The organism is Stenotrophomonas sp. TWI819 (assembly GCF_039673075.1).
Classification (GTDB): Bacteria; Pseudomonadota; Gammaproteobacteria; order Xanthomonadales; family Xanthomonadaceae; genus Stenotrophomonas; species Stenotrophomonas rhizophila_B.
Window position 1 is genome coordinate 1 of sequence record NZ_JBDJKY010000015.1, and the last position, 57,671, is coordinate 57,671.

Consider the following 57,671-nt stretch of genomic DNA (forward strand, 5'->3'; position numbering starts at 1 on the left):
CGCGATGCCCTTGTGGGCGAAATAAAGGAGGAGGGGGCGGCCGCAGGCCGACGCCGGGGGACATTCGCCGGCAAGGGCATCGCGACCCAGCGCCCTACCAACTAGGCGCCGCGACTGGATAAGGCATGCTTCTTTGCGTGGAAGCCTATGTCACACCGCGCGTACCGCCAGGAACATGTCCACGCAGTCGTGCATCACCTGCTGCTGCTGTGCCGGCGTGAGCGGTGGCTGGCCGAAGGTGATCTGCGGCCAGAACGCGAAGGCCTTCAGCATCGCCTGCAACTGGTGGGCCGCCTCGGCCGGCGGCATGTCCAGCCGCAGCCGCCCATCGGCCTGGGCGGCGCGGATCCAGCCGGTCAGGCCTTCTTCCTTCTCGGCAAGCTTGTCCATCATCGCGCGCGCCCGTTCGGGCGCGTGCACCAGCTCGGCCATCGCCACCCGGGACAGATCGATGAAGCCGGGGTCCTCCAGCAGGTGCATCTTGCGCGCCGCGAACAGCAACAGTTGATCGCGCAGCGGCCGTGCCGGGTCGTACGGCACGACAGCCAGTGCCTGGCTGGCCTCGAACAGTTGCCACAGGATGGCGGTAAACAGCTCGTCCTTGCTGGCGAAGTGGTTGTACACGGTGCGCTTGGATACCTCGGCCGTGGCCGCGATGCGGTCCATGCTGGTGCCCGCGAAACCGAATTCCCGGAACTCGGCCACCGCCGCTTGGAGGATGGCCGCGCGCTTGCGGTCGGTCAGGCGGCTGGGGCGGTCGGAAGTGCTCATGGGATTATTTTACACCGTTCAGTTTACTTTTCGGAAAAGGCAAGTACACTCGCCGGTGTACTTTCCAGGGCAAGCCCCGATGACGCGTCGCCTGCCTCGATTCCTCCTCCTTCTGACGGTGTTGATCGCCATGTCCATTGGCCTGTTGACCTGCGGTGCCCGCCCGGCTGCCGCCTATGACCAGTCGCCGCAGTTCGGCGACGGGCGCTTCCACAATCCCGTCGGCAAGAGCGCGCTCGGCTTCGTCGGCACGCTGGGTGTGATGTGGAAAATGCTGTTCGAAAAGCCCGCCGACGCCACTCCGCTGGCCCCGATTCCGGTGCAGGCGCTGAGCCGCCAGGCCCTGCTCGACGCGCCCGACGACAGCCTGTGGCGACTGGGTCACTCGACGATGCTGATGAAGCTGGACGGCCATTTCTGGCTGACCGACCCGGTCTTCGCCGAACGTGCCTCGCCGATGTCGTTCATGGGGCCCAAGCGGTTCCACGCACCGCCGTTGAGCATCGACGAACTGCCGCCCATCACCGGCGTGATCATCTCCCACGACCACTACGATCACCTCGATCACGATGCCATCCTCGCGCTCGCGCCCAAGGTGCAGCACTTCGTCACCGCGCTCGGCGTGGGCGACCGCTTGATCGGATGGGGCGTGCCTGCCGCGAAGGTCGTGCAGCTGGACTGGTGGCAGGACACCCGCGTGGAAGGCCTGAAAATCGTCGCGACCCCGGCCCAGCATTTCTCCGGCCGCACCCTCGCCGACGGCAACCGCACGCTGTGGGCGTCGTGGGTGATCGACACCGGTCGTACCCGGATCTTCTTCAGCGGCGACACCGGCTACTTCGACGGCTTTGCCCGCATCGGCGAGCGCTACGGCCCGTTCGACCTGACCATGATCGAGACCGGTGCCTACGATGCGCAGTGGCCGGATGTGCACATGCAACCCGAACAGAGCCTGCAGGCGCATCTGGACGTGCGTGGCAGGGTAATGATGCCGATCCACAACGGCACCTTCGATCTGGCCCTGCATCCGTGGACCGAACCGTTCGAGCGCATCACCGCGCTGGCGCAGGAACAGGGCGTGGCGCTGACCGCGCCGCACATGGGCGAACGTCTGGATATCCGGGCACCGGCGCCATCCACGCAGTGGTGGCGCGAAGGACAGCCGGCGACGAAGTGAGAGCGGCTGCGTGCGGCTCCGCACCGGCATGACGCGCTTGGCGATAAAGTAGGCTCAGGCGCCCGGCGCGTCATCGTCCAACACGGAGCACGCAATGAAACGACTGATCCTGGTAGCGGCCTGCGCCTTCGCGCTGGCGGCCTGCAGCAACCCCGAGGCCGAGCGCCAGGCGCAGGAAGCCGCCGCGGCCGCCGCCAAGGCGCAGCAGGAAGAGAAGGCCGAAGGCGTGGCCAAGCAGTACGACATGGCCGTCGCCTCGCAGGATTGGGAGCGCGCGCGCATCCACGGGGGTTCGCTGCTGGATCAGTACAAGGACACCGACGTGGCCGCCCGGATTGAACCGGGCTACGCCGAGGTCAAGGCCAAGGCCGACGCCGCGCGCGAGACGCGCCGTCTGCAGGCGCTGTGGCAGTACAACAAGATCCCGATCGGCACCAAGGGCATCCAGGCCTCCGCGCAGATCTACAGCAAGGAGCGCGTGGATGTAGACGGCAGTGGCGCCAAGCCGGTGCAGCTGGTGTTCCGCGACCATCCCGAGTGGAAGCGCCACGCCTATCTGGTGCTGCAGGCCGGGGATTTCCGCTGCCCGAAGTGCCAGGTCAAGGTGACCGTCGACGATGGCAAGCCGGTCTCGATGGCCGCCTGGCGTCCGGATACCGATGAAGCCATCGCGATGTTCATCACCGACCAGAAGGCGCTCTGGAATCTGGCGCGCAAGGCCAAGGTGATCAGCATCGAATTCCCGGTCAAGGCGGGCGGCACGCGCACGGCCGTGTTCGAAACCGGCGGCGTGGACGCCAGCCAGATGCCGCAGTGGTGGCAGTGAGCGGCCTGCCGGCGATCCGTCACTGGGTGTTCGACATGGACGGCACGCTGACCGTGGCCGTGCATGATTTCCAGCGCATCAAACGGGAACTTGCGATACCGCCGGATGACGACATCCTCAGCCACCTCGCCGCGCTCCCGGCCGAGGTGGCGGCGGCCAAGCACGACTGGCTGCTCGCGCACGAACGTACGCTCGCCGAGCAGGCGCAGGCGGCCCCCGGCGCAGTGGCCCTGGTACGCGCGCTGCATGCCGCGGGCTGCCGGCTGGGCATCCTCACCCGCAATGCGCGCGAACTCGCCCAGGTGACGCTGCAGGCGATCGGTGTGGGGGACATGTTCGCCCCCGATGACATCATCGGCCGCGACGAAGCCGAGCCCAAGCCATCACCGGCCGGGCTGCAGTACTTCGTTGACCGCTGGCAGGCCGTTCCCGCCCGGATGGTGATGGTCGGCGACCATCGCTTCGACCTGGAATGCGGCCGCGCCGCGGGCACCCGCACCCTGCTGGTCAACACCCCGGGCAACCCCTGGCCGGGCCTGGCCTGCTGGCACCTGGCCGATTGCGGGCAGGTGCAGGCGGCATGGGAAGGCAAGCAGATGTCGGCCTGACCGCGCCGAACAAGGGCCGCCGCGTGGTCTACCGCGGTGGACCCGGAAAGCAGCCAGGCATGGCCTGGCTCTACCCTCATCCCCCCGATCCCCGTCTGGTGGAGAGCCCCCTTGGTGTTCAAGGGGGCGCGCCAACGGCGCGGGGATGAGGTGGGATGCGCGGGACGGTTGCGCCGCAGGCGCAGTCGTCTCAAGGGGGCGCGCCAACGGCGCGGGGATGAGGTGGCATGCAATTGGGACCCGCGATTCGCTATGGCGAATCGTGGGCCGCGTTTGATCGCACTGCGATCAAACGGTCAACGCGTAACCAAACTGCTGCTTGAACTGCTCATTGAACTCATCGAACGTGAAGCGCTGGTTCTGGGTGCCCGGGTGCTCGACCTTCAGCGCGCCCATCAGGTTGCCCATGCGGCCGATGGTCAGCCAGTCGTAGCCCTTCTCGATGCCGTAGATCAGGCCGGCGCGGAACGCATCGCCACAGCCGGTCGGGTCCACCACGCGGCGCTCGTGCGCCGGCGGGATGTCATAGGTCTTTTCCGGGGTGTGGATGACCGCGCCCTTGGGGCCGCGCGTGGTGATGTAGGCCTTGACCCGGCTCACGATCGCCTTTTCATCCCAGCCGGTGCGCTCCTGCAGCAGGTTGGACTCGTAGTCGTTGACCACGACGTAGTCGGCCTGCTCGATGAAGGTGCGCAGCTCCGGGCCGTTGAACAGCGGCATGGCCTGGCCCGGGTCGAAGATGAACGGCACGCCGGCGTCGAAGAATTCCTGCGAGTTCTGGATCATGCCTTCGCGCCCGTCCGGGCCGACCAGGCCCAGGGTCACGCCGGGCACGTCTTTCACGTGGTTCTCGTAGGACCGCATCATCGCGCCCGGGTGGAAGGCGGTGATCTGGTTGTTGTCGTGATCGGTGGTGATGAACGCCTGCGGGGTGAACAGCTCATCGATCACCTTGACCCGGCTCAGGTCGATGCCCAGGCCCTGGAAGTATTCGCGGTACGGGCCGAAATCCGAACCCACGGTGCCCATCGGGATCGGCTCGCCACCCAGCAGGTACAGGTTGTAGGCGATGTTGCCGGCGCAACCGCCGAATTCACGACGCATCCGCGGCACCAGGAACGACACATTCAGGATGTGCACCTTGTCCGGCAGGATGTGATTCTTGAACTGGTCCGGGAACACCATGATGGTGTCGAAGGCAAGAGAACCACAGATCAAAGCGGACATCGAGTAAGGCCTATGCGGAAGGGGGTTTGAGGCCCGTTGGGCGGGCAACGAAACGGCGCCCTGCGGCGCCCTGCGGCGCAAAGGTTAACGGGTAGGGCGGCTTTGGGCCAGAACCCGGGCTGTCCGGATTGGCCTGAATGGCCGTGAAGGCTGGCGTTCGGCCAGATTTGTCCTTGCTCGCGCACAGGGGGATTGCTAGGCTTGTCGACCTCGAATTCTGCCCATTTTTTCGCCATCCCGCGTTGGGCGCGACACCCCTCAGGATCAACTCCCAGATGTTCAAGAAACTGCGTGGCATGTTCTCCAATGACCTGTCCATCGACCTGGGCACGGCCAACACCCTCATCTACGTGCGTGGGCAGGGGATCGTGCTGAACGAGCCGTCGGTCGTGGCCGTGCGCCAGGACCGTGCCATCGGTGGTACCCGTTCCGTGGCTGCCGTGGGCGCCGAGGCCAAGCAGATGCTCGGCCGTACCCCGGGGCACATCACCACCATCCGCCCGATGAAGGACGGCGTCATCGCCGACTTCACCTACACCGAGGCGATGCTCAAGCACTTCATCAAGAAGGTCCACAAGTCGCGCTTCCTGCGCCCGAGCCCGCGCGTGCTGGTCTGCGTGCCGGCCGGCTCGACCCAGGTCGAGCGCCGCGCCATCAAGGAATCGGCCGAGGAGGCCGGCGCGCGTGATGTGTTCCTGATCGAAGAGCCCATGGCCGCTGCGATCGGCGCCGGCATGCCGGTCACCGAAGCGCGCGGCTCGATGGTCATCGACATCGGCGGCGGCACCACCGAAGTGGCGGTGATCTCGCTCAACGGCATCGTCTACTCGGCCTCCGTGCGCATCGGCGGCGACCGTTTCGACGAGTCGATCACCAACTACGTGCGCCGCAACCACGGCATGCTGATCGGTGAAGCGACCGCCGAGCGGATCAAGGTCGAGCTGGGCTGCGCCTACCCGCAGGCGGAAGTGATCGAGATGGAAATCTCCGGCCGCAATCTCGCCGAGGGCGTGCCGAAGATGATCAAGATCAACTCCAATGAAGTGCTGGAAGCCCTGCACGAGCCGCTGTCGGGCATCGTCAGCGCGGTCAAGCTGGCGCTGGAGCAGACCCCGCCGGAACTGTGTGCCGACGTCGCCGAGCGCGGCATCGTGCTGACCGGTGGTGGCGCGCTGCTGCGTGACATGGACCGCCTGATCTCCGAGGAAACCGGCCTGCACGTGCAGGTGGCCGATGACCCGCTGACCTGTGTGGCCCGCGGTGGTGGTCGTGCGCTGGAGCTGGTGGACATGCACGGCAACGAGTTCTTTGCGCCGGAGTGAGCCGTACCGGCCGTGTATCGTAGACGCGCCTCTGCGGCGTGATGCCTCCGGCAAGCTTCGCTTGCCGGGCGTCACCTCGCCGGGGCGTTGTCGCATGCTGTTCCCGCTGCGCTCTTGTTCCGCGCGCTTCATCCACACTATTTCCAGTCGACGCCTGTGCCGCCTTACGCCGGTCCTCCCGTAGCCTCCCGTCAGGGCGATGCCGCCAGTCCGCTGCGCCTGCTCGCTTACCTGGCGTTGGCCATCACCCTGATCGTGCTGGATGACCAGGCCGGCTGGCTGTCGCGCCTGCGCGCGCAGGCCAACGTGCTGGTGCAGCCGGTATGGGCGCTGGCCGGCCTGCCGGGGCGCCTGGGCACGCAGGTCAAGGACAACGCCGCCAGCCATGGCCAGCTGGTCACCGAAAACCGCGAACTGCGCAATCAGCTGCTGATCGCCAATGCCCGGCTGACCCGCCTGCAGACCGCCGCGCTGGACAACGCCCAGCTGCGCGAGCTGCTCAACGTGGCCGAACGCAGCGGACTGGACGTACAGCTCGCCCCGATCCTGGATATCGACCTGGACCCGGTGCGCCAGCGCCTGGTACTGGCCGCCGGCACCCGCGATGGCGTGCATGTCGGCCAGGCGGTGATCGATGCCGGTGGCCTGATGGGCCAGGTGATCGCCACCACCGGCAACAGCGCGACGGTGCTGCTGCTCACCGACCCCGACCATGCCGTGCCCGTCACCGTTGCCCGTAATGGCGTGCGCCTGATTGTCTATGGTCGCGGCGACACCTTGGAGCTGCGCGACATTCCGCTCAGCGCCGGGGTGGAAGTGGGCGACGAGATCGTGACCTCCGGCCTGGGCGGGCGCTTCCCGGCCGGGTTCCCGGTCGGCAGCATCACCGCGCTGCGCCCGGATGACACCCATGCCTTCCTGGTCGGCGAGCTGAAGCCGGCCGCCCAGCTTGATCGCGGTCGCGACGTGTTGCTGCTGCGCCCGGGCGAGGCGATCCGCATTCCGCCGAACCTGCGTCGCGACGCGGGTGAAGCCAGTGGGCCGGCTGCTGCGCCGCTGCAGGACGGCGCGCCGGCAGGCACCGCAGCGCCGGCCAGTGCCGCCCCGGCGGGTTCATCCCCGGCCTCCACGGCACCTGCGACGGCGCCCGCCAATGCACCGCAGGCCAACCGGCCCGGTCCATCCGCGCCGGTGCCGGTGACTCCGCGTCGCCCCGCAGCCTCGCCTGCGCCCGCGCCTGAAGCCGGCGCCGCGCCGCCGGAGGAACAACGATGAGCCGCCTGCGCGACAAACCCTGGGTGCTGCCGGTGAGTCTGGTCGTGGCGCTGCTGCTCGGCCTGTTGCCGCTGCCGGCGCTGCTGCAGCCGCTGCGTCCGTACTGGCTGGCACTGGTGCTGGCCTACTGGGTGATCGAAACACCGGACCGGGTCGGGCTGGGCATCGCCTTCGCCAGCGGCGTGATCGCCGATCTGCTCTACGGCGGCGTGCTTGGCGAGCAGGCGCTGCGGCTGGTGATCCTGACCTTCATCCTGCAGCGCTTCCGGGCGCGGATCCGCTTCTTCCCGATGTCCCAGCAGATCCTGGCAATCGGCGGCCTGCTGTTCAACGACCGCATCGTCAGCGCGGTGGTGCACATCGTGGTCGGCGAGCCGACCCTGCCGTGGTCGTACTGGTGGGCCCCGCTGCTGGGCATGGCGCTGTGGCCGCTGGTGTTCGTGCTGCTGGACGCGCTGCGCTTCGGGCGACGCGGGCGCTGACATGTACATGCGCCGCCAGGCCAAGAATCCGCATGCCGAGGCAGAACAGTTCCGGCGCCGTGCCGCGCTGGGCTTCCTCGGTGTACTGGTATGCCTGTTCGGCCTGGGCGGCTGGTACTTCAAGCTGCAGGTGATGGACCACGACATCTACGCCACGCGCTCGGAGGCCAACCGGATCAAGCCGCGGCCGGTGGTGCCGGGGCGCGGGATGATCTACGACCGCAACGGCCGGCTGCTGGCCGAGAACGTACCGGCGTTCCGCCTGGACATCACCCCGGACAAGGTCAAGGACATGGACGCCACCCTGGCGGGCCTGTCGAAGATCCTCGCGCTCAGCCCGGAAGATATCGAGACCTTCAACAAGTCGCGCAAGGCGCGTCGCAGCTTCCTGCCGGTCACGCTCAAGCTGCGTGTCACCGATGAAGAGATGGCGCGCTTCGCGGTGGACCGCTGGCGCTTCCCGGGCGTGGAGCTGGAGCCGTACCTGACCCGTCGTTACCCGTACGGCGATCTGTTCGCGCACATCATCGGCTACGTCGGCCGGGTCGATGACAAGGACCTGGAGATGCTGGGCGAGGGCAATGCCGCGTTGACCCACATCGGCAAGTCCGGGCTGGAGCGCTATTACGAGCAGCAGCTGCGCGGCAAGGTCGGCTACGAGCAGGTCGAGACCAACGTGCAGGGCCGCGCGATCCGCACCATCGGCCGGGTCGCGGCGCAGTCGGGCAGCGATCTGCGGCTGTCCATCGATGCCGATCTGCAGCGCGCGATGGTCGCCGCCTTCGGCGAGTTCGAAGGCGCAGCGGTGGCGATGGACCCGCGCACCGGCGAAGTGCTGGCGATGGTCAGCCTGCCATCCTACGACCCCAACCTGTTCGTCAACGGCATCTCGCATGCCGATTTCAAGGCGCTCAACGACAACCCCTCGCGGCCGCAGTTCAACCGCCTGGTGCTGGGCGGCGTCGCGCCGGGTTCGACGATCAAGCCGCTGATCGGCCTGGCCGGCCTGGACAGCGGCGTGCGCAAGCCCGAAGACAAGATCCTGTCCACCGGCATGTTCTATCTGCCGGGCACTTCGCGTGGCTGGGGCGATGCCAACCGTGGCGGCCATGGCTGGACCGATCTGCGCAAGTCGATCACCCAGTCGGTGAATACGTATTACTACAAGCTCGCGCTGGACCTGGGCATCGATCGCTTCGACCACTACATGGGCTATTACGGGTTCGGTGCACCGACCGGGATCGACCTGACCGGCGAGATCGGCGGCATCCTGCCCTCGCCGGCAGCCAAGTACAAATCGCGCAAGGAACGCTGGTATCCCGGCGATACGGTCAACGTCAGCATCGGGCAGGGCGACTGGAAGGTCACCCCGCTGCAACTGGTGCATGGCGTGGCCGGCATCGCCGATGGTCAGCTGCGCCAGCCGCACCTGGTGATGCAGCAGCGCGCGGGATTCGATGCGGACTGGACCGCGACGCCGGCGGGCGAGAGCAAGCCGATCAGCCCCACGCCGAGCAACCTGCAGGCGGTGCGCGAGGGCATGATGGGCACCATGCAGCCCGGCGGCAGTGGCGCCCGGGCGGCTGCGGGTGCGCCTTACGTCATGGCCGGCAAGACCGGCACCGCGCAGGTGATCAGCCGTCGTGGTACCGCGGCGGTGAACCCGCGCAGCCTGCCGATGCACCTGCGCCACCGCGCCCTGTTCGTCGGCTTCGCGCCGGCCGACAATCCGGTCATCGCCGTGGCGATCGCGGTCGAAGGCGGCGGTTACGGTGGCTCTGCCGCCGCACCGATCGCACGCAAGATTTTCGATGCCTGGCTGCTGGGCAAGATGCCCGACGGCCTGGAACCGCTGGACAGCGAGCGCGGCACCACCGCGATCGGCATCACCGCGTTCGACGGCGGCGGTGCCACCGCGCGCGACGCGGGCGATGCCGCGGTGGCGGCACTGGAGCTGTTGCCGGTGGTGGTGGGTGTGCCTGCCGCGCCGGCGCCTTCCCCTGCGCCGGCGCCCGGTGCACCCGTGCCCAGTGCCACCCCGCCCCCGACCGCACCGGAGCGGCCACGATGAAGGTCTTCCTGCGCTGGTCGGTCGACATGGCCGTCCGCTTCAGCAGCTCGCTGGACTGGGTACTGTGCCTGGCGCTGGGCGCGCTGATGCTGATCGGCCTGGCGGTGCTCAAGAGTGCCGGCGGCGACGGGCTGGTGTTCGCCCAGGGTGCGCGTTTCGCGGTCGGCCTGGCCGCGATGTGGGTGATCTCGCGGGTGTCGATCCTGCGCATCCGCTCGGCCACGCCGTTGATCTACGCGATCTCGATGATTCCGCTGCTGGCCGTGTTCGTGCTCGGCACCGGCAAGTACGGCCGGCAGTGGCTGGATCTGAAGCTGTTCTACCTGCAGCCGGCCGAGCTGCTCAAGGTCAGCCTGCCGATGATGGTGGCCTGGTATCTGCATCGCATGCCGTTGCCGCCACGCTTCTCCACGGTGCTGACCAGCGCGGTGATCATCGGTGTGCCAACCGGGCTGGTGATGCTGCAGCCGGACTTCGGCACCGGCGTGCTGATCGCCGCCAGTGGTGCGTTCGTGCTGCTGCTGGCCGGCCTGCCGTGGTGGTGGGTCGGCGTGGCGGTCGGTGGTGTCGCCGCGGCCGCACCCGTGGCCTGGTTCTGGCTGCTGCGGCCGTATCAGAAGGACCGCATCATGATGTTCATGGACCCGGAGAGCGACGCGCTCGGCGCAGGCTGGAACATCATCCAGTCCAAGATCGCGATCGGCTCGGGTGGCCTGGATGGCAAGGGCTGGGGGCAGGGCTCGCAGTCGCACCTGAATTTCATTCCCGAGCAGACCACCGACTTCGCGTTCTCCGTGCTCAGCGAGGAGTTCGGGTGGATCGGTGTGGCCATCGTGCTGGCGCTGTACCTGGTGGTGATCGGGCGCTGCCTGTGGATCGCCTCGCAGTCGCGCGACTCTTATTCGCGGCTGCTGGCTGGCGCGACCGGGCTGGCGTTCTTCGTCTATGTGCTGGTCAACGGCGGCATGATCTCCGGCCTGCTGCCGGTGGTCGGCGTGCCGATGCCGCTGATCAGTTACGGCGGTACGTCAGCGGTGTCGCTGTTGGCCGGTTTCGGTCTGGTGATGGCAGTGCGTCGTCACAATCCGGTGCACGGCGGCTACGGCTGAGCGCGCGCGACGCGTACGCCGTGGCCTGGCGGTACGTATCGGCTAAGGATTGCTGCGCCCTTGCGTGTTACGGTCCTGCGCTCGCGCCGGCCCGTCTTGCGGGTCCGCTTTCTGTTCGCGTGTCGCCTCCTGCTGTGCGTCGCGTCATCCACAGGAGTCGTCCGCATGGTCGAACTACTGCAGCGCGCACGCGCCGTGTTCCATTTCTTTTTCCGCACGCTGGATCTGCCCCTGCTGGGCGCGCTGTGCCTGCTGATGGTGGCCGGGCTGGCCGTGTTGCACAGCGTGGACGGGCCCGTGCAGGCGCAGGCGATGCGCTACGGCGCCGGGCTTGCCGCGCTGTGGGGGCTGTCGCGGCTGCCGGTGGTGACGCTGCGCGCGTGGTCGCCCTGGATCTACACGCTGTCCTTGCTGCCGCTGCTGGCCGTGTATGTGGTCGGCACCGGCAAGTACGGCCAGCGCTGGTTGAACCTGGGCGTGTTCTACCTGCAGCCCTCCGAACTGCTCAAGCTCAGCCTGCCGATGATGATGGCCTGGTACCTGCACAAGCAGCCGTTGCCACCGCGGCCGCGTGCGGTGCTGACCGCGGCCGTGCTGATCGGCGGCCCGGCAGTGCTGATCCTGCTGCAGCCCAATCTCGGCACGGCGACGCTGGTCACCGCCAGCGGGGTATTCGCGCTGCTGCTGGCCGGCCTGCGCTGGTGGTGGATGGCCGTTGCGCTGGGGGGATTGTCGGTGGCCGCGCCGCTGGCGTGGTTCGGGCTGCTGCGGCAGTACCAGAAGGATCGCGTGCTGACCTTCCTGTATCCGGAGAACGATCCACTGGGCACCGGCTGGAACATCATCCAGTCCAAGATCGCGATCGGCTCGGGCGGCATGCACGGCAAAGGCTGGGGGCAGGGTACCCAGGCCACGCTGGATTTCCTGCCCGAGTACACCACGGACTTCGCGTTCTCCGTATTGGCCGAAGAGTTCGGCTGGGTCGGCGTGGCGGTGGTGCTCAGCCTGTTCCTGTTCGTGACCGCGCGCTGCCTGTGGATCGCCAGCCACTCGCGCTGCGGCTACTCGCGTCTGCTGGTGGGCACCACTGGCCTGGTGTTCTTCGTCTATGTGCTGGTCAACGGCGGCATGATTTCCGGCGTGCTGCCGGTCGTGGGCGTCCCGATGCCGCTGATCAGCTATGGCGGTACCTCGGCGGTATCGCTGCTGGCCAGTTTTGGACTGGTGATGGCGGCGCGGCAGCATCAGCCGGTGCATCCCACGTAAGCGATGGCGGCCGCGATTTGCGCGCGCACGCGACGCGGAAACGCTTTCAGGTGCAGGCACGGTCAAGGTCCTGCGATAAAAGTGAGAAGTGGCGCACAGATATGAAGTGACTTGATCTCGATCAATGGACATGTCGCAAACGGCCTGCACAATGGCGGCCCGCCAACAACGACGCGCTGAGCCAAGCATCGCGACGGGGAAGTCAGGCGGGGAGCAGTTGACCTCACAGGTAGAAAGGGCGAGGCGCGCGCTGGGGAGATGCGCGCCGCGCTGCTGCCGATCGGGTCCGGTTTGGCCGGTTGCGTCCACGGGGATGGGGGCGCAGCCGGCGGACCTCTTCGCACGTCGGCGGCGCCCGAAAAAGTGAGACCTGCGTCGTCTCCCAGCGCATCGCGCATGGATTGCGGCGGGACGCGCATCCGCGCGGAGATCAGACGCTGCGATCATCCAGCCCACCCTGGCCGTTGAGCAAACATGAATGGGGAACGGTGCGGCGCCTGTCTACACGTCGCCTTAACGGCCCCGCGAAAACTCGGGCAATCCGTTGAGATTCATGGTCTTAGGGGTTTTAATTCATCCATGACCTGCTAACCTGCCGCGATGATCCGACGCTCCCTGGCCTGCATGCTCACGCTCGGTTTGGTCGCTTGTGCGACCCAGCCGCAGACTCCTTCACCGTCGCCGCAGGCCTCGGGTGTTCCCGTTTCCCCGCCTCCCGGCAGCAAGGGCCCGGCTGAAGCCGCCCCCGAGGCCGCGGGTGCCAACGCAGCCCCGGTCGACCTGACCCCGGTCCCGTTCGAGGTGGCCCGCGCCAACTTCGTGCGCGATACCGCCGCCCGCTACGGCATTCCTGCCGGGCAGATCGAGGCGACCCTGGCCCAGGCGCAGATCCGCGACCCGATCATCGCGGCGATGTCGCGCCCGGCCGAGCGGGTCAAACCGTGGAACGAATACCGGCCGATGTTCATCAGCCAGGCGCGGATCGAGGGCGGCAAGAAGTTCCTCGCCCAGCATCGCGATGAACTGATGCGGGTGCAGCAGCGCACCGGTGTGCCGGCCGAGGTGATCGTGGCGATCATCGGCGTGGAAACCAGCTACGGCGGCAACACCGGCAGCTACCGGGTGCTCGATGCGCTGTACACGCTGGCCTTCAAGTACCCGCGCAGTGGCGATCCGGCCAAGCTCGAACGCGAAGTGCGCCGCGAGCTGTTCTTCCGCGACGAGCTGGCGCGCCTGTTCGCACTGACCCGCGACGAGAAGCTGGACATCACCGCGATCAAGGGCAGCTACGCCGGCGCGATGGGCATGGGCCAGTTCATGCCCTCCAGCTATCTGGACTATGCGGTGGACGGCAACGGCGATGGCCGTCGCGACCTGTTCAACAGCTATGACGACGTCTTCTCCTCGATCGCCAATTACTTCGTCAAGAAGGGCGGTTGGGTCCGCGGTGGCCCGGTCGCCGTGCCGGCCACGCTGCAGGCCGGTCGTGACGCGTTCAATCCGACCGAATGGGCGCCGACCTGGACCCTGTCCGAGCTGGCCCAGCGCGGTTACCAGCCCAGCGTGCCGGTCGCGGCCGACCTGACGGCCACGCCGATCACGCTGGAAGGCAGTACCGGCAAGCAGTACTGGCTGGGCTTCCAGAACTACTACGCCATTACCCGCTACAACCTCTCGAAAATGTATGCGATGGCCGTGTACCAGTTGTCCCAAGCCATCGCTGGACAGGAGTTGCCGCCGGCATGATCACGATCGCACGCCCCAGATGGCTGATCCCGGGTTGTTTGATACTGGCACTGGCCGCCTGCAGCAGTGCGCCGAAGAAACCCGGTGGCAGCACCGCCGGCAGCAGCAAGCCGTCCGGCGCAGTGGTGCAGGGCAAAGGCGGGCGTCCGGCGCATTGCCCTGAAGGCTCGCCTTACAAGGCCGCGTCCGAAGACCCGAGCACGCGCGGCGACTATCGCGCTGGCGGGCTGTACAAGCCGGGCGTGAATGACAGTACCCCGACCTACATTCCCAATGTGGCCTGCATCCCGGAGCCGGAGGTCGTGGACCTGCCGCGTTCGCCGGTCGGCAACAAATCGCCGTACGTGGTGCTGGGCAAGCAGTACCAGGTGATGGACAAGACGCGCGGGTATGCCGAAAAGGGCACCGCCTCGTACTACGGCGCCAAGTTCCATGGCCGCCTGACCTCCAACCGTGAGGTGTACGACATGTACGCCTTCACCGCCGCACACAAGACCCTGCCGTTGCCCAGCTTCGCCCGGGTGACCAACCTGGACAACGGCGAATCGGTGATCGTGCGGGTCAACGATCGTGGCCCGTTCCACGATGGCCGCGTGGTCGATCTCAGCTACGCCGCCGCGGTGCGCCTGGGTATCACCCAGCGCGGCACCGGCAACGTCGAAGTCCGCGCGCTGGCCCCGGGCGATGACAACCTGCTGGCCGACAAGCCCAGCCGCCGTGAGCGCCGGGACGTTGCCGCCGCTGCGGCCGCCGCGACCTCCACGGCCGCGGCGGCACGCAGCGCCAGCGACATGGATGCCCTGGTCGGCAAGCTGCCGGCTGCCACGGCGACCGCCGCCGCCAGACCGGCCGGCGAGCAGTACCGCTACCGCGTGGCCGACTCGGCCAAGCCGGGCAACGCCGACAATTTCGATCACTGGATGCGCGACAACGGCGTACGCGTGGCCACCGGCAAGCCGGCCACCACCCAGGCCGCCAGCATCAACACCGCCCCGGTGGCGGTGGCCGCATTGCCCGCCGCCGCCCCGGCGGCGCGCCCGGCACCGGCCCCCGGCGCGACGCTCTCCCAGCAGGTGCTCGGCAGCGTGCTGCTGCAGGTCGCCAGCTTCGCCAGCCGCGACAACGCCACCCGCGCGCTCGGCCAGTTGTCCTCGGCCGGTATCGCCGGGGCCAGCATCAGCGACATCGTCAGTGGCGGACGCACCCTGTGGCGCTTGCGCGTCCCGGCGCCCGACCATGCCAGTGCCTCGGAACTTGCCGGCCGGATTGCCGGTCTGGGCTTCGGGGCGCCGCAGATCGTGAAGGACTGAGCCTTCCATCGCACGCGGCACGCCAGCGCGTGCCGCCGCTCCTTGGGCCTACAATGCCCGTTATCCCTCATCCCCCCCTTGGCGCCCTCCAGGAGCTTGCTGTCCGATGAAATTCCGCTTTGCCGCCGCTGCCATGGCCACGACCCTGTTCGTGGGCATGGTCTCCGCCCAGACCCCCCTGCCGACCCCGGCACCGGCGCCTGCTCCCGCCGCCGCCCCGGCCACCGTCGCGACCCCGCCGGCGCCCAAGCCCAGCATTTCCAAGGCCTGGATCCTGATGGATTACGCCACCGGGCAGGTCCTGGCCGGTGAAAACGTGCACGAACAACTGGCCCCGGCCAGCATCACCAAGGTGATGACCTCGTACGTCGTGGCCGCCGAGGTCAAGAACGGCAAGGTCCGTACCGACGACCAGGTGATGATGAGCGAGCGCGCCTGGCGCGAAGGCGGTGCGGGCACCGACGGCAGCTACAGCGGCTTCCCGGTCAACCAGACCGCGCGTCTGGAAGACATGGAAAAGGGCATGGCGATCCAGTCCGGCAACGATGCCGCGATCGCCCTGGCCGAGCACGTCGCCGGCAGCGAAGAAGCCTTCGCCTCGCTGATGAACAGCTACGCCGCCAAGATCGGCATGAAGGACTCCCACTTCGTCAACGCCCATGGTCTGAGCGCGCCGGGCCACCACACCACCGCCTACGATCTGGCCCTGCTGGGCCGTGCGATGGTGCGTGACTACCCGGAAACCTACGCCTACAACAAGGTGAAGGAATTCACCGTGGGCAGCATCACCCAGCCCAACCGCAACCTGCTGCTGTGGCGCGACCAGAGCGTGGACGGCATCAAGACCGGTCACACCTCCGAAGCCGGCTATTGCCTGATGAGCTCGGCCCAGCGGGGTGACCAGCGCCTGGTGGCCGTGGTCCTGGGGGGCGGCTCGGAAAAGCAGCGCGCCGATGACAGCCTGGCCCTGCTCAACTGGGGCTTCCGCTTCTTCGAAACCCACCGCATGTACGAGCCGGGCAAGGTCGTGGCCGAGCACAAGGTGTGGAAGGGCAAGACCGCCACGCTGCAGCTGGGCGTGGCCCAGCCGATGCTGGTCAGCGTCCCGCGCGGCCGTTACAACGATCTCAAGCCGAGCATCGATGTGCCCAAGACCCTCGAAGCCCCCTTCACCGCTGGCCAGCAGGTCGGCACCCTGAAGGTGATGCTGGACAACCAGGTCGTCGCCCAGGCGCCGCTGGTGGCCGTGGCCGCCGTGGAAGAAGCCGGCTTCTTCAAGCGCTTGTGGGACAGCTTCTGGATGTGGTGGGAATCGGAGTAATCCGATTCGACCGCACTGAAAAAAAGACCGGCGAAAGCCGGTCTTTTTTTGCGCGTCCCTTCCGGCTGCCCGGCAGTGCCGGCCGCTGGCCGGCTTCTGGTCCGGGCGCCGTTACAGCGAGCGGCTGATGGTAAAGCTGCCGAACACCGGCGCCTCGCGCTGCCCATCGAACTCGCGCGTGCTGTGGTACCGCGCCAGCGCGAACTTCCAGCGTCCGCGCATCACCGCCAGCCCATAACCGGCCTGGGCCACCACAGGGCGCTTGTCCACACGGTGGCTGTTGCGGAACGTATTGCCGTCCAGCGTGATATCGCGGATCACCCAGGCCGCATCCGTGGTCCCGAACAGATGCCACGACCACCCGCTCGGCTTGCCGCCGCGCGTCGGCGCCGTGTTCTCACCGGCGGGGCGCAGCGGGGTACTGCCGAAATCGTCCGGCAGCTTCCAGCCGAAGCGCACCTCGCCACCGGCGTTGACGTGCGTGGCCAGGTTGCCCACCGCGCCGCCGTAATGGCTGATCGCATCCCAGCCCCAGCCGCCCAGGTTCTCGCTGGCATCGGCCGGCCAACGGCGCATCCGCTCATGCGTCAGCATGAACACCGGTTCGTTGTGCAGCTGGTTGTCCCAGCCCTGGAACTTCTCGTCGCCCAGCAGCTCGTGCACCGCGTTCTGCACCTCCTCGCCGAGCGCCCACGGCCCCACCACGCCCACCGCCAGCTGCGTCGTCTGCAGGCGGTCGCCGCGGCGCGCGTTGTACCCGAAGCTGGCGATCAGCACGCCCGCATACGGGCGATCGTCCTCGATCAGGTCCTTCCGGGTGAAATCGGTCGGGGTGAAAATGCCCTGGGCCAGGCTGAAGATCATGTTCTGCTGCTCGAACTCGCCCGGGTGCAGCCGCTCCAGATGGCTGTTGACCCAGCGTGCCAGGCGCGGCAGGCAGGGATCGTCGGTGTAATCGACCAGATTTGGCGAGACCAGGGTGATCTGGGCGCCATTGGTATAGCCCTGATCCTGGTCCTTGCCGCCGAACAGATCGTTGTCGACGCGGAAGTTGACCTGGGGCGGATGCTCGCGCATCGCATCGGGCCCGCATTGAGTCGCGGCATGGGCGGCAGGGGCGGCCAAGGCCAGGAGACCGGCAAGGGCGGCCGGCAGCGCGAAGGGCTTCAGGGACATGGGATACCAGACGAGGATTTATGCTTTCTTAAGCCGATACAGCGTAGTCAGAGCGTGATGTCGTGAACAGCGCTGCGCACGCACTGCTGCGTTTTAAACACGATGCGGGTGTTTTCACGGACCGTTGGGCGCCAGTGTGCGCACGATCAAGCAGCGCTTGGGTTCGGGCGCAGGCATCCCCATAATCCCGGTCATGGAGATCAAGTCTGACAACCCCGACCACGGCTTCCAGTTCCCCGGCCAGTTCGAACTCAGCGCCATGGGCGCGGCCGGCAACGACCTGGAACGCGAACTGCCGCGCCTGCTCGAGCTCGCCGGCCTGGAAGTACTGACCGAGCGGGTCAGCTGGAAACACTCGTCCAACGGCAAGTACGTGTCCGTGCGACTGGTGTTCAAGGCCGACAACCGCGAACAGTACGATGCCGCCCACAACGCGCTGCGCGACCACCCGGAAGTGAAGTGGACGCTGTAGCCAGCTGCGCCACTGCCGCGGCCCCGGGCGACCGGGCGCCGCAACCGGCCATCGTGCGTGACCTCGGCCGCCAGCCCTATGCCCCGGTGTGGCATGCCATGCAGCGCTTCACCGATGCCCGGACCGAACACACGCCGGACGAGCTGTGGGTGGTCGAGCACGACCCGGTGTTCACCCTGGGCCAGGCCGGCAAGGACGAGCACGTGCTCGCCCCCGGCGATATTCCCGTGCTGCATGTCGACCGTGGCGGCCAGGTGACGTATCACGGCCCCGGCCAGATCGTGATCTACCCACTGCTGCAGCTGCGGCGGCTGGGGATCGGCGTGCGCGACTACGTGTGCCGGATCGAACAGGCCCTCATCGACACCCTGGGCGACTGGAACATCGGCGCCGAGCGCCTGGATGGCGCGCCCGGGGTCTACGTGGGCGGGGCCAAGGTGGCCGCGCTCGGCATCCGCGTCCGCCGCGGCTGCACCTTCCATGGCCTGGCCTTCAATGTGGCCATGGACCTGGAACCGTTCCGCCGGATCAACCCCTGTGGCTATCAAGGGCTGCAGGTGACCTCGGTGGTAGACTTGGGGGGACCGTCCGGCATGGCGGCCGTCACGCCGGTGCTGCTGGGCCATCTGGCCCGCCAGTTCGGCCTGGCCCTCGAGCCGGCCGCTGAACTACCCGATTTGACTGACGCGGCATGAACGCCGCCGACCAAGGCCATGACTGAAACCACCGCTCGCCTCATTCCCCTGCAGGTCGTGCAGGGCGACACGCCGTCCGCCGCCCCGTTGCAGACGGGCGTCAAACAGATCGGCGGTGACAAGATCGGCCGCTCGCCGGTGCAGTTCGCCGACGTGCCGGTGCTGCGCAAGCCGTCGTGGATCCGCGTGCGGATTCCCTCCGGCAACGCCGTGCAGAACCTCAAGGCCAAGCTGCGCGAGAACCGCCTGGTCACGGTCTGCGAGGAAGCCAGCTGCCCCAACATCCACGAGTGCTTCAGCCACGGCACCGCGACCTTCATGATCCTCGGCGAGGTCTGCACCCGCCGTTGCTCGTTCTGCGACGTCGCCCACGGCCGGCCCAAGCCGCCGGACGCCAATGAACCGGCCAGCCTGTCCCAGACCGTGGCCGACATGGGCCTGAAGTACGTGGTGGTGACCAGCGTGGATCGTGACGACCTGCGCGACGGCGGTGCCCAGCACTTCGCCGACTGCATCGGTGCCATCCGTGCCAAGTCGCCCAAGACCAAGATCGAAGTGCTGACCCCGGATTTCCGTGGCAAGGGCCGTATGGAGCGCGCGCTGGAGATCCTGGCGACCAACCCGCCGGATGTGTTCAACCACAACATCGAAACCGTGCCGGACCTGTACCGCAATGTGCGCCCGGGCGCGGACTACCAGTGGTCGCTGACCCTGCTCAAGAAGTTCAAGGCCCAGCATCCGGAGATCGCCACCAAGTCCGGCATCATGCTCGGCCTGGGCGAGACCCTGGAGCAGGTCCAGGCCACGTTGCGTGACCTGCGCGAGCACGACGTGGACATGATCACGATCGGCCAGTACCTGCAGCCGACCGCGCATCACCACCCGGTGCTGCGTTACTGGACCCCCGAGGAATACAAGGCACTGGAGGAGTACGGCAATGCGCTGGGCTTCAGCCACGTCGCCTCCGGTCCGATGGTGCGCTCGTCCTACCACGCCGATCGACAGGCGGCCGACGCCGGCGTCGCCGGTTGATCCCACGGGCCCTTCGGGGCCCGTTCTGCCAATCCCACACGTCTTTCCCCGGCCGCGGCCCTGAACCGCGGATGGCCGCAGTCCTGTGCCTGCCTGCTGATCCCGCCGGTATTCACAAATTTCTCCAACGGCCTCGGTAGGCTGAAGGCCCCGGTGACAAACGCGGCAACTTTCGGCACTGTCGTGGTGTCTGTAATGCACGCAGTCTCTCCCTTGGCAAGGTGCCACGAGCTAGTCCATGAAATTCAAAGCCCCCGCATTCCTGATGGCCCTGGCGCTCACCGCGCCGATGGCACTGGCCGCCTACGCCGATTCGCCCGCGCTGCCTTCGGCTGCCACGGCCGACCAGGTGACCACCTCCAAGCTGGTCTACGGACTGCTTTCGGACAGCCGATACGCCTACCGGCCGCGTGCACTCGATGCCGCGACCTCCAAGGACGTCTTCAAGCGCTACCTGGAGTCGCTCGACAGCAGCAAGCAGTTCTTCACCCAGGCCGACATCACCCGCTTCGCCCCGTTCGAGGCCAACATCGCCACCGCCATCCGCGGCGGCGAGCTGGAGCCGGCGTTCCAGGTATTCGCGGTCTACAAGCAGCGCGTCGGTGAGCGTGTCGGCTATGCACGCAAGCTGCTCAAGACCGATTTCGATTTCAGCACCGATGAGAAGTTCGAGTACGACCGCAAGGACGTGCCGTGGGCCGCGAGCAGCGCCGAGCTGGACGATCTGTGGCGCAAGTCGGTCAAGAACGATTGGCTGCGCCTGAAGCTGGCCGGCAAGCAGCCGGCCGAGATCCGCAAGACGCTGGACAAGCGTTACGCCACGCTGGAAAAGTCGGTCAATGAGCTCAAGGGCGAGGACGTGTTCCAGTTCTTCCTCAACGCCTACACCAGCGCGGTGGACCCGCACACCGATTACTTCACTCCGCGCACCGCCGAGAACTTCAACCAGGCGATGTCGCTGTCGCTGGAAGGCATCGGCGCGCAGCTGCAGCGCCAGGACGACATGGTGGTGATCCGCGAGGTCATCGCCGGTGGTCCGGCCGCCGTCAACGGCACGTTGAAGCCGGGCGACCGCATCGTCGGCGTGGGCCAGGGCAAGTCCGGTCCGCTGGAAGACGTGATCGGCTGGCGCATCGATGATGTGGTGGCCAAGATCCGCGGCAAGAGCGATACCCAGGTCCGCCTGGAATTCATTCCGGCCGAAGAGGGCGTCGACGGCAAGCACCACACCCTGGTGCTGACCCGCCAGAAGGTGCGTCTGGCCGAACAGGCCGCCAAGGGCGAGACCCTGACCATCCCGGCCAAGGACGGGGAGCCGGCGCGCAAGGTCGGCGTGATCAAGTTGCCGACCTTCTACCAGGATTTCGAAGGCCGCCGCCGCAACGCCGCCGACTACGCCTCTGCGACCCGTGACGTGGCCAAGCTGCTGGCCGGCTTCAAGGCCGACAAGCTCGATGGCGTGGTGCTGGATCTGCGCAACAACGGCGGTGGTTCGCTGGATGAAGCCATTGAGCTGACCGGTCTGTTCATCGAACAGGGCCCGGTGGTCCAGGTGCGCGAGTCCGGTGGCCGCGTCACCGTCAACAGTGACCGCAGCGAAGTGGTGGCGTGGGACGGCCCGCTGGCCGTGCTGATCAACCGTGGCTCGGCCTCGGCCTCGGAAATCTTCGCCGGCGCCATCCAGGATTACGGCCGTGGCCTGGTGATCGGTGAGACCACCTTCGGCAAGGGCACGGTGCAGAACATCGTCGACCTCGACCGTTGGCCGAGTGGCGAGACCCAGCGCTTCGGCCAGGTCAAGCTGACCATCGCCCAGTTCTTCCGCGTCAGCGGCAGCAGCACCCAGCACAAGGGCGTGGTCCCGGATCTGGCCTTCCCGGCCAGCGTGGACGCCAGCGAGTACGGTGAAAGCACCTACGACAACGCCCTGCCGTGGACCCGCATCGCCGCCGTGCCGCACACCCAGTACGGCAACTTCGGCCCGCTGCTGCCCAAGCTGGAAAGCCGCCACGACACGCGTATTGCTGCCGACAAGGAGTTCCAGTGGTGGAACGAGGACGTCGAACAGTTCCGCGCCGAAAAGGCCAAGAAGTACATCTCGCTCAACGAGGCCGAGCGCCGCGCCGAGCGTGAGAAGCAGGACAAGCAGCGCACTGACCGCCAGGCCATCCGCAAGGAACTGGGTCTGGATCTGGATCCGCTGGCCGATGACAGCAACGACGACGGCCTGACCGGCAACGAGCGCGACATCGTCAAGGATGCCGCCCGCGAGAAGGCCGCCGAGAAGCGTCCGGATCCGCTGCTGCGTGAATCGGCCGCGATCCTCGCCGATGCGGTGAATCTGCTGGAGACCGACCGCCCGCTGTCGGCCCAGGTGCTGCCGCAGTCGACGGCGGTGGGCCGCTGGGCGGACTGACCGCCCCGCAGCCGCCGGCTGAACGGATGACAACTCCACAGGCCGCCCTTCGGGGCGGCCTGTGCGTATCCACCTCCCGCCAACGCACGGAGGTCTATCCTTGGAGGCTGGATTTCCGCAGGAGCGGCCATGCGCTTTCGTCGTGTACGTTCGATCCCGCTGCTGGCGGTGGTCGCCGCCTTGACTGCCTGTGGCGGCCGCGCCGCTGACAGCACCCTGATCCGCGAGTCGTTCGACTCCGGGGATACCTACTCGCGTACCGTGCCCGGCGCACCGGGCCAGGCCTGCGAAGCCGCGCGCCGCACCCTGCTCAGCCAGGGCTACGCGATTGCCCGTGCCGGCGATGATGCGGTGGAAGGCAACAAGAATTTCCAGCCCAAGGACGACGAGCACGAGCAACTGGTGCTGCGCATCTCCTGCGCGCCGCGCGGGGACCAGGCACTGGTGTTCGTCAGCGCGGTGCAGGACCGCTACGCCCTGAAGAAGAGCCCGACCTCGGCCAGTGTCGGCGTGGGGGCGCTCGGCTCGGTGTCGCTGCCGTTTGGCAGCAATGACGACTCGCTGGTGAAGGTGGCCAGCAGCACGGTGCAGGATGCGAGCTTCTACCGTCGCTTCTTCGAACGCCTGCAGCAGTATCTGCCGGCCGCTTCAGTGCCCGAGCCTGCGCCAGCGGCGGCACCGGCACCTGCCGCTGCGGTCGAGGCGACGCCTGCCACGGTGGTGAGCGATACCCCGGCTTCCCTGCACTGAGCGGGCGGCGGTGCGGCAGGTCATGGCAGCAGGATCGCGGCGCTGGCGCCGCCATGCGCTCGCGGCCCTGCTGGGGCTCATCCCGGCCGGCAGCGCGTGGAGCGCGTCGTCCTGTGCGCAGGGCGTGCTGGAGGAGCTTGGCTGGCAGATCGCTGCAGCCGACATCGACGCCCCCAAGGTGCACGGTGGTCCGGTCTGCGAACGCGCCGATCTGCGCCAGGCACAGAGCGCCGGCGACCTGCGTGTGCAGCTGCCGCGCCAGTGGTCGGCGGCGCAGCGGCAGGCCTGGCTGCCCACGTTGTTCGATGACCCGGCCACCGTATGTGCGTACGCCTTTCAGCTTGGCGCCGCCACGCGCCGCGCGACGACCGCGCTGCAGGACAACGAGGGGTTCCGCTTCTCGGCACTGCAGCTGGGCTGGATCGGTTTCGGTGCCGGCGGCGCGCAGGCCAAGGGCTGGGAGCGCTTCCGCAGCTTCGGCCGCGGCTATCAGCCGGCCGAGGCCAACAGCGCGGCGCTGCAGACCTTCTATGAGGGGCGCGTGCGGGCCGAATGCGGGGTCGGCCGCCAGGTCGCGCAACTGGCGACCCAGCGCGAGCTGTACGGCGATACCGCGTTCGATCGCGAGTTCTCGGCCGATGAGCTCTCCATCGGCACCTTCCTGACCCTGCACGAGACCGACAGCATCCTGCTCGGCCGGCACGCCGGTGAGTTTCTGGCCGACGGCAAGGCGAAGAAGACCGCCCTGCGCGGGCGGCAGGCGTTCGTCGGCACGCCCGGCTTCATCGAGCACGTGTTCGAGCAAAAGTACCTGGACGACATCAACAACCAGGCCGAGAACTTCGTGGTGGTGGATGTCAGCGATGCCGCGGCACGCGCGCTGCGCGAGCACGCGGGCTTTGACTACTACGACCAGATCAACCGGCGTATCTGGGCGCTGGCCCAGCGCATGCCGGGCCCGGGGCCGCGCCGGTTCGAGCGGCTGCTGATCGAGCGCGACCCGATCTGGCGGCGCGAGGTACCGGCCGAGCAGCAACCGCTGCTGAAGGAACTGGATGCCTTGCTGGACGATCCGTTCTACCAGGGGTTCCTGATTTACGTGCATCCTCGGGGTATACGTCCTATCGGGTATCACATCGCCCGCCTGCTTGATCGCAATCCGCGGACACCGTTCGCGATCGAACTGGGGCTGCACAACCTGCATACCACGCTGTATCGGCGCTGGATCGACGCACGCCTTCGCCAGTGCGATTCCCCGCCGACAGCCTTCCTGCAAGACAACACGACAACGGAATAGAGGTGATTGATGGATATCGCAATGATCGGGCTGGGCCGCATGGGCGCCAACATGGCCGAGCGCCTGCATCGCGGCGGGCACCACGTGATCGGTGTCGATCCCGGTGAGGCGGCACGTACCGCGGCGGCCGAACGCGGTTTCGAGGTCAGCGCCTCGATCGCCGAGACGCTCGCCGCGCTGCCGGTCCCGCGCGTGGTGTGGCTGATGGTGCCGGCCGGCGTGGTCGACCAGACCCTGGCGTCCCTCTCGCCGCATCTGTCCGAGGGCGATGTGGTGATCGACGGCGGCAATTCGTACTACAAGGATTCCATGCGCCGCAACGAACAGCTGCAGGGCGAGGACGTGACCTACATCGACTGTGGCACCAGCGGCGGCGTGTGGGGCCTGCAGGAGGGCTACAGCCTGATGATCGGCGGTGACCAGGCGGCGGTCGAACGGATCGGGGCGATCTTCCGCACGCTGGCGCCGGCTGAGGACCGTGGCTGGGCGCATGTGGGGCCGAGCGGGGCAGGGCACTTCTGCAAGATGGTCCACAACGGGATCGAGTACGGGATGATGCAGGCCTACGCGGAAGGCTTCGCGTTGATGCAGCACAAGACCGGGTTCAATCTCGATCTGGCGCAGGTGGCCAAGGCCTGGCAGCACGGCAGCGTGGTGCGTTCGTGGCTGCTCGATCTCAGTGCCGATGCACTGGCCCGCAACCCGCAGCTGGATGGCATCGCGCCGTACGTCGAAGATTCCGGTGAAGGCCGTTGGACCGTCGCCGAGGCGATCGATCTGGATGTACCGGCCCCGGTGATCACGCTGTCACTGCTCGAACGCCTGCGCTCGCGCGAGAAGAATTCGTTCAGCGACCGCCTGCTGGCCGCGATGCGCAACGAGTTCGGTGGCCACGCGATCAAGACGACCTGACCGCGTCAGAGCGCCACCCGCTGCCCGCTGCGTGCACTCTCTGCCCCGGCCTCAAGCAGGCGCATCAGCTGCAGCGCCTGCGCGGTGCTGACGGGGGCCGCGCCCACGCCGAGCATCGCATCGCGGAAGGCCGCATAGAACGCCCGGTAATCGCCGGGCACGTTGTCCACGGTGCTGCGTTGGGTGTGTCCGTCGGCATCGATCCGCACCAAGTGACCGTGCTGCGGATCCAGTCCCCAGCCCGGCGCGCCCGGGGCAATGCCGCGGCGCAGCTGATCTTCCTGCACGTCCAGCCCGTCCTTGAGGTAGCTGCCGGCGTCGCCATGCACGATGAATCGCGGGCCGGACGCGGCGACCAGCGAGCCGGCATGCAGGATCGCGCGATGCCGGGGGTAATGCAGCACCGCATGGAAATAGTCATTGCCGAGCGCATGCTCGCGCTGCGCCATCAGATCTGTGCTGATGGCATCGGGCCAACCAAACAACTGCAGCATCTGGTCGAGCAGGTGCGGCCCCAGATCCATCCACAACCCGCTGCCAGGCGCATCGCTTTCGCGCCAACGATCGCGAACCTGCGGGCGGAACCGGTCGAAATGGGAATGGCATTCGGCGACGCGGCCGATGCTGCCCTCGTCGATCACCTGCTTGAGGGTGAGGAAGTCGGCGTCATGGCGACGGTTCTGAAACACGGTGACGACCCGTTCGGCCTCCTGCGCGGCCCGTACCACGGATTCGGCTTCGGCCACGCTCAGGGCGAACGGTTTATCCACCAGTACGTGCTTGCCGGCGGCCAGCGCGGCGCGTGCCAACGGGGCATGCGCGTCGTTGGGCGTGGCGATCACCACCGCATCGAGCGCCGGATCGTCGAACAGCAACTGCGGGTCGTCGCAGATGCGCACGTCGGTGAAGCTGCGCAGCAGCCGATCACGCTGCGAGCTGACGATGCTGTGCAGCGCAAGGCCCGGCGTATGCATGATCAATGGTGCGTGGAAGACGCTGCCGGCCAAGCCATAGCCGATCAGTCCCACCTGCAGTTCAGCGGCCATGGTGCGCTCCAACATATCGAGGCTGGACAGCGTAACGGTTGTGTCTGCAGGGCGGAAATCTGAACCATTCCGCATCAACCTGAGTGGTTCACGGCAGCGTTATGTGGCGCCCACGTCCTGTCCACGGCCCTGCACGGACACTGGCCCCACTCTCCGCAAAGGAATTCGAACATGACCAACACGACCCGTAATCTGCTTGCTGCTTCGCTGGCCCTGGGCATGGTGCTGGGCACCTCGACTGCCATGGCCAAGGATCCGCCGAAGACCACCGATCATGCCGCGATGACCCATGCCGACAAGCACGACTCGGCCGAGCCGGTCACCGACAGCTGGATCACCACCAAGGTCAAGACCGACCTGCTGACCAGCAAGAACGTCCCGGGTACCGAAGTGAAGGTGGAGACCGTCAATGGCGTGGTCACCCTCACCGGCACCGTGGCCAGCCAGGCCGAGCACGACAAGGCCGTGCGCGTGACCCAGCAGATCAAGGGTGTGAAGCGCGTCGACGCTGCCAACCTCAAGGTTGCTGCGACCGCCGCACGCTGAGCCCACACGCTGCATCGCTGAACAGAGCGCGCCTTCGGGCGCGCTTTTTTTGTTCCGCCCCGTATTCACAAACGGGTGGAGTATATTCACCGCTTCGCCATCGCCGGTGGGCAGCGCACTGCCGGGCCTCCCGGGTGCGTCGGGTCGTCGATGGCACCGAGCTGAAGAGGGACTATGGCGCTGGTGTTCAGTGATCAAATCTGGGACCGCTGGCGATTGCCGGCATTGGCCCTGGCGGCCGTGGCCATCATCGTGGTGCCTTGGCTGACCCTGCGCAAATTGGCCGACGACAACGTCGATGCCATGAATTGGGTCACCCACACCCAGGAGGTCGGTGTCGCGGTGTACCAGCTCCAGGCCGATGTGCTGGATGTGGAGTCGGCGGCGTTGACGATGTCCAAGGGTATCGATTCGCCGGGGCTGCGCGAACGCGTGGCCCGGGGCGACGATCTTTCCGACCGGCTTGAGCGGTTGGCCGAACTGACCCGCGACAACCCCGAGCAGCTGCTCCGGATCGGTCGCATCCAGTCGATGCTGGAGCGCCGTATCGAGTTGGCCAAGCAACTGGCGCGTTCCTCACCGAATGACGATCAGCGCCAGCTGGTGGCCGATCTGACCTCCCGCTACCCGATCCGCAACCTGGTGGAAGACCTGCAGGCCAGCGAAGAGCGCCTGCTCAAGAAGCGCTCGGCCTTGTTCGCCGCACAGCAGCGGCAGGGCGAACTGGTGTCCTGGTCGGCGCTGGTAGTGCAGCTGCTCCTGCTGGGCCTGGTGTTGTGGCTGCTGCATCGGCAGATCCGTCATCGCCTGACCGCTGAGCGTGCCTCCCTGCGCTCGGCCGGCCGCGCCGCCTCGGTGCTGCATACCGTGCGCGAGCCGATCGTACTGCTCGATCGCAGCCTGCGCGTGCAGATGCACAACCCGGCGTTCGCCGAACTGTACGGCCTGGACGAAGACGCCTCGGCTGAAGGCCTGGCGCTGGACAGCATCGGCGAGGGTGCCTGGGCCGATGCGGTGGTCCGCCAGCGCCTGACCGATGTGCTGCTGCGCGGCCGCGAGCTGTGGGATTACGAACACGAACAGCGCACCGCCGATGATGTGGTGCGGATCATGCTGATCAATGCGCGGCGCATGCCGCTGCCGGACAAGGACGACGAGGTCGTGCTGATGACGGTCAGCGACGTCACCGTGCAGCGCGCCGTGCAGCTGCGGGTGGAAGAGCTGAACCGTCAGCTGGAAGGCAAGGTCGAGCAGGTCTCCGAGGTCAACCGCGAACTGGAAGCCTTCAGCTACTCGGTCTCGCACGACCTGCGCGCGCCGCTGCGCCATGTGGCGGGTTTCTCGGACAAGCTGACCCGTCACCTGGGCGAGGATGCGGACGAAAAATCCCTGCATTACCTGGGGGTCATCTCCAATTCGGCCCGGCGCATGGCCGCCCTGATCGACGACCTGCTGGTCTACTCGCGGCTTGGCCGGGCCGCCATGCGGCTGCAGGCGGTGGACATGCAGTCGCTGGTGGCCGATACCCGCGCCATGCTCGATGCCAACCAGCAGAGCGAGTCCGAGGGCAGCGGCGTGCCGCACCACGTGGACTGGAAGATCGCGCCGCTGCCGATCATCGTCTCCGACGAAAACATGATGCGCCAGGTCTGGCTGAATCTGCTCGGTAACGCGATCAAGTATTCTTCCAACCGCGAGCCGGCCCGGATCGAGGTGGACTACAAACTGCAGCCCGACGGCAGCCACCTGTTCACCGTCCGCGACAACGGCGCAGGCTTCGACATGGCCTACGCCGGCAAGTTGTTCGGGGTGTTCCAGCGACTGCACAAAGCCAGCGATTACCCGGGAACGGGCATCGGCCTGGCCAGTGTCCGCCGCGTGTTGACCCGCCACGGCGGCCGTATCTGGGCCGAGTCGGCGGTCGACCGGGGCGCCACGTTCCACTTCTCACTTCCCCCCGCGCTCGACGCGATCAACAAGGGCTCCGCCGCATGACCGCTCTCCGTACCATCCTCCTCGCCGAGGACAGCCCTGCCGACGCCGAGATGGCGATCGACGCCCTGAAGGAAGCCCGCCTGGCCAATCCGATCGTGCACGTTGAAGATGGCGTGGAAACGATGGACTACCTGCTGCGTCGCGGCGCGTACGCCAACCGCGATGAAGGCCTGCCGGCCGTGCTGCTGCTGGACATCAAGATGCCGCGCATGGACGGCCTGGAAGTGCTCAAGGAAATCCGCAACACCGAAGAGCTCAAGCGGCTGCCGGTGGTGATCCTGTCCTCCTCGCGCGAGGAGAGCGATCTGGCGCGCAGCTGGGACATGGGCGTCAACGCCTATGTCGTCAAGCCGGTGGACGTGGACCAGTTCTTCGGCGCGGTGCAGACCCTGGGCAAGTTCTGGGGTTTGATCAACCAGGCACCGGAGGTCGAGTAAGGCCATGCCGCTGACCGGCCCTGCGTTGGGTGCCCTGCGGATCCTGCTGATCGAGGATTCGCCGGAAGACGCCGAACTGATGTGCGAGCAGATGCTCGACGCTGGTCTTGAGGCCAGCTTCGAGCGGGTCGAGAGCGCGCAGGAACTGCGTGAGGCGCTGGAGCGCGCCGCGCCGGACATCGTGCTGTCGGACCTGAGCATGCCCGGCTTCTCCGGCAATGAAGCGCTGCAGATCGTGCGCGCGGCGTTGCCGGAGGTGCCCTTCATCTTCGTGTCCGGCACGATGGGTGAGGAAAACGCCGTGGCCGCCCTGCACCAGGGCGCCAACGATTACATCATCAAGCACCAGCCGGCGCGCCTGCCCTCGGCGGTGGCGCGTGCGGTGCGCGAAGCGCGCAGCGCGATCGACCGCCAGCGGGTGGAAGCCGAGCTGATGCGCGCGCAGCGCCTGGAAAGCCTGTCGCTGCTGGCGGCCGGCCTGAGCCACGACCTGCGCAACATCCTGCAACCGCTGCTGATCATGCCGGACCTGCTCAAGGCCCGGACCGACGATCCGCAGCTGCACCATCTGGCCGACATCATCGCCGAGTGCGGTCGACGCGGCCATGAGATGGCCGAATCGATGCTCTCCTTCGTGCGTGGCTCGCGCAATACGAGCGAACACATCTGCCTGGTCCATCTGTTCGAAGGCGTGGAGCTGCTCCTGCGCAGCAACCTGCCGGCCAAGGTCACCCTGCACCTGGAGGTGGCCGAAGGCCTGGCGGTGGATGCCAACTACACCGAGCTGCAGCAGGTCCTGCTCAATCTGTCCTTGAACGGCATCCAGGCGATGCCCGATGGTGGCCGGCTGACGCTGCGCGCGGCGGCCGCCGCCGATACCCATGGCGAGGACTGGCTGCAGATCACGGTGTCCGACGAAGGCATCGGCATGGATGCGCAGACGCTCTCCAATCTCTTCAATCCGTTCTTCACCACCAAGGCGACCGGCACCGGGCTCGGCCTGATTTCCTGCAAGCGCATCGTCGAAGGTGCGCACGGCACCATCCAGGTGGACAGCACGCCGGGATTGGGCACGCGCTTCGAGGTGCTGCTGCCGATGCAGGCGGTGGCCGATGCAGCCGACCCCCTGGACGCGCCGACCATCGCCGGTGCGGGGCAGTCGATCCTGGTGGTGGATGGCGAAGCCACGCGGCTGTCGTTGTTGGGTAACGCGCTGTCCAGCCAGGGCTATCACCTGCAGCTGGCCTCCGATGGCGCCGCGGCGCTGCGCTGGATGCAACAGGAGAGCATGCCGGCCCTGGTGATCGCTGATGCCGGCTCCAAGCTGCTCTCGGCCAGCCATCTGCTGGGTGAGATGGCCACGCTGGGCTACCGCGGCCCGGCCCTGGTGCTGGAAGAAGCCGACGTCACCGTGCCGCTGGCGGTATTTCCGCCCGGCATCAACGTGCATGTGCTGCGCAAGCCGCTGGAGATGCAGCAGGTGTTCCGTTCGGTCGCCGAAGCGCTGCAGACCGCCTGATCAGGCTTCCCACGGGAACGGCGGCAGGCTGGCGACGGCCTGTTCGAGCTTGTGCGACCAGCTGCCGTGGATCTCCGCGTACAACGGGCTGTCACCGGCCAGCCGCATGCGCTGGGTGATCCGCAGGTCATCCCTGCGGATCAGCACCAGATCCACCGGCAGCCCCACCGACAGGTTGGAGCGGATGGTGGAATCCAGGGACACGATGGCGGTGCGCGCCGCGTCTTCCAGGCGGGTCTGCGGGCGCAGGATGCGGTCCAGGATCGGCTTGCCGTACTTGGACTCGCCGATCTGCAGGAAGGGGGTCTCCGGCGAGGCCGCGATCGCATTGCCGAGCGGATAGATCATGTACATCCCGGGGTGCTCGCCGCCGATCTGGCCGCCCAGGATCAACGTGGCCTGGGTCACGATGCCATCCTGGCCCGCCTCATGCGTGCTGGATTTGACCTGGCTGTCGAGCAGCACGCGGCCCACGTACTCGGCCACCTCGAACAGATGCCGGTAGGCGCGAAGGTTCTCCGGGCGGTGTTCCTCCACATCGCGGCGCAGGCGCGAGATCAGCAGCTGGGTGGTCGCCAGGTTGCCCGCGGCCATGATGACGAAGGCGGCTTCACCGGGAAATTCGAACTCGTGCAGCTTGCGGTGCACGCGGACATCGTCCAGCGAGGCGTTGGTGCGGGTGTCGGCGGCGAAGACCAGGCCTTCGTCCACCTCGATGCCGACGCAATAGGTCATGTCGGTGTCCTATGATGTGCACCCCGATTCTATGCGCTGGCCCTGTTGGCCCCGTGTGGATTCGCCCCACGTACGCTGAATACCATGACCACTGCGCTCCTGAGCCTGGGCAGCAACCTGCAGCCGCAACAGCACCTTCACGCCGCGGTGGAGGCGCTGCGCGCGCGCTTCGGCGCGATCGCGGTCTCGCCGGCCTACCGCACCGCTGCGGTCGGCTTCGACGGGCCGGACTTCCTCAACAACGCCGTGGCGATCGAGACCGATCTGCCGCTGCAGACGCTGGATGACTGGCTGCACGCGCTGGAGGATGCCCACGGGCGTGACCGCAGCGGCCCGCGCTTCAGTGACCGCACGCTGGACATCGATGTGGTGTTCTACGGCGACCTGATCGTGGAAGGCCCCGGCCATCTGCGCATCCCGCGCCCGGAGCTCAAGCACGCGTTCGTGCTCAAGCCGCTGGCCGATATCGCGCCGGACTTCCGCGACCCGGTCAGCGGGCTGACCCTGGAGGCGCTGTGGCGCGCCCATCGGCAGTTCGGCGAGCCGTTCGACACGATGGAGCTGGTGCCCGGGTAATCAGGCACCGGGTAGTGCAATCGGCGTTTACGACAACGTCCGCCCACCATCCACGCGCAGCGTGTGCCCGGTGACGAACGCCGCATCCGTGGCCAGCCAGTACACCGCCTCGGCGATCTCCTCCACCGTGCCGGTGCGGGCCAGCGGCGTGCGCGCCAGCAGCGCCTGCCGGGCGAAATCGTCCTTGCCCTGTTCCGGCCACAGGATGGCCCCAGGGGCGACCGCGTTGACCCGCACCTTGGGCGCCAGTTCCAGCGCCAGCGAGCGGGTGACCATTTCCAGCGCGGCCTTGGCGGCCGCGTACACCGGGTGATCGCGCATCGGCTGGGTGCCGTGCAGATCGGTCAGGTTGACGATGCTGCCCTGCTGGCGGCGCAGGTGCGGCGCGGCGGCCTGGGCCAGCAGCAGCGGCGCGCGCGCATTGACCGCGAACAGGTCGTCCCACTGCGCGGCGGTGATCTGGCCGAGCAGGGTGGGGTAGAAGTTGGAGGCGTTGTTGACCAGCGTGTCCAGCCGACCGAACTGGGCCACGGTCTGGTCGATCAGATCGGGCAGGGCATCGGCATCGCGCAGATCCGCCTGCAGGGCCAGCACGCTGCCCGGCCGCAGCATGTCCATGTCGAAGGCCATCTGCTGCAGCTCGGTGGTGGAGGTGTGGGCATGCAGCACCACCGACCAGCCACAGGCGTGGAACTGGCGGGCGATGGCCGCGCCGATCCGGCGCGCGCTGCCGGTGATCAGCGCCACGGGCGCGGTATCGGTCATCGGGGGTACTCCCTGCTCAGGCTATGCTGTGCATTGTCACCGCAATCGCCCGCGCCATGCATTCCCCACTGCCCCCCCCCGAATCCGACGCCCTGGCCCACAGCGACGAGCTGGCTGCGGCGCTGCGTGCTGAAATCCTCGCCAACGGCGGTGCAATGCCGTTCTCCCGCTTCATGGAGCTGAGCCTGTATGCGCCCGGTTGGGGGTACTACAGCGCCGGTGCCAGCAAGTTCGGTGCCGCCGGCGATTTCACCACCTCCCCGGAAATCGGCGCGCTGTTCGCCGCGACCCTGGCCAACGCGATCGCCCCGGTGATGCAGCAGCTCGGCCCGGAAGCGCGTTTCATGGAGGTCGGCGGCGGTAGCGGTGCGTTCGCCGAAGTGCTGCTCAAGCGCATGCTGGAACTGGATGCGCTTCCCGAGCGTTACGCCATCCTGGAGCCCAGCGCGGACCTGCGCGAGCGTCAGCGCGAGCGCCTGGAAAAGGCACTGATCCCGCCGGTGTTCGCCCTGGTGGAGTGGCTGGACCGCCCGTTCGACGACGACTGGGACGGCATGGTCTTCGCCAATGAAGTGATCGATGCCTTGCCGACGCCGCGCTTCTTGGCGCGTGACGGCATGGTCTACGAGGAAACCGTCGAGCTGGATGCGCAGGGCGCCTTCGTGCGTGGCGCGCAGCCGGCCGATGCGATGCTCACGGCGGCGGTCCGGCACGTCGAGCGCTATCGCGAGCAGCCCTTCGCCGACGGTTACCGCTCCGAGCTGCTGCCGCAGCTGCCGTACTGGATCCAGGCGATTGCCGGCGGCCTGAAGCGCGGCGCGATGCTGTTCGTCGATTACGGCTACCCCCGCAACGAGTATTACCAGGACGACCGCGACGACGGCACGGTGCGCGCGTTCTATCGCCACCACGTGCACAATGATCTGTACCGCTGGCCGGGCCTGCAGGACCTGACCGCCTCGGTGGATTTCACCGCGTTGGCCGAGTCGGGCACCGGTGCCGGATTCGAACTGGCCGGTTACTGCACGCAGGCCAGTTTCCTGCTCGGCAACGGACTGGATACGCTGCTGGAAAAAGCCGATGCGCGCACCGACGAGATCGGCCGCGTGCGCCTGCGCGATCAGGTGAAAAAGCTGACGCTGCCGACCGAGATGGGCGAGCGCTTCCAGGTGATGGGCTTCCAGCGCGATGTCGATTTCGAAGCCGCCTTCGAACTCGGCGATCTGACCTGGCGTCTGTAAGGTGGCGGCGACACCCGTGTTGAAGCCGCTGCGCTGGCCGCGGTTCTGGCTGGCATTGTGGTGGTTGGCGGTGCTCGGCACCATCGTGGTCTGCCTGATCCCGCCGCCGCCGATCCCGTTGCCGGAGAACAGTGACAAGGTCGAGCATTTCCTCGCCTACTTCCTGCTGGCCGCTTCCGCCGTGCAGATATACCAGCGCCGCGCGGCGCTGATCTGGGCCGCAGTCGGCCTGGTCGCGCTGGGGATCGGCATCGAATTCGCGCAGGGTGCCTTGACCGTCAACCGCATGGCCGACCCCATGGATGCGCTGGCCAACAGCGTTGGCGTGCTGGCCGGCATGGCGATCGTGTTCACCCCCCTGCGCGATCTGCTGGTACGCCTGCGCGGTTGATGCGTGTGACGCCGGCGACGCACGATCGGTAGTGCCGGCCGCTGGCCGGCACCCCGGTACCCGAACTACCGCGGCAACAGCGTCATCTCATCCAGCACCCACATCGTCGGCCGGGTATCGCCGGTGAAGCGCACGCAGAGATTCTGGCTGCCCTTGAGCGAGCGCGGCAGCGCCGCCTCCAGCGTGATGAACCCATCGGCACCTGGTGCGGCCGGCAGCTTCACGCTGGCCAGCGGCTTGCCATCGCACTGCCCGCCGAGGATGTCCATCTCCCCGTGTGCGCTGCGCTTGGGCGCGAAGCGCCGGTTCGGCTCGTCATGGGCGAGCTGGAAGTAGTACGGGATCCGCCCGGCGCGAATGCGGACGCTGGCAATGCCGTCCACATCCGCCTCCTTCCACAGCCAGCACGGGTTGAAGATGTCCACGTTGAATATCGCGCGCTCGCCCTCGGCCGGGCCGTCGTCTTCCAGGCGCAGCAGCAGCTGGCCGTCGCCCGGGCACTGCGCGAGATGTTCGTCGGTCCGCGACAGCAGCGACGCGGCGGTGACATCGAAGCGGCTGGCCGCCTTGGCCAACGCCTGGCCGTTGAAGAACGTGGCCGCCTGCAGCGCCACCGGCAGCGGCTGCTGCAGCGGGGCGGTGTAGCGCGGTGACTGCGCGGTGACCGCGCTGCCGTCCACGCTGTAGTGGATGTCGTAGCCGAGTGGCGTACTCAACGCCAGCGTTGCGGTGCCGGCGCTGCGGTCGTCATGGCTGTCCAATTCCACCTGGAAGGGCGTCTGCGCGTACGCGATGCCCATTGCCTGGTAACGCTGCAGCTGCGCCGGCAGGCGCGCCAGGAAGTCCGCATAGTCGCGGCGCTCGCGCGGCGACCAGCCGGTCTCGGCTACCGCGGCCAGGCGCGGGAACAGGTTGTGCTGCAGACGCGCGTAGCTGCGCGTGTGCTCGGTGAACATGTTGGCCTGCAGGCCGAGGATGTGATGCTGCTTGTCCTTGGCCAGCGCGTCCGGCACCGGCTCGAAGCCGTACACGCGCGCCAGCGGAATCGCCGCCGGGCGGCCCGGTGGTTCGTTCGGCGAGTTGGTCTGCAGGTAGTCCATGTACATGTCGGTCACCGGCGACATGACCACGTCGTGGCCTTCGCTGGCGGCCTTGAGGCCGCCCTCGGTACCGCGCCAGGACATCACCGTGGCTTCCGGCGGCAGCCCGCCCTCGAGGATTTCATCCCAGCCGATCAGGCGCCGGTCGTGTTGTTCCAGGAAGGTCTCCAGGCGCTTGATGATGTGGCTCTGCATCTCCATCTCATCGCCGGCGCCCAGCTCGCGCATGCGTGCCTGCACCCGTGCGGAGGCCTCCCACTGGTCCTTGACCGCTTCGTCGCCACCCACGTGCACGTACGTGGCCGGGAACAACGCGATGACTTCTTCCAGCACGTTCTCGAGGAATTCGAAGGTGCTGTCTTCCGTGTTGAACAGATTCGGGAACACCCCCCATTCGCTCAGCGGCTTGAGCGGGGTGTCGATCGTGCCGAGTTCCGGGTAGGCCGCGATCGCTGCGGTGGCGTGACCGGGCACGTCGATTTCAGGAATGACCTGGATATGGCGCGCGGCGGCATACGCGATCACCTCGCGGATCTGGTCCTGCGTATAGAAGCCGCAGTACGGGCGCTCGGCACCGGTGACCGGATCGCGGCCGCCATCGCCGGCCGGAATGCGGCAACTGCCGATGCCGGTCAGCTTCGGGTAGCGCTTGATCTCCATGCGCCAGCCCTGGTCATCGGTGAGATGCCAATGAAAGGTGTTGAGCTTCTGCTCGGCCATTGCATCCAGGACCTGCTTGATCTCATCCAGGCTCTGGAAGTGGCGGGCCGAATCGAGCATCAGGCCACGCCAGCTGAAACGGGGGGCATCGTCGATACGCAGCGCCGGAAGTTTGCCATCGCTGCCGCCGGTGAGCAGCTGCGAGAGCGTGGCCGCACCGTAGAACAGGCCGGCTTCGGTGGCGGCCTGCACGGTCGCGCCACGCGCGTCAGAACGCAGCTGGTAGCCTTCGGCGCCGGTCCTGAGCGCGGCATCGAGGATGAAGCGGATGCCGTCCTTGCCGCGCCCTTCGCTGACCGTCACCGCCGGGCCACCGCTGTCGCGCAGCAGGGTGGCGAACTGCGTGGCGACGCGCTGGGCGGCTTGGCCCTGTGCACGGACCGGCGTGGCGGCGGTCACGGTGTAGCCGGCGCCGTCGATGCGATCGACCTTGGCGGGCGCGGGGATCACCATCAGCGAACCGGGCAGGGCCTTCGGGCCAGCCGGTGCCTGTGCGTCGGCGGCCTGGGCCAGCGGTGCGAGGGAGAGTGCCAGTGCGAAGGACAGCAGCGACAGCGAGGTACGACGGGTGCGGGTGTGCATCGGGTCATTCCTTTGTAGCGAATCGGGTTCCACCTGTGAAAACGGGCCCGGAGATCCGGGCCCGTATCAGGCATTCAGCATAGTGCCAAGGCAATCAGAACTTGAAGTGCAGGGTCGCCATGTAGCGGCGGCCGCTCTTGTAACGCGAGGCCAGGTGATCCTTGTCGCCCAGGTACTGGAAGTACTCTTCATCGAGCAGGTTCTGGGCGTCGACGGTGACCGACCAGTTTTCGTTGAAGGTGTAGCCGAAGCTGGCGCCCAGCTCGGCGTAGTCGTCCACGCTGGCCGGTGCCGAGCCTGCGACGTAGCCGCCGGCCAGGTAGCTGTCACGCCAGTTGTAGGTCAGGCGGGCGTTGATCGGGCCCTTCTCGTAGTACGGGCTGAACGCGACCGAGTTGCGCGACTGGTAAGGCAGCGCATCGCCGGAGTTGTTCTCACCGTTGGCGTAGGTGTAGTTGGCGGTCAGGCCGAAGCCGCTCTCACCGAAGGGCTGCTGGTAGCTGAGGTTGAAGCCCTTGACGTGGCCGCTGCCGGCGTTGCGCGGACGCTGGATGCTGTAGTCGCAGTAGCCGTCGGCCGCACAGCCGTTGGTGCCCACGATGTTGGCCCAGGTGGCCGGCGAGGTATCGCGGATCGAGTTGTACTGGCGCTCGGTGACGGCGCTGGTATCGATGTAGTTGTCGATCTTCTTGTAGAACAGCGACCAGGCCACCACCGACTGCGGCGCGAAATAATACTCGGCCGACAGGTTGTAGTTCCAGGACTCATACGGCGACAGGGCTGCGTTGCCGCCGCTGCCGGTGAGCGTGGTGTCGTTGAGGAAGGTGTTGTTCACCATCTGGTTGTACGGTGCCCAGGCGATGACCTTGCTGGCGCCGAAGCGGAAGACCCAGTCGCTGTCGGTGTCGTAGACCAGGTTGACCGAGGGCAGCAGGAAGTCTTCCTTCTTGGTCTGGGTCTGCCACTTGCTGTCCAGATCGGTCAGGGTGGGGGTGCCGCCGTAGACGAAGCCGCTGCCGGCGGTCTTGGAATCCACGTAGCGCACACCGACGTTGCCGCGCACCGGGCCGTTGGAGAAGTTCAACTGCGCGTAGGCGGCGTTGTTGGTCTGCTCCAGCGCCCAGCTGTTGTTGAGGTAGCTGGCCGGATCCGGGTTGGCGAAGTCCAGCGGGCTGCCCTTGACCCAGTTCAGCACGTTGTCGCGGCCGACCTGGACATGACGGCCCTGGCCATCGGCGAAGCCCTGGATGTCGGTCAACCCGATGGTGCCGACGTCGGCCAGGGTGCCCGGACGCACGCCGCCATACACGTTCAGATCGAAGCTCTCTTCATGCTTGCCGTGGCGCACGCCGAACTGCAGCTGGTTGAAGATGCTGTCGAACTGCACATTGAAGTCCAGCTGCGCGTAGGTGTCCTTGCTGTCGGTGGAGAAGATGCCGTTGTTGCCGAACCAGCCACCGGCCGAGCCCCAGTTGGCCGGGTTGCGGGCCGCATCGGGGTTGTCGAAGGTGATGCCGTTGTCCAGGTTCCAGCTGAAACCACCGTTGTAGAACGGTTCGATGAAGTACTGGGCCAGTTCCTTGTTCTCGGACTTGCTCTGGCCGGCCTGGCCGCTGATGCCCCAGCTCTCGCCTTTCCAGGCGCCGCGCAGATCCAGGCCCTTGGTGGTGACTTCGGATTCGCGCACGTTGTTGTCGTAGATCACCGTGCCGCTGTTGGCGGTGGCGCTGGCATTGGAGTGGCCGCTGTTGACCACGCCATTGCGCACATCGCCGAGCTGGTTCACTGCACCGATGGTGCCGGGATTCCAGGTCAGGAAGGAGTACATCGACTGGTTGTAGTTGTCGAAGTTCTCCTTGATGTACAGGCCGCTCAGGTTGAACTCGAGCTCGTCGGTGGGCTTGAACTGCAGATTGACTACGGCGCTGTCGCGCTTGCGGTCCTGCTGGAACCAGGCCGCATTGACCGAGTTGGGCACATCCGCGTTCGGGTCCACGCCCGGCGCATTGGTGAAGGTGGAGGCCTTGGCGTACCCGAATACTTCCATGCCCTGGCGGTCCACGCGCTCTTCATAGTGCTGCGCGGCCACGTTGATGCCGAAGGTTTCCTCGTCGTTCTTCCAGCTGTAGATCGCCGAGGCGTTCGGCTTGCCCTTGCTGGCCTGGTCGCTGTAGCTGTAGCCGATCGAAGCGGCCACTTCATTGGCGCGCATGTCCAGCGGCTGGCGGGTGTGCATCAGGATGGTGCCGCCCAGGCTGCCTTCGGTCAGACGTGCTTCGGAGGACTTGATGACCTCCATGCGGCCCAGGATCAGCGGCGAGAGCAGGGTGTAGTCGAAGCCGCGGTTGGGCTGTTCGCCGTACAGCCAGATCGCCTGCGCCACCGGATGGCCATCCAGGAAGGACAGGTTGAGGCTGGGGTCGGTGCCATCGATGCTGACCCGCTCACCCTGGCCGAAGCGACGGTCCAGCGAGATGCCTGGCAGCTGCGAGAGCGCCTCGGCCACATTGGTGCTGGGGAACTTGCCGATGTCCTCGGCGGTGATCGCCTCGGAGATGGTGACGTTGTTGCGCTTGGTATCCAGCGACTTTTCCAGGCTCGCGCGGATGCCGACGACGCTGACCGTATCCAGGTCGGTGGGGGTGGTCGAGGTTTCCTGCGCCTGCGCGCCGAACACCAGACAGCTGAAAATGGCTGCCGAAAGCAGACTCTTGCGGTGGTTCATGATGTCTCTCCTCATCAATCCGATGGTTCGCCGGCGACGGCGTGTCTTCTTGCGTCTGGTACGACTTTGCCGCGCGCCCTGAACGGGGTGCGCCATGGGTGCCACGTACTGCGTATTGCCTTGCCCTGTGCGCCGTCAGGCGTTCGGGTGGTCCCTCTGTCCCAGGTACCAGCTGGCGGCGCCGATGACGCCCAGCTGCCCGTGCTCGACCACCTTCACGGGAATACGTTCCAGCGCCTCGCGCATCGGCCCCTTGTTGAGGTACCGCTCGACGAAGGTGCTGTTCAACAGGAAATCGCGGATCTGCGGCAGGATGCCGCCGGCCAGGTAGACCCCACCGGTGACGCCGTACTGCAGCGCCATGTCGCCGATCGTGCTGCCGAGCAGGCCGCAGAACACCTCCAGGCTCTGCTTCGCGAGCGGGTCGTGGTCGGCCATGGCAGCGGCGGTGATCGCGTCGGGGGTGGTCAGCGTCGGCGCTTGGCCGTTCAACGCGCACAGAGCGCGGTACAGATTCATCAGGCCGGGGCCGGACAGCGCCTGCTCGACCGAGACATGCGACCGGTCGCGCAGCATCTGCCGCACGATCGCCATTTCCAGTTCGGTGGTGGTAGCCAGCGTTGGCTGGCCGGCTTCGGTGGCCAGGACCACCGCGCCATGCGCGGTCGGGATCCACACCGCCGCGCCGAGGCCGGTGCCGGGGCCGACCACCAGGGTCGGGCCGCGCGGGGCGGTGGCCGGGCCGGTCAGCTGCAGCACGCCGCTGGCATCGACCTGGGCGGCGGCATAGGCCACCGCCTCGAAGTCATTGACGATGTACACCTGGTCCAGGCCGACCTCACGCTCGATCTGCCGCGCCGACAGCGGCCAGGGCAGGTTGGCGGTGATCACCGTGCCGTCTTCACGTGCATAGCCCGCAGTGGCGACCACGCAGTGCGCCGGGCGCGGGCCGTCGGCCAGGAAGTCGGACAGGATCGCGCTGAGGCCGGCGTAATCCGCATTGCGGAATTTGCGGTAGTCCAGCAGCTCCACCGGATGGGCCGGATCGGCGCTGGCCTGGACCCGGCCAACCCGGACATGCGTGCCACCCACGTCGGCGGCCAGGAACGGCGGCGTCGCGGCGGGCGGGGCATGGGCCGGTACAGCGTGGGCGGCGTTGGTCACACGGACTCCATCGGTTGGGCATGGCCAGGGCTGGCCCGGCGATTGAGGCGGAGTCTGTAATCGTTCTGACAACGATGTCAACGATAACCTCGGACTTTCGATGCTGCGCCGCAACGGGCCATGCCGCAGGAAAACGTTTTCACCCAACGGCCGTCATGTTTTTGCAAACGGCTTGGAAATAGGCGTCCAGCTCCCGTCCGGCGAGCCATACCGGGTTTTTGCGCAGATGCAGCACGCGGTTTTCACCGGACGCCCGTCAGACCAGTTGTTGACAAACCCGGCAGCGGCGACGAATAAATGTGACAACGTTGTTCCCAGCCACTCTTCCGACGCCGCATCGCGCGCCGTCGATGCAGGAGCCTTCTTGATGTCTGCCGTGCCTGCTGCCTCCGCGCGTTCGAGCGTGCTTACCTCGATCCTGATCATCGGCGTGCTGTTCTTCCTGATCGGCTTCTTCACCTGGCTCAACGGCCCGCTGATCACCTTCGTCAAACTGGCCTTCGAGCTGGACGAGGTCGGCGCCTTCCTGGTGCTGATGGTCTTCTACCTGTCGTATTTCTTCCTCGCCCTGCCGGCCTCGTGGATTCTCAAGCGCACCGGCATGAAGAAAGGCTTGAGCCTGAGCCTGCTGGTGATGGCGGCCGGCGCGGTGGTGTTCGCGCACTTTGCCCAGCAGCGCTGGTACCCGGGCGCGCTCAGTGGCCTGTTCGTGATCGGCAGCGGGTTGGCCCTGCTGCAGACAGCGGTCAACCCGTACATCAGCATCCTCGGACCGATCGAGACCGCGGCCCGGCGCATCGCGCTGATGGGCATCTGCAACAAGATCGCCGGCATGCTGGCCCCGGTGCTGATCGGCACGCTGGTGCTGCATGGCATCGGCGATCTGGACGCCCAGGTGAAGGTCGCCGATGCGGCTGCCAAGACGGTGCTGCTCAATGACTTCGCCGCCAAGATCCAGCTGCCGTACATGGCCATGGCCGGGCTGCTGGTGGTGCTCGCCGTCGCGGTGCTGTTCTCGCCGCTGCCCGAGCTGAAGACCGCTGAAGCCAATGCCACACCGGCCCGCGCGCCGGGCGTTGCCGAGCGCACCAGCATCTTCCAGTTCCCGCACCTGTGGCTGGGCGTGCTGTGCCTGTTCGTGTACGTCGGCGTGGAAGTGATGGCCGGCGATGCGATCGGCACTTACGGCCACGGCTTCGACCTGCCGTTGGACCAGACCAAGATGTTCACCTCGATCACCCTGGCATTCATGCTGTCGGGTTACGTGGTGGGCCTGGCGCTGATTCCGCACCTGGTGACGCAATCGCGCTACCTGAGCATTTCGGCAGTGCTGGGCGTGCTGTTCTGCATCGGCGCGCTGCTGACCCACGGCTATGTCTCGGTCGGCTTCGTGGCCGCGCTGGGCTTTGCCAACGCGATGATGTGGCCGGCGATCTTCCCGCTGGCGATCCGCGGCCTGGGCCGCTTCACCGAGACCGGCTCGGCGCTGCTGGTGATGGCCATCGCCGGTGGCGCGATCATTCCCCAGCTGTTTGCCGTGCTCAAGCAGCACTTCGACTTCCAGTGGGTGTTCGCCGGCCTGATGGTGCCCTGCTACCTGTACATCCTGTTCTATTCGATGCGCGGCCACCGGGTCGGGCTGTCCCGCGACGGGCAGTGATCGGCGATCATGGACGCTCAACCGGTCAGCCAGGGAAAAACGATGCGTAGAGCGACCATCAAGGATGTCGCCGAACGGGCCAAGGTATCGCTGAAGACAGTCTCACGGGTCATCAACAACGAGCCGTCGGTGATGCAGGCCACCCGTGCACGGGTGCTGCGCGCGATCGCCGAGCTGGACTACGAGCCCGATCCGGCCGCGCGCAACCTGCGCACCGGCACCACGCTGGTGGTCGGGCTGGTCTACGACAACCCCAACCCGTACCACATCATCGGCGTGCAGAACGGCGTGCTTGCCGCGTGCCGCGAGACCGGGTTCGGCTTGCAGATCCATCCCTGCGATTCCAGCTCGCCGATGCTCGCCGAGGAACTGGCCGACTGGGTGCAGCGTTCGCGCCTGGCCGGGCTGGTGCTGACCGCGCCGATGTCCGAGCGCAAGGATCTGGTGGCCGCGCTCACCGCACGCGGCATCAAACTGGTGCGCATCATCGCCGCCACCGCCGATCCGGAGGACGGCGCCTGTGTGTTCGTCGACGACCGCGAGGCCGCCTACGAGATCACCGAGCACCTGATCCAGCTGGGCCACCAGCGGATCGGCTTCCTCTGGGGCGGCACCTCGCACCGCTCCAGCGGTGAGCGCTATGCCGGCTATGAAGCGGCGCTGCGCGACTACGGCATGACAATCGACAAGCACCTGGTGGTGCAGGGCGATTACACCTTCGATGATGGCTTCCGCGGCGCGCGCCGCCTGCTGGCGCTGCGCGAACCGCCCACCGCGATCTTCGGTTCCAACGATGAGATCGCCGCCGGCGTGCTCGCGGCCGCCAAATCCACCGGCATGAACGTGCCCTACGACCTGTCCATCGCCGGTTTCGAGGACAGTCCGTTCTCGCGCCAGTCCTGGCCGCCGCTGACCACCGCCAAGCAGGCCACCGAAGACATCGCCCGGCATGCCGCGCGCCTGCTGATCGCGCAGCTGCGCAGCGATGCCTACGACGACGCGCCGCTGCAGCTGCAGAACCAGGGCTTCGTGCCGCAGCTGGTCGTGCGTGGTTCCACCGCGCCGATGCGCCCGCAGGGTGCACGGCTTCCCTCTCCTGAAACGACCTGAGTTCCCATGTCCCTGCCTGCCCCCCACGACACCCTGATGTACCGCGAAGCCGCCGAGGCTGCCGATGTGATCGCCGCGCAGTTCGCGCGCAACCAGGTGGCCGTGGAGACGCTGGCCGCCAGCCTGCGCGCGGCACCGCCGCCGTTCGTGGTGACTTGCGCGCGCGGCAGTTCCGACCACGCCGCCACCTATGCCAAGTACCTGCTGGAAACGCGCCTCGGGCTGGTCACCGCCTCGGCGTCGCCCTCGGTGGGCTCGGTCTACGAAGCACCCCTGAAGCTGCGCGGCGCGCTGTACATCGTGATCTCGCAGTCGGGCAAGAGCCCGGACCTGCTGCGCAATGCCGAGGCCGCGCGTGCGGCCGGTGCACGCGTGGTGGCGCTGGTGAATGTGGAGGATTCGCCGCTGGCGCAGCTGGCCGAGACGGTCATCCCGCTCGGCGCCGGTGCCGAGCGCAGCGTGGCGGCGACCAAGAGCTACCTGGCCTCGCTGTCGGCGATCCTGCAGCTGGTGGCGTACTGGACCCAGGATGTGGGGCTGATCGCCTCGCTGCGCGCGCTGCCCGATGCGCTGCGCGAGGCCTGGAACAGCGACTGGTCGTCGCTGACGGATGGCCTGGTGCCGGCCCACAATCTGTTCGTGCTCGGCCGTGGCCTCGGCCTGGCGGCGGCGCAGGAAGCGGCGCTGAAGTTCAAGGAAACCTGTGGCCTGCACGCCGAGGCCTACAGCTCGGCCGAGGTCAAGCACGGCCCGATGGCGCTGGTCGGCCCGGGCTTCCCGGTGCTGGCCTTCGCCCAGCCGGATGAAACCGGCGCCGGCACCCGCGCGGTGCTGAGCGAGTTCGCCGCGCGCGATGCGCAGGTGTGGCTGGCCGATGTCGGTGGGGATCTGCCGCTGCCGGTCGCGCCCCACCCGGCGTGCGCGCCGCTGCTGACCATCCAGAGCTTCTACCGCGCGATCAATGCGCTGGCTCTGCGCCGTGGCCACAACCCGGACCTGCCGCCGCATCTGAACAAGGTGACGGAAACCGTCTGATGAAAACCGTTCTGCGCAATGCCCGCATCCTGGCCGGCGACGACTTCCGCGATGACCTGGCGATCGTGATCGAAAGCGGCCGGATCACCGCGCTCATCTCCGATGCCGCGCCCATGCTCGGCCAGGCCGATGCGCAGGTGGACCTGGGCGGCGGCTGGTTGCTGCCCGGCTTCATCGATGCGCAGGTCAATGGCGGTGGCGGCGTGCTGTTCAACAACAGCCCGGATGTCGCCACGCTGCGCACGCTGGCCCAGGCGCACCGCCGCTTCGGCACCACCGGTCTGCTGCCGACTCTGATCAGCGACGACGTGCAGGTGATGCGCGCGGCCATCGCCGCGACCCGCCAGGCGATCAGCGAGGGCGTGCCAGGCGTACTCGGCATCCATCTGGAAGGCCCGTACATCGCCCCGGCGCGCAAGGGCACGCATGACGCGAACAAGTTCCGCGTGCCCGATGCCGCCGAGATTGCCTTGGCCGCCTCGCTGGACAACGGCGTCACCCTGCTCACGCTGGCGCCCGAGCGGGTGCCGCTGGAGAGCATCCGCGCGCTGGTGGAGCGCGGTGTGGTGGTGGCGGCAGGTCATACCGCCGCCAGTTACGAAGAGGCACGTGCCGGCCTGGAGGCCGGTATCCGCGGCTTCACCCATCTGTACAACGCGATGTCACCGCTGACCGGGCGCGAGCCGGGCGCGGTCGGCGCTGCACTGGAAGACCGCGACAGCTGGGTCGGCATCATTGCCGACGGTGTGCATGTGCACCCGGCCAGCCTGCGTGTGGCGCTGGCGACCAAGCCGCGCGGCAAGGTCATGCTGGTCACCGATGCGATGCCGCCGGTGGGTGCGGCAGACCCAAGTTACGTACTGTACGGCGAGGTCATCACTGCGGTGGACGGGGTGGTGCGCAATGCTGCCGGCTCGCTGGCCGGCTCGGCGCTGGACATGGCCACGGCGGTGCGCAACAGCGTGCAGCTGCTGGGCGTGTCGTTGGCCGAAGCGGCGCGCATGGCGTCGACCTATCCTGCGCAGTTCCTGAATCTGGATGACCGCTACGGGCACATCGCCGAAGGCCATCATGCCGATCTGGTGCTGCTCGATGACGCGCTGCAGGTGCGCAGCACCTGGATCGCCGGGCAGCGCGAAGACGTATGAGTGCCGCGCCGTCGGGGCGGATGGGGTCGATCGATGCACTGCGCGGCCTGACCGTCGCGGCGATGCTGCTGGTCAACAACCCCGGCGACTGGAGCCATGTCTACGCGCCGCTGCTGCACGCGGACTGGCATGGCTTCACCCCGACCGACCTGATCTTCCCGCTGTTCCTGTTCATCGCAGGCGTCTCGATGGCCTTCAGCCTGGCCCCGCGCGCGGGCGAGCGGGCCACGCGTCCGGCGCTGGTGCGTGGGGTACTGCAACGCGCGCTGCGCATCCTGATCGCCGGCGCGCTGCTGCACCTGATGGCGTGGTGGCTGTTCGAGCTGCCCGCGTATCGCCTGTGGGGCGTGCTGCAGCGGATCGCCCTGTGCGTGGCGGTGGTCGGTGTGCTGGCGGTCTACACGCAGGCGCGGACGCAATGGGTGGTGATCATGGGATTGCTGGCGGCCTATGCGGGCATCCTTCTTTCTGCCCATTCGCTGGCGCCATGGGTCAATCCAGCCAGCCGCCTGGATACCGCGCTGTTCGCCCCGTTCCTCTATAAGTACTCCGCGCTCACCGGCCTGGGTCATGATCCGGAAGGCCTGCTGAGCAGCCTCGGGGCGATTGCCACTACGTTGCTCGGTCTGCGCGCGGGTGCGTGGCTGCGTGCCGGCCAATCGGTCCGCCTGGCCACCCTGACGCTGGCCTGTCTGGCCTTCGGTGGTCTGGCCACGCTGTGGCTGCCCCTGAACAAACAGCTCTGGACGGCGAGCTTCGTGCTCTGGACCGGTGGCCTGTCCGTGGTCGCGCTGCTGCTGGCGCACCTGTTGATCGACTGCTGGGGTATGCCCGCACTGGGCCGCCGCTTCGGGGTGAATGCAATCGCCGCTTACCTTGGGTCCTCGGCAATGGCGCTGGTCCTGGGCGCGACAGGCGTCTGGGCTTGGGCGTTCCGTGCACTGGAGCGTGTGGTACCGCAGGCACCGATGTTGGCCTCGCTGATGTGTGCGGTGGGCTTCGTCGCGCTCTGGTGGGGCGTTGTGTGGGTGCTGGATCGCCGGCGCCTCTATCTGAAGATATGAAGGCATCGGTTTTTTACCTTCGCATCACGGCGGCACAGTAAAAGTACCTACGCAGGTCATCCGTAAAAGCACTGGGCCGTTGCTGTCCCCCTTCTGCTGAACAGGAAAGGTACATGCGCCAGACGCTTGTTTGGCCGGCACGACCGTTGCTGGCTGTCCAGATATCGCGGCTGCTGCACGCCGGCCGCCGTGGCGCCCTCGGCACCGTATTGATCGCCGGCGCCTTCCCGGCATGGGCGGGCTGCGATAACGCTGCGCCGACCACCGGGCAGACTGTGACCTGCTCCAGCCAGCTGCCCAATCCAGACACCGCGCCGGTCATCGGCGGGGCCGGCAGCAGCAACATCACGCTCAACGTTCTTGGCAACGCGCAGCTCGCGCCGGCCGCCGGCAACGCCGTCACGCTGCAGGCCGGCGGCGGCGGTCATCTGATCACCAACGACGGCAGCATCATCGCGGTGGCCGGGCGTGGCCTGCAGCTGGACGCCGCCTCCACCGTGATCAATCGCGGGGTGATCAGCGGCAGTACGGGCGGCATCGTATTCGGCGTTGGCAATGATCGGCTGGACATGCTGGCCGGCAGCATCCGCGGTGGTGTCGCGCAGGGCGCCGGCAACGACACCCTGGTGGTACGCGGTGGTGTCATCGACAGCGTCGACCAGGGCGATGGTGTTGACGTGATGGAGATCAGTGGCGGCACCATCACCGGCGCGGTGCAGCAGGGCGGTGGCCAGGATGTGTTCGTGATGACCGGCGGCACCATCGGTGCGCTGCTGCAGGGTGATGGCACTGACCGTTTCCGCATGACCGGCGGCCAGATCATCGGCGGCTTCGACGACGGCGACTATGCCGAGATGACCGGCGGGCGCATCGGCCGGGTCAACATGAAGCTGGAGAACAATACCTTCGATATGTCCGGTGGCACGATCGACGGCAACCTTGTCACCGGCTTCGGCAACGACACCATCATCCTCTCCGAAGGCTACATCGGCGGCAACATCAGCGTCAGCGGTGGCGATGATTCCATCACCATCACCGGCGGCACGGTGCGCGGTGAGATCCGCGCCAGCACCGGCAACGATCGGCTGGACTGGTCCGGTGGCGGGGTGGTGTACGGCACGGTGGACATGGGCGAGGGCAATGACGTCGCCACGCTGTCCAACCTCAACAACAGCCATCTCGGCGCGATTCCGCTGTTCACCGGTGGGCTTGGCACCGATCTGCTCACGATGAACAACGTCAAGACCAGCGGTGTCTCGCGCTTCACCGGCTGGGAGCAGATCAACCTGCGCCAGGACAGCCAGCTGACCTTCGATGGCGATCTGGTGCTCTCCGATGTCACCACCAGCGGCGGTACGCTGGACGTCGACAGCACCAGCACGGTGTTTGCCGGTGGCCTCAATGCCAACGTGCGCACGTTCACTGCTGGCCAGCAGGTCAATGTGATCAATGCCGGCCGTATCGATCTGAGCAACGGCAGCAACGGCCCGGGCGATGCGTTCACCATCGCAGGCAATTACGTCGGCAACAACGGCGGGGTGTACCTGCAGTCGGTGCTGGCCGGTGACGGCGCGCCGTCGGATCGACTGGTGATCTCCAACGGTGTGGCCAGCGGCAGCACTGGGCTGGGCATCCTCAATGCCGGTGGCGGTGGGGCGGCGACGCAGGCGGACGGCATTCTGGTGGTGCAGTCGATCAACGGCGCCAGTACCACGCAGAACGCGTTCGCGCTCTATAACCCCATCACGGCCGGCGCATTCGAGTACTTCCTGTTCAAGGGCGGCGTCAGTGCGGGCAGCGGTGAAAACTGGTACCTGCGCTCGACCCTGGTGGCGGGCGTCTCACCCGCGCCGTCGCCGGCGCCGCCGGGGGTGCCCACGGTGACACCGTCGCCGCCACCGCCGGAGAATGCCGGTGCACCACCGCCCGCGCTGACGCCGCCACCGTCACCGGATCTGCCGGAGAACCCGGATCCGCTGGCACCGGAACCGGCCCCCCCACCGCCGCCGCCCGAACCGGCGCCGGTGACGCCCCCGCAAACCGATACGCCACCGCCGGTGCCGACCACGCCAGCCGCCGTGCCGGGTCCGCTGGCCGTGCCGCCGACACCCGGTGCTGTGCCGGCCGAAGGCGACATCGTTCCGTTGTACCGCGTGGAGGCGGCCACCTACGCGGTGGTGCCGCCGCTGCTGCGTGAGACCAGCCTGCTCAGCCTGGGCACCTTCCACGAGCGCCAAGGCGAGCAGCGCCTGCTGGCCGGGCAGGGCGGGTTCCGCGCGGCGTGGGCACGGATGATCGGGCAGAGCCATGAGCAGCATTGGGAAGGCGATGCCAAGCCCAGCTTCGACGGTGACATCCAAGGCATCCAGGCCGGTGTGGATCTGTACGCAACGGCCGATGATCACGCGCGCAATCAGTTCGGTGTGTTCGTCGGACGTACCCGCGCGCAGGGCAACGTCAACGGCTTCGCGATCGGCTGGGACAACGTGGCGGTGGGCCGCACGCGCCTGGATGACAAACATGTCGGTCTGTACTGGACCCGCGTGGGCAGTGCCGGCGGTTACCTGGACGCCGTGGTCATGCAGAGCCGCTATGACGGCAATGCGTGGTCGGCGCGCGGCCTTGGGATCGATCTGCGCGGCGATGGCACCACGGCGTCACTGGAGGTCGGCAAGCCGCTGCTGCAGCTCGGGCAGTCCGCCTGGTGGCTGGAGCCGCAGGCCCAGGTGATCTGGCAGCGCAGTGCCCTGGATGACAGCGCGGACCGCATCTCCACGATCAGCTACGACAACGAAGACGCCTGGACCGGCCGCGTCGGCCTGCGCCTGGCAGCCGACTACAACCTCGCCGGCAATGGCTGGCAGCCGTACCTCAAAGTGAACTACTGGCAGACCTTCGATGGCGAGGATCGCATCACGTTTGGCACCAATGCCTTGACCAATCAGCAGGCCGCCCGCGCGCTGGAAGTCGGTGTCGGTGTGGTCGCGCGCTTCAATGCCAATGTCAGTGCGTTTGCGGTGGCCGATTACACGCGCGATCTGGAAGGCAGCGATCAGAAGGAGCGCACGAGCATCGAAGGAAATATCGGCGTGCGGTTTGATTGGTGAGGCGGTTGTGGCCGCTGGCTGATCGGCGGCACGCTGCCCGCCCTGGGTGACGTGCTCCTCATTTCGGACTGACCGGTCGCCAGGACGGAGGGCGCGCGCTGTTCCTGTGGCCGCGTGCAGCGATATGCTGCGGACTACTCAACTACACGGATGTAGCGCGATGGTAATGTCCATGCGGTCTCGTTGTACGCGCTCGGTGCTGCTGGCCGGTGTGCTGCTTGCACCGTTGGCGAACGCACAGGACATGCCTGCGCCAGCGGTACAGCTGCGGATCGTGGAGGTGCTGGAGCGTGAGGCGCTGTACCGCGACAAGGTCGATTGGCAGGCGCTGCGCACCCGCCTGCAGGCTCCCGATGCTGATCCCGCCAAGACCTGGCCATTGTTGCGCGATGCCATTGCCGTGAGCAGTGGGGGGCATGGACGGTGGCTGCCGGCGACGCCCCCGTCGCTGCAGTCGCCTTTGAAGCGCGGCATGCCAGCATCAATCAGTCCACCGTCGGCCACCCGGCAGACAGATGAGGCCAGCGCCACGCCGCAACGCACTGATCTGCAGCGGGATATGGATACGGTGGGTCGCCGCATTGGATGGATGACGGTGGGAGCCTTCAACGCGAGTGGCGCGGGCGGCAGTCAGACCTGGCAGCAGGCGAGCCTGGCGTTTGCCGGCAGGCTGCAGAACGCGATCCGCAGCAAGGACCGGGCGGAACGATGCGGCTGGGTTGTAGATTTGCGGGGCAACGGCGGCGGCAACATGTGGCCGATGCTGCTGGGCTTGGCCCCCCTGCTGGAAGAGGCCGATGGCCATGTGCCCCGGATCGGTGCGTTCGCCACGGCCGATGCGGAGCAGTCATGGTCGTCGCACGACGGTGCTGTCTGGCTGGAGCAGAAGATGCTGCTCGACGGTGGCGCGGCGGTGTATCGCCTCCGGCAGCCGGGCGCACCGGTGGCGGTGTTGTTCGGTCCGCGCACCGCCAGCTCAGGGGAGGCGACGGCGCTGGCCTTCCGCGGGCGTACCAATACCCGGAGTTTCGGCCAGCCCACGGCGGGCCTCTCGACCGGCAACCGTACCGAGCGGCTGCCCGACGGAACCGCATTGCTGGTCACCGGCAACGTCATGGTCGACCGCAATGGTCGGGGCGATGGCGGCAAGGTCGCCCCGGATGTGATCGTCAGTGAAGGCGAGGACGCGGCGGCCGCGGCGCGCGATTGGCTGCTGGCACAGCCAGCGTGCGCGGCCAGCGCCAGCTGAGACAGCGTCCGGTCCGCGCTGGGATCAGGCGGGGCCGGAGTCTGCCGCGCAGACTTCAATCAGCGCGTACGCACCGCGCTGATCGCCTTCACCCGCGCTTTGGCCAGGGCCTCACCCACCGCCGGGCCCTTCAATCCGCTCAGATCCAGATCGCGCGCCTGCACCGTCAGCGCCGCCTGGTGCAGGCGTTTGAGCGTTTCACCCTGCGGATAGTCGCTGTCCTCGAAGCCGAGCCGGCCGCGCTTGTCGGCTTCGCAGCACAGCGCGATCTGCGCGATGCGCTCCGGGCGGCGGAAACCGTCGCAGCGGGCGAGCAGCTTCAACACGGTGGCATCGCGCAGTTCGTCGATGCGGTGCACGTTGAGATGATCGCGGCACACCGCTTCGGCCAACTGGCGATGGTCCAACGGCACTTTCAGTCGGTCGCAGAGGGCAGCCAGCGGGGCCAGGCCGCGTTCTTCGTGCTGCAGGTGGCGCGGCCATTCGGCCGGCGGCGTCAGACCCTTGCCGAGGTCGTGGGTCAGCGCGGCAAAGCCGATCAGGTCATCGCCGGGGGCCAGCTGCGCGGCCATGTCGTTGACCATTTCCTGGTGCACGCCGGTATCGACTTCCGGGTGGAACTCCGCGCGCTGGGGCACACCGTAGAGGGCCTCCAGCTCGGGCAGGATCGCGCCCAGTGCCTGGGCATCATGCAGGGTGCGCAGGAACGCGGAGGGCCGCGCGGAGGCGAGCGCACGGCGCAGCTCCTGCCAGACGCGCTCGGGCACCAAAGCGTCGAGCTCGCCACTGGCGGCGACCTCCCGCATCAGCGCCATCGTCTCGTCGGCGACGGTGAAGCCCAGCGGCGCAAAGCGCGCCATGAAGCGGGCCGCGCGCAGCACCCGCAGGGGATCTTCGACGAAGGCCGGGCCGACGTGGCGCAGCACGCGCTGCTGGATATCACGCACGCCGCCATACGGATCCACCAACGCACCGGTGGCTTCATCGCAGGCGATCGCGTTGATGGTGAAATCGCGACGTTGCAGGTCTTCTTCCAGTGTCACGGCGGGATCGGCATCAACCACGAATCCGCGATAGCCGCGGCCGGATTTGCGCTCGGTGCGGGCCAGCGCATATTCCTCACCGGTATCAGGATGGAGGAACACCGGGAAATCGCGGCCCACGGCCTTGTAGCCCTGCGCTTCCATCTGCGCCTGGGTGGCCCCGACCACGACCCAGTCGCGGTCGCCGGGAGCATGCTGCAAGAGGCGGTCGCGCACGGCGCCGCCAACCAGATAGATCTTCATGCGGCCATGATGCCGCAGTCGGGCAGGCCCGTGCTCGCCAAGGGCACCGGCGTACTCAGTCGCCGCCCTTGTCGGCGTTGGCCGCGCAGGCGAAGGTCTTGCGCTTGACCTGCAGCCGGCCGTTCATGCGGTCGGTCACCGGCAGCGCGTCACCGTTCAAGCGCCAGTCGTAAATGACGCTGAAGGCCAGAATACGCGCGACGTACTCGCGGGTTTCCTTGTAGCTGATCGTTTCGATCCAGATGTCCGGATCGAAACCCGGGCGCTGCGACTGCCAGCGGGCGGTCGGGGTCGGGCCGGCGTTGTAGGCGGCGATGGTGACGTAGGGCAGGCCGTCGTACTTGTTCATCAGCTGGCGCAGGTAGGCCGTGCCGATGGCGATGTTGGTGTCCGCATCGTAGAGGCTGGCGGCGCCGCCGTAGTTGGTCAGGCCGATCGATTTGGCCACGGCCGCACCGGTGGCGGGCAGGACCTGCATCAGGCCCATCGCGTTGGCCGGTGAGCGCGCCTTCGGGTTGAAGATGCTCTCGGCCCGGATTTCCGCGGCCACCCAGGCCGGGTCGATGGCGTTGCGGGCGGACTCGCGGCGGATGCTGTCATCGTGGTGCAGCGGGAAGCGCAGCGAGTACAGGCGCTGCTCGTCCGGGGTCTTGCCAAGCGAGAACACCGCACGGTCGAACCAGCCGTTGTCGCGGGCGACTTCCACGGCGAGACGACGCTGCGTGTTGTCGTAGCGGCTCAGCGCATCGTTCCACTCGGCCACGGCCCAGCCGGCACGCTCGATCTTGAACAGTTCCATCGCGCGCACGATCGCCGGGTCACGCGCGACCGCCGCCTGCGCCTGCGCGCTGTCGTTGGGCTCCCAAGGGCACAGGGTGTAGTTCTGGCCGAGCTGATCGGCCGCCAGGAAGCCATGGAAGGTGGCCGCGCGGGCGGCCTCGCGGAAGGCCGCCTGCGCTTCGCTGCGTTTGCCGGTCTTGTCCAGCATGCGCGCTTCGAAATAGCGCCAGCGCGAATCGGCGCGCTGGGTCGGGCCCATCTTGCGGATCGCGGTCAGTGCGGCCGGCCAGTCGCCGCGCGACAGCGCTTCGCGCGCCCGCCATTCGTGCAGGCGTTCGTCATAGGCCGACTCGGGCACCGCATTGAGGCGACGGGCGGACTCAGGACCGTAGGAGGCCACCGTCCACAGCGCGATCTGGTACAGCACCTGCGCGCGCTGCGCGGCGCTCAGCTGCAAGGCGTCGGCGTACTGCGGCAACTGCTGTTCGGTGGCCCCCGGATCGGCCTTGGCCAGCTTGGCCAGGCCGTCGGTGGCGATGCGCCGGCTGCGCTCATTGCGCGGCCAGTTCAGTGCGCTCGCATTGGGCTTGTCGACGAAGGCGGCATACGTGTTGGCCAGGGCCAGATCGGCGGCGGGCAGACCGCGCGCGGCGCTGCGCATCACCGCCGGCTGCTGCTCATCGGCGGCGGCGTCGATACGTGCCCAGCGTAGCTCGGCGCTCAGACCGCCCTTGGCCTCCAGCACGGCAAAGACCGGGTCACAGGCATCGGGCAGCGACTTGCCGGTGCTGCGCCAGATCGCCTGCGCCTCGCTCACCCACTGCGCATCGGCCTTGCCGGTGGCCTGGCGCGCATTGAGCTGCGCGCAGCGCAGGCCGACGTTGGAGGTCTCGGTCCAGTTGGCCAGCAGCGTCGGCCAATCCTGGCGTCGCGCCACCGCGGGCAGCCATACGTTGCGGAAGCTGGTGGCCACGGCCTGGCCGTTGTAACGCTTCAGGAAATCCTGGGCCTGCACATTGCTGACGGTGTCGATGTTGCGCCGCAGGTTGGCGAATTCGACCCAGCCATACAGCGGGTGCCGGCTCAATGCGGCCGCCTGGGCCGGGTCAAACTGGCCGCGCTCGGCGTTGTCGATGACGGCTTTGAGCTGCGCGCGCTGCGCATCCAGGTTCTGGGCATCGGCCACCGGGCTGACGCCGGTGCAGGCCAGCAGGACGGTCGCGCTGAAAAAATAGAGGGGAAGTCGAGTCATGCGGGAAAGCATAACGGCGCGGGGTGAAAGGGAGTGAGGGCAAGCCGACTCGAGGATGAACGGGAGCTTGTCATGCTGAAGCCGAGGGGTGTCCACATAGTCTCCATACTAGGGCAGCGCCTTCGTCAAGAAGCAGTGCAAGGCTTTTCTCGGGATAGATAATGCAGGGCCTTTGCCTGAGACCAACGTGACCCAGACAATGGCGTTGAAACACTCCAGGCACGGCTGCAGGCGCACCCGTACTATCACGCGTAAGCCCGATTACAGTGGTCATTTCAATCGCTCCTGGCGCGCAATCTGGAGTCATCTCAACAGGTCTGGCAGTGTGCTACAGCGCAGAAATGTACCGAAACCCGTTCGTCCAGTAGGAACATCAAAAAGATAGGCGACATCTTCCGATGTCGCCCACTTCATCATCTCAACCTCTGATAGCGACTCCCAGAGACCCCTTGCCGTGTGTGTGAGAACGGAAGGCGCTCTACAGCGCTTTGCAAGTAACGGTTCTTCCGTCCCAGGAGCACGACATGCGGGTTTGCCCTTGCGACGCCCCCGTGACTGGAACTCCATATTGCTGCGCTGATCGAGCCCAGCGCTCCATATCATTCGACCTTCCGAAGTAATACCCTCCCGCATAGCTCGGGGCTGTAACCGGGTCTACGATGGATTCGTCTGGAACCTTGTTTCCGGTGCCGTCTCGACTTTCTCCCTTTTGATACTTTGCTTCCGTTACATCGTCTGAGGTTATTCTGTACATGGTGCGAGATCCATCGCGCCAAGTGATTATTATGGTGATCGTCCCTCCCCCCTTCAGTGATGACCACGTTAGACCAGCCTGTTGAAGCGCATTGGCGAAATTGTTCCAATTGTTATTACCAGTGTTCGCTCCTGACAACTCTGTTGCTAATTGCTGGCCGAGCCGCGTGCGGAGGGTCGAAGATTCAACAATGTCAAAGGTGTTTGATCCTTTGTATGCATCGGGAAAGGTGATTCCATTGCTGTTCCCTGGATTGTCCGGGTGCAAAATAATGATCGGACCGCCGCCAGCTTGTGGCTTTTCCCGCAGTGCCTTCATCTGCTGGGTTGTTGTAGCATCAACTATTCTATAGAACGCAAGTTGTATCTGTGCCGGAACAGGGGTGGATAGTGCTCGCCACTTCCTTATCTCCCTGTCGTATTCAACCTCATATGCGTTAAGTTTTGCGCCTTCGAAATCTGCAACAAGTGTTAGTCCTGAGCCAGATAAAATGGCAGCGTCCTTAGGTGATCTGCAGTTGTTGCATTCAATGAATCCTCCGGCAGTAGCCTTCTCGGCCGAGGTTGAAATAATGCTGATGGCTGCAAGTGCTATGCATATGATCTTTGGTGTCCATTTCATTTGATCGTCTCCATTCCTTTCAGCATGCCGTCATTGGCAGTGGAATGGTATTTTTGATGCAGTTCGAGATTATTGACCTTGCGCACAGTATTGATAATTTATTGCGTGAATATGTTCATGTTTTGATTTTAATACTGGACTTGCCTCGTTGGGCGGGGGGGTTCATTTTCATGACTTGGTAAAAGTGCGACCGCTCTCACGGGTTGAAACGAACAAATTGTTTACAAAGGAGACACTGCCGCCATGCAGGGGGGGCGCGGCAGCCCAGCCCGACATTCCTTTGGAGAGAGAGCGAATGAACAACCTGCATCACCGCCCACTGGCGGTCGCCGTCTCGCTGTGCCTGCTGCTGGCTGCACCGGCATTGGCCAGCGCGCAGGACGCGCCACGCAGTACGACCGACCTGGACCGGGTGGAAGTGACCGGCAGCCGCATCAAGCGGGCCGAGGTGGAAGGCCAGGTGCCGATCCAGACCCTGACCCGCACCGAGATCGAACGCACCGGCCTGACCTCGATCGGCGATGTGCTGCAGCAGCTGACCGGCTCCGGTTCGGCGCTCAATGCGAAGTTCAATTCCTCCGGCAACTTCGGCTTTCCGCCGGATGGCAGCGGCGTGGGCGCGGGCTCGGCCCAGGTCGATCTGCGGCACCTGGGCGCCAAGCGCGTGCTGGTCCTGGTCGATGGCATCCGTTGGGTCAACGAATCCTCCGCCTCCGGCGTGGGCGCGGCGACAGACTTGAACACCATTCCGCTGGCCATCGTCGAGCGCATCGAAGTGCTCGAAGACGGCGCTTCGTCGCTGTACGGCTCCGACGCGATCGCCGGTGTGGTCAACATCATCACCCGCCGCGAATTCGACGGCGCGCAGGTGACGACGAACTACGGCGAGTACAGCAAGGGCGATGGCACCCAGAAGGGCGTGGACCTGGCCTGGGGTACCAGCGGCGACCGCTACAGCCTGTTCCTGGGCGCCAGCTGGACCAAGCAGGACCCGGTGTATGCGCGCGATCGCGAGCAGTCGCGCTTTCCGATTCCGGGTACCGGACTGGCCTTCGGCAGTGGTGGCATTCCGCAGGGGCGGTTCAAAATTATCGATCCCAGCTCTGGATTGTTGCAGGACATCGTGCCCAATACGGGGGTGAGCAGTCCACGTTACGACGGCAGCGCCGGCTGCACCCGCAGCGATGACTACCACTGCTTCACCTCGGCCGACCGCTTCAACTTCGCCGAGTACAACATGGTGCTTACGCCATCGGAACGTAAGGGCGTCTTCGGCCAGTTCCGCTTCGATCTCACCGATGACATCCAGTGGTACATCAAGGCGCTGGGCAACCGCCGCGAATCCATCAACCAGGCCGCACCGGAGCCGCTGTTTTTCGGGCCCGACGGCGCCACCGGTAATCCGCTGGCGGACAACATCGTGGTCTCCGGATTGAATCCTTACAATCCGTTCGGGTTCGATTTGGTTGCATCGGACAATATGATCTTGATCGGCCGCCGCCCGGTGGAAGGCGGCCCGCGCGTGTTCGAGCAGGAGGTCAACACGCAGTACTTCGCCACCGGTCTGGTCGGCCAGTTCCAGGCGGCGGACCGCAGCTGGTTCTGGGACCTCAACGGTATGTACAGCAAGAACAAAGCCGAGCAGACCAACTACGGCAGCTACGACATCTACAAGGTCAACATGGCGCTGGGCGATCCGGCGATCTGCGCGGCCACGCCCGGCTGTGTCCCGCTGAACATCTTCGGCGGGGTCGGTTCGATCACCCCGGACATGCTGCGCTGGATCCAGCCGGTGGTGCGTG

Annotated in this window: 47 protein-coding genes (1 of these 47 running past the window's edge); 34 read left to right on the forward strand and 13 right to left on the reverse strand. The window is 66.8% G+C overall.

The features are described 5' to 3' along the window. Positions 1-150: 150 nt before the first annotated feature. Positions 151-771 (reverse strand): TetR/AcrR family transcriptional regulator, encoded by a 621-nt coding sequence (locus ABE463_RS16535; RefSeq protein WP_346468907.1) that lies wholly within the window; start codon positions 769-771, stop codon positions 151-153. Between the two features lie 130 nt (positions 772-901). Between ABE463_RS16535 and ABE463_RS16540 the strand changes: the two genes are divergently transcribed. The 3 genes from ABE463_RS16540 (at position 902) to ABE463_RS16550 (ending at position 3,382) form a co-directional block, all read left to right on the forward strand. Beyond that, the gene (locus tag ABE463_RS16540) at positions 902-1,948 is read left to right on the forward strand and encodes an MBL fold metallo-hydrolase (protein WP_346468908.1); all 1,047 of its coding nucleotides are present in this window, start codon (positions 902-904) and stop codon (positions 1,946-1,948) included. A gap of 94 nt (positions 1,949-2,042) precedes the next feature. Continuing rightward, positions 2,043-2,774: a hypothetical protein gene (locus ABE463_RS16545; RefSeq protein WP_346468909.1), complete on the forward strand. Its 732-nt coding sequence runs from the start codon at positions 2,043-2,045 to the stop codon at positions 2,772-2,774. Between the two features lie 5 nt (positions 2,775-2,779). Continuing rightward, entirely contained in the window at positions 2,780-3,382 is a 603-nt protein-coding gene (locus ABE463_RS16550; protein WP_346468944.1) for an HAD family hydrolase, read from the forward strand. 288 nt (positions 3,383-3,670) lie between these two features. On the opposite strand, the gene ABE463_RS16555 is transcribed toward ABE463_RS16550, so the two are convergent. Beyond that, entirely contained in the window at positions 3,671-4,609 is a 939-nt protein-coding gene (locus tag ABE463_RS16555) for a carbohydrate kinase family protein (protein ID WP_123730158.1), read from the reverse strand. A 275-nt stretch (positions 4,610-4,884) separates the two neighbouring features. Here ABE463_RS16555 and ABE463_RS16560 point away from each other — a divergent pair, with 275 nt between their 5' ends. The 9 genes from ABE463_RS16560 to ABE463_RS16600 all read left to right on the forward strand — a co-directional run bounded on the left by ABE463_RS16560 (position 4,885) and on the right by ABE463_RS16600 (position 16,511). Next, complete coding sequence (locus tag ABE463_RS16560; RefSeq protein WP_019186044.1) at positions 4,885-5,931, forward strand: rod shape-determining protein; 1,047 nt, start codon at positions 4,885-4,887, stop codon at positions 5,929-5,931. A 156-nt stretch (positions 5,932-6,087) separates the two neighbouring features. Then, entirely contained in the window at positions 6,088-7,206 is a 1,119-nt protein-coding gene (gene mreC, locus ABE463_RS16565) for a rod shape-determining protein MreC (protein WP_346468910.1), read from the forward strand. Then, entirely contained in the window at positions 7,203-7,688 is a 486-nt protein-coding gene (mreD, locus tag ABE463_RS16570) for a rod shape-determining protein MreD (protein ID WP_019186042.1), read from the forward strand. Before mreC ends, mreD begins: the two co-directional genes overlap by 4 nt. A 1-nt stretch (position 7,689) precedes the next feature. Beyond that, a complete protein-coding gene (mrdA, locus tag ABE463_RS16575) occupies positions 7,690-9,759 on the forward strand; it encodes a penicillin-binding protein 2 (RefSeq protein ID WP_259259077.1) in 2,070 nt (689 codons plus the stop codon). Then, complete coding sequence (gene rodA, locus ABE463_RS16580; RefSeq protein WP_346468911.1) at positions 9,756-10,868, forward strand: rod shape-determining protein RodA; 1,113 nt, start codon at positions 9,756-9,758, stop codon at positions 10,866-10,868. Before mrdA ends, rodA (ABE463_RS16580) begins: the two co-directional genes overlap by 4 nt. A 165-nt stretch (positions 10,869-11,033) precedes the next feature. Further along, positions 11,034-12,134: a rod shape-determining protein RodA gene (gene rodA, locus ABE463_RS16585; protein ID WP_346468912.1), complete on the forward strand. Its 1,101-nt coding sequence runs from the start codon at positions 11,034-11,036 to the stop codon at positions 12,132-12,134. A 600-nt stretch (positions 12,135-12,734) separates the two neighbouring features. Continuing rightward, a complete protein-coding gene (gene mltB / locus ABE463_RS16590; RefSeq protein ID WP_346468913.1) occupies positions 12,735-13,880 on the forward strand; it encodes a lytic murein transglycosylase B in 1,146 nt (381 codons plus the stop codon). Next, a complete protein-coding gene (locus tag ABE463_RS16595; protein ID WP_346468914.1) occupies positions 13,877-15,190 on the forward strand; it encodes a septal ring lytic transglycosylase RlpA family protein in 1,314 nt (437 codons plus the stop codon). The genes mltB and ABE463_RS16595 overlap by 4 nt, the downstream gene beginning before the upstream one ends. Positions 15,191-15,296: 106 nt before the next feature. Beyond that, entirely contained in the window at positions 15,297-16,511 is a 1,215-nt protein-coding gene (locus ABE463_RS16600) for a D-alanyl-D-alanine carboxypeptidase family protein (RefSeq protein WP_259259083.1), read from the forward strand. A gap of 111 nt (positions 16,512-16,622) precedes the next feature. Here ABE463_RS16600 and ABE463_RS16605 read toward each other — a convergent pair whose 3' ends face one another. After that, positions 16,623-17,687, reverse strand: coding sequence for a lipid A deacylase LpxR family protein (locus tag ABE463_RS16605; protein WP_259259085.1), 1,065 nt, complete (start codon positions 17,685-17,687; stop codon positions 16,623-16,625). A 193-nt stretch (positions 17,688-17,880) separates the two neighbouring features. On the opposite strand from ABE463_RS16605, the gene ABE463_RS16610 reads away from it, so the two are divergent. The 7 genes from ABE463_RS16610 to gnd all read left to right on the forward strand — a co-directional run bounded on the left by ABE463_RS16610 (position 17,881) and on the right by gnd (position 25,261). Next, entirely contained in the window at positions 17,881-18,159 is a 279-nt protein-coding gene (locus ABE463_RS16610; protein ID WP_121041243.1) for a DUF493 family protein, read from the forward strand. Then, a complete protein-coding gene (lipB, locus tag ABE463_RS16615; RefSeq protein WP_346468915.1) occupies positions 18,147-18,854 on the forward strand; it encodes a lipoyl(octanoyl) transferase LipB in 708 nt (235 codons plus the stop codon). Before ABE463_RS16610 ends, lipB begins: the two co-directional genes overlap by 13 nt. 18 nt (positions 18,855-18,872) lie before the next feature. Beyond that, entirely contained in the window at positions 18,873-19,886 is a 1,014-nt protein-coding gene (lipA, locus tag ABE463_RS16620) for a lipoyl synthase (RefSeq protein ID WP_121039885.1), read from the forward strand. A 238-nt stretch (positions 19,887-20,124) separates the two neighbouring features. Beyond that, positions 20,125-22,302 carry a carboxy terminal-processing peptidase gene (locus tag ABE463_RS16625; protein ID WP_123730170.1) on the forward strand — a complete coding sequence of 726 codons (2,178 nt, stop codon included), beginning with the start codon at positions 20,125-20,127 and terminating at the stop codon, positions 22,300-22,302. A 129-nt stretch (positions 22,303-22,431) separates the two neighbouring features. Continuing rightward, positions 22,432-23,052: a DUF2242 domain-containing protein gene (locus ABE463_RS16630; RefSeq protein ID WP_346468916.1), complete on the forward strand. Its 621-nt coding sequence runs from the start codon at positions 22,432-22,434 to the stop codon at positions 23,050-23,052. A 22-nt stretch (positions 23,053-23,074) separates the two neighbouring features. Continuing rightward, complete coding sequence (locus ABE463_RS16635; RefSeq protein WP_346468917.1) at positions 23,075-24,349, forward strand: hypothetical protein; 1,275 nt, start codon at positions 23,075-23,077, stop codon at positions 24,347-24,349. Positions 24,350-24,358: 9 nt separating this feature from the next. Continuing rightward, positions 24,359-25,261, forward strand: a complete 903-nt coding sequence (gene gnd / locus ABE463_RS16640; protein WP_346468918.1) for a phosphogluconate dehydrogenase (NAD(+)-dependent, decarboxylating) — start codon at positions 24,359-24,361, stop codon at positions 25,259-25,261. Between the two features lie 5 nt (positions 25,262-25,266). Here the strand turns inward: gnd and ABE463_RS16645 are convergent, their stop codons facing one another. Then, on the reverse strand, positions 25,267-26,307 hold the full coding sequence (locus ABE463_RS16645) for an oxidoreductase (RefSeq protein WP_346468919.1): 1,041 nt from the start codon (positions 26,305-26,307) through the stop codon (positions 25,267-25,269). Between the two features lie 171 nt (positions 26,308-26,478). On the opposite strand from ABE463_RS16645, the gene ABE463_RS16650 reads away from it, so the two are divergent. The 4 genes from ABE463_RS16650 (at position 26,479) to ABE463_RS16665 (ending at position 30,804) form a co-directional block, all read left to right on the forward strand. Then, entirely contained in the window at positions 26,479-26,853 is a 375-nt protein-coding gene (locus ABE463_RS16650) for a BON domain-containing protein (RefSeq protein WP_121039870.1), read from the forward strand. 174 nt (positions 26,854-27,027) lie between these two features. Next, the gene (locus tag ABE463_RS16655) at positions 27,028-28,848 is read left to right on the forward strand and encodes an ATP-binding protein (protein WP_259259094.1); all 1,821 of its coding nucleotides are present in this window, start codon (positions 27,028-27,030) and stop codon (positions 28,846-28,848) included. After that, on the forward strand, positions 28,845-29,285 hold the full coding sequence (locus ABE463_RS16660) for a response regulator (protein WP_259259095.1): 441 nt from the start codon (positions 28,845-28,847) through the stop codon (positions 29,283-29,285). The genes ABE463_RS16655 and ABE463_RS16660 overlap by 4 nt, the downstream gene beginning before the upstream one ends. A 4-nt stretch (positions 29,286-29,289) precedes the next feature. Next, on the forward strand, positions 29,290-30,804 hold the full coding sequence (locus ABE463_RS16665) for an ATP-binding protein (RefSeq protein WP_346468920.1): 1,515 nt from the start codon (positions 29,290-29,292) through the stop codon (positions 30,802-30,804). Here the strand turns inward: ABE463_RS16665 and ABE463_RS16670 are convergent, their stop codons facing one another. Then, positions 30,805-31,539, reverse strand: coding sequence for a 20S proteasome subunit A/B (locus tag ABE463_RS16670; RefSeq protein WP_259259097.1), 735 nt, complete (start codon positions 31,537-31,539; stop codon positions 30,805-30,807). 84 nt (positions 31,540-31,623) lie between these two features. On the opposite strand from ABE463_RS16670, the gene folK reads away from it, so the two are divergent. Beyond that, the gene (gene folK, locus ABE463_RS16675) at positions 31,624-32,115 is read left to right on the forward strand and encodes a 2-amino-4-hydroxy-6-hydroxymethyldihydropteridine diphosphokinase (protein ID WP_259259098.1); all 492 of its coding nucleotides are present in this window, start codon (positions 31,624-31,626) and stop codon (positions 32,113-32,115) included. A gap of 27 nt (positions 32,116-32,142) precedes the next feature. On the opposite strand, the gene ABE463_RS16680 is transcribed toward folK, so the two are convergent. Beyond that, a complete protein-coding gene (locus ABE463_RS16680; RefSeq protein ID WP_259259099.1) occupies positions 32,143-32,880 on the reverse strand; it encodes a pteridine reductase in 738 nt (245 codons plus the stop codon). 56 nt (positions 32,881-32,936) lie between these two features. On the opposite strand from ABE463_RS16680, the gene ABE463_RS16685 reads away from it, so the two are divergent. Then, a complete protein-coding gene (locus ABE463_RS16685) occupies positions 32,937-34,121 on the forward strand; it encodes an SAM-dependent methyltransferase (RefSeq protein ID WP_259259100.1) in 1,185 nt (394 codons plus the stop codon). A 1-nt stretch (position 34,122) separates the two neighbouring features. Continuing rightward, positions 34,123-34,512 (forward strand): VanZ family protein, encoded by a 390-nt coding sequence (locus ABE463_RS16690; protein WP_259259101.1) that lies wholly within the window; start codon positions 34,123-34,125, stop codon positions 34,510-34,512. A gap of 65 nt (positions 34,513-34,577) precedes the next feature. On the opposite strand, the gene ABE463_RS16695 is transcribed toward ABE463_RS16690, so the two are convergent. The 4 genes from ABE463_RS16695 to ABE463_RS16710 form a co-directional block, all read right to left on the reverse strand. Further along, the gene (locus tag ABE463_RS16695; RefSeq protein WP_346468921.1) at positions 34,578-36,914 is read right to left on the reverse strand and encodes a family 20 glycosylhydrolase; all 2,337 of its coding nucleotides are present in this window, start codon (positions 36,912-36,914) and stop codon (positions 34,578-34,580) included. Between the two features lie 94 nt (positions 36,915-37,008). Beyond that, entirely contained in the window at positions 37,009-39,639 is a 2,631-nt protein-coding gene (locus ABE463_RS16700) for a TonB-dependent receptor (protein WP_259259103.1), read from the reverse strand. A 135-nt stretch (positions 39,640-39,774) separates the two neighbouring features. Continuing rightward, on the reverse strand, positions 39,775-40,803 hold the full coding sequence (locus ABE463_RS16705; RefSeq protein WP_346468922.1) for a glucokinase family protein: 1,029 nt from the start codon (positions 40,801-40,803) through the stop codon (positions 39,775-39,777). A 153-nt stretch (positions 40,804-40,956) separates the two neighbouring features. Next, positions 40,957-41,229 (reverse strand): hypothetical protein, encoded by a 273-nt coding sequence (locus ABE463_RS16710; RefSeq protein ID WP_346468945.1) that lies wholly within the window; start codon positions 41,227-41,229, stop codon positions 40,957-40,959. Between ABE463_RS16710 and ABE463_RS16715 the strand changes: the two genes are divergently transcribed. From ABE463_RS16715 to ABE463_RS16745, 7 genes are all read left to right on the forward strand, one after another. Continuing rightward, on the forward strand, positions 41,171-42,463 hold the full coding sequence (locus ABE463_RS16715; protein WP_259259107.1) for a sugar MFS transporter: 1,293 nt from the start codon (positions 41,171-41,173) through the stop codon (positions 42,461-42,463). The two genes, ABE463_RS16710 and ABE463_RS16715, sit on opposite strands and share 59 nt — an antisense overlap. A 42-nt stretch (positions 42,464-42,505) precedes the next feature. Further along, on the forward strand, positions 42,506-43,573 hold the full coding sequence (locus tag ABE463_RS16720; protein WP_019186013.1) for a LacI family DNA-binding transcriptional regulator: 1,068 nt from the start codon (positions 42,506-42,508) through the stop codon (positions 43,571-43,573). A 6-nt stretch (positions 43,574-43,579) separates the two neighbouring features. Then, entirely contained in the window at positions 43,580-44,608 is a 1,029-nt protein-coding gene (locus ABE463_RS16725; RefSeq protein WP_259259108.1) for an SIS domain-containing protein, read from the forward strand. Beyond that, the gene (nagA, locus tag ABE463_RS16730; RefSeq protein WP_346468923.1) at positions 44,608-45,756 is read left to right on the forward strand and encodes an N-acetylglucosamine-6-phosphate deacetylase; all 1,149 of its coding nucleotides are present in this window, start codon (positions 44,608-44,610) and stop codon (positions 45,754-45,756) included. The genes ABE463_RS16725 and nagA overlap by 1 nt, the downstream gene beginning before the upstream one ends. Beyond that, positions 45,753-46,820 (forward strand): heparan-alpha-glucosaminide N-acetyltransferase domain-containing protein, encoded by a 1,068-nt coding sequence (locus ABE463_RS16735; protein WP_346468924.1) that lies wholly within the window; start codon positions 45,753-45,755, stop codon positions 46,818-46,820. The genes nagA and ABE463_RS16735 overlap by 4 nt, the downstream gene beginning before the upstream one ends. A gap of 113 nt (positions 46,821-46,933) precedes the next feature. Then, positions 46,934-49,927: an autotransporter domain-containing protein gene (locus ABE463_RS16740; RefSeq protein ID WP_346468925.1), complete on the forward strand. Its 2,994-nt coding sequence runs from the start codon at positions 46,934-46,936 to the stop codon at positions 49,925-49,927. Between the two features lie 172 nt (positions 49,928-50,099). Next, a complete protein-coding gene (locus ABE463_RS16745; protein ID WP_346468926.1) occupies positions 50,100-51,176 on the forward strand; it encodes a S41 family peptidase in 1,077 nt (358 codons plus the stop codon). Positions 51,177-51,235: 59 nt separating this feature from the next. On the opposite strand, the gene ABE463_RS16750 is transcribed toward ABE463_RS16745, so the two are convergent. The 3 genes from ABE463_RS16750 to ABE463_RS16760 form a co-directional block, all read right to left on the reverse strand. Next, positions 51,236-52,462 carry a multifunctional CCA addition/repair protein gene (locus tag ABE463_RS16750; protein ID WP_346468927.1) on the reverse strand — a complete coding sequence of 409 codons (1,227 nt, stop codon included), beginning with the start codon at positions 52,460-52,462 and terminating at the stop codon, positions 51,236-51,238. A gap of 55 nt (positions 52,463-52,517) precedes the next feature. Then, positions 52,518-54,494 carry a transglycosylase SLT domain-containing protein gene (locus ABE463_RS16755; protein WP_346468928.1) on the reverse strand — a complete coding sequence of 659 codons (1,977 nt, stop codon included), beginning with the start codon at positions 54,492-54,494 and terminating at the stop codon, positions 52,518-52,520. A 478-nt stretch (positions 54,495-54,972) separates the two neighbouring features. Continuing rightward, positions 54,973-55,869 carry a hypothetical protein gene (locus ABE463_RS16760; RefSeq protein WP_346468929.1) on the reverse strand — a complete coding sequence of 299 codons (897 nt, stop codon included), beginning with the start codon at positions 55,867-55,869 and terminating at the stop codon, positions 54,973-54,975. A 295-nt stretch (positions 55,870-56,164) separates the two neighbouring features. Between ABE463_RS16760 and ABE463_RS16765 the strand changes: the two genes are divergently transcribed. Beyond that, positions 56,165-57,671, forward strand: the 5' portion of a protein-coding gene (locus ABE463_RS16765; protein WP_346468930.1) for a TonB-dependent receptor. The gene runs 1,367 nt beyond the window's last position; 1,507 of the gene's 2,874 nt are visible here — the first part of the coding sequence; the start codon lies at positions 56,165-56,167; its stop codon lies off the right edge, out of view.

Bases quoted from the DNA above. Each gene is read 5' to 3' on its own strand.
- ABE463_RS16535 (WP_346468907.1), bottom strand. From the start codon at position 771: ATGAGCACTTCCGACCGCCCCAGCCGCCTGACCGACCGCAAGCGCGCG.
- ABE463_RS16540 (WP_346468908.1), top strand. From the start codon at position 902: ATGTCCATTGGCCTGTTGACCTGCGGTGCCCGCCCGGCTGCCGCCTAT.
- ABE463_RS16545 (WP_346468909.1), top strand. From the start codon at position 2,043: ATGAAACGACTGATCCTGGTAGCGGCCTGCGCCTTCGCGCTGGCGGCC.
- ABE463_RS16555 (WP_123730158.1), bottom strand. From the start codon at position 4,609: ATGTCCGCTTTGATCTGTGGTTCTCTTGCCTTCGACACCATCATGGTG.
- ABE463_RS16560 (WP_019186044.1), top strand. From the start codon at position 4,885: ATGTTCAAGAAACTGCGTGGCATGTTCTCCAATGACCTGTCCATCGAC.
- mreD (WP_019186042.1), top strand. From the start codon at position 7,203: ATGAGCCGCCTGCGCGACAAACCCTGGGTGCTGCCGGTGAGTCTGGTC.
- mrdA (WP_259259077.1), top strand. From the start codon at position 7,690: ATGTACATGCGCCGCCAGGCCAAGAATCCGCATGCCGAGGCAGAACAG.
- rodA (WP_346468911.1), top strand. From the start codon at position 9,756: ATGAAGGTCTTCCTGCGCTGGTCGGTCGACATGGCCGTCCGCTTCAGC.
- rodA (WP_346468912.1), top strand. From the start codon at position 11,034: ATGGTCGAACTACTGCAGCGCGCACGCGCCGTGTTCCATTTCTTTTTC.
- mltB (WP_346468913.1), top strand. From the start codon at position 12,735: ATGATCCGACGCTCCCTGGCCTGCATGCTCACGCTCGGTTTGGTCGCT.
- ABE463_RS16595 (WP_346468914.1), top strand. From the start codon at position 13,877: ATGATCACGATCGCACGCCCCAGATGGCTGATCCCGGGTTGTTTGATA.
- ABE463_RS16600 (WP_259259083.1), top strand. From the start codon at position 15,297: ATGAAATTCCGCTTTGCCGCCGCTGCCATGGCCACGACCCTGTTCGTG.
- ABE463_RS16605 (WP_259259085.1), bottom strand. From the start codon at position 17,687: ATGTCCCTGAAGCCCTTCGCGCTGCCGGCCGCCCTTGCCGGTCTCCTG.
- ABE463_RS16610 (WP_121041243.1), top strand. From the start codon at position 17,881: ATGGAGATCAAGTCTGACAACCCCGACCACGGCTTCCAGTTCCCCGGC.
- lipA (WP_121039885.1), top strand. From the start codon at position 18,873: ATGACTGAAACCACCGCTCGCCTCATTCCCCTGCAGGTCGTGCAGGGC.
- ABE463_RS16625 (WP_123730170.1), top strand. From the start codon at position 20,125: ATGAAATTCAAAGCCCCCGCATTCCTGATGGCCCTGGCGCTCACCGCG.
- ABE463_RS16630 (WP_346468916.1), top strand. From the start codon at position 22,432: ATGCGCTTTCGTCGTGTACGTTCGATCCCGCTGCTGGCGGTGGTCGCC.
- ABE463_RS16635 (WP_346468917.1), top strand. From the start codon at position 23,075: ATGGCAGCAGGATCGCGGCGCTGGCGCCGCCATGCGCTCGCGGCCCTG.
- gnd (WP_346468918.1), top strand. From the start codon at position 24,359: ATGGATATCGCAATGATCGGGCTGGGCCGCATGGGCGCCAACATGGCC.
- ABE463_RS16645 (WP_346468919.1), bottom strand. From the start codon at position 26,307: ATGGCCGCTGAACTGCAGGTGGGACTGATCGGCTATGGCTTGGCCGGC.
- ABE463_RS16650 (WP_121039870.1), top strand. From the start codon at position 26,479: ATGACCAACACGACCCGTAATCTGCTTGCTGCTTCGCTGGCCCTGGGC.
- ABE463_RS16655 (WP_259259094.1), top strand. From the start codon at position 27,028: ATGGCGCTGGTGTTCAGTGATCAAATCTGGGACCGCTGGCGATTGCCG.
- ABE463_RS16660 (WP_259259095.1), top strand. From the start codon at position 28,845: ATGACCGCTCTCCGTACCATCCTCCTCGCCGAGGACAGCCCTGCCGAC.
- ABE463_RS16665 (WP_346468920.1), top strand. From the start codon at position 29,290: ATGCCGCTGACCGGCCCTGCGTTGGGTGCCCTGCGGATCCTGCTGATC.
- ABE463_RS16670 (WP_259259097.1), bottom strand. From the start codon at position 31,539: ATGACCTATTGCGTCGGCATCGAGGTGGACGAAGGCCTGGTCTTCGCC.
- folK (WP_259259098.1), top strand. From the start codon at position 31,624: ATGACCACTGCGCTCCTGAGCCTGGGCAGCAACCTGCAGCCGCAACAG.
- ABE463_RS16680 (WP_259259099.1), bottom strand. From the start codon at position 32,880: ATGACCGATACCGCGCCCGTGGCGCTGATCACCGGCAGCGCGCGCCGG.
- ABE463_RS16685 (WP_259259100.1), top strand. From the start codon at position 32,937: ATGCATTCCCCACTGCCCCCCCCCGAATCCGACGCCCTGGCCCACAGC.
- ABE463_RS16695 (WP_346468921.1), bottom strand. From the start codon at position 36,914: ATGCACACCCGCACCCGTCGTACCTCGCTGTCGCTGCTGTCCTTCGCA.
- ABE463_RS16700 (WP_259259103.1), bottom strand. From the start codon at position 39,639: ATGAACCACCGCAAGAGTCTGCTTTCGGCAGCCATTTTCAGCTGTCTG.
- ABE463_RS16715 (WP_259259107.1), top strand. From the start codon at position 41,171: ATGTCTGCCGTGCCTGCTGCCTCCGCGCGTTCGAGCGTGCTTACCTCG.
- ABE463_RS16710 (WP_346468945.1), bottom strand. From the start codon at position 41,229: ATGATCAGGATCGAGGTAAGCACGCTCGAACGCGCGGAGGCAGCAGGC.
- ABE463_RS16720 (WP_019186013.1), top strand. From the start codon at position 42,506: ATGCGTAGAGCGACCATCAAGGATGTCGCCGAACGGGCCAAGGTATCG.
- ABE463_RS16725 (WP_259259108.1), top strand. From the start codon at position 43,580: ATGTCCCTGCCTGCCCCCCACGACACCCTGATGTACCGCGAAGCCGCC.
- nagA (WP_346468923.1), top strand. From the start codon at position 44,608: ATGAAAACCGTTCTGCGCAATGCCCGCATCCTGGCCGGCGACGACTTC.
- ABE463_RS16735 (WP_346468924.1), top strand. From the start codon at position 45,753: ATGAGTGCCGCGCCGTCGGGGCGGATGGGGTCGATCGATGCACTGCGC.
- ABE463_RS16740 (WP_346468925.1), top strand. From the start codon at position 46,934: ATGCGCCAGACGCTTGTTTGGCCGGCACGACCGTTGCTGGCTGTCCAG.
- ABE463_RS16745 (WP_346468926.1), top strand. From the start codon at position 50,100: ATGCGGTCTCGTTGTACGCGCTCGGTGCTGCTGGCCGGTGTGCTGCTT.
- ABE463_RS16750 (WP_346468927.1), bottom strand. From the start codon at position 52,462: ATGAAGATCTATCTGGTTGGCGGCGCCGTGCGCGACCGCCTCTTGCAG.
- ABE463_RS16755 (WP_346468928.1), bottom strand. From the start codon at position 54,494: ATGACTCGACTTCCCCTCTATTTTTTCAGCGCGACCGTCCTGCTGGCC.
- ABE463_RS16760 (WP_346468929.1), bottom strand. From the start codon at position 55,869: ATGAAATGGACACCAAAGATCATATGCATAGCACTTGCAGCCATCAGC.